General features: G+C 38.3%; 48 protein-coding genes, 1 tRNA gene and 2 pseudogenes. 20 read left to right on the top strand and 31 right to left on the bottom strand.

Features of this window, described 5'->3' with window-relative positions; genetic code table 11:
* Positions 1-232 (top strand): annotated as a pseudogene (locus FJR38_RS27850) (hypothetical protein); the annotation flags it as partial.
* On the opposite strand, the gene lanM reads toward FJR38_RS27850, so the two are convergent.
* Complete coding sequence (lanM, locus tag FJR38_RS21100; RefSeq protein ID WP_168539201.1) at positions 209-2,131, bottom strand: type 2 lanthipeptide synthetase LanM; 1,923 nt, start codon at positions 2,129-2,131, stop codon at positions 209-211. The pseudogene FJR38_RS27850 and the gene lanM overlap by 24 nt on opposite strands.
* A 113-nt stretch (positions 2,132-2,244) precedes the next feature.
* Between lanM and FJR38_RS21095 the strand changes: the two genes are divergently transcribed.
* From FJR38_RS21095 to FJR38_RS21080, 4 genes are all read left to right on the top strand, one after another.
* Positions 2,245-3,942, top strand: a complete 1,698-nt coding sequence (locus FJR38_RS21095; RefSeq protein WP_168491797.1) for an iron uptake porin — start codon at positions 2,245-2,247, stop codon at positions 3,940-3,942.
* 274 nt (positions 3,943-4,216) lie between these two features.
* Positions 4,217-4,912, top strand: coding sequence for a DUF4476 domain-containing protein (locus FJR38_RS21090; protein ID WP_168539199.1), 696 nt, complete (start codon positions 4,217-4,219; stop codon positions 4,910-4,912).
* 140 nt (positions 4,913-5,052) lie between these two features.
* Positions 5,053-5,508, top strand: coding sequence for a J domain-containing protein (locus tag FJR38_RS21085; RefSeq protein ID WP_168491800.1), 456 nt, complete (start codon positions 5,053-5,055; stop codon positions 5,506-5,508).
* A 54-nt stretch (positions 5,509-5,562) separates the two neighbouring features.
* Positions 5,563-5,829, top strand: coding sequence for a DUF3143 domain-containing protein (locus FJR38_RS21080; protein ID WP_168491802.1), 267 nt, complete (start codon positions 5,563-5,565; stop codon positions 5,827-5,829).
* A 58-nt stretch (positions 5,830-5,887) separates the two neighbouring features.
* On the opposite strand, the gene FJR38_RS21075 is transcribed toward FJR38_RS21080, so the two are convergent.
* The 3 genes from FJR38_RS21075 to lysA all read right to left on the bottom strand — a co-directional run bounded on the left by FJR38_RS21075 (position 5,888) and on the right by lysA (position 9,108).
* Positions 5,888-6,637 carry an isoprenyl transferase gene (locus FJR38_RS21075; protein ID WP_168491804.1) on the bottom strand — a complete coding sequence of 250 codons (750 nt, stop codon included), beginning with the start codon at positions 6,635-6,637 and terminating at the stop codon, positions 5,888-5,890.
* On the bottom strand, positions 6,634-7,602 hold the full coding sequence (gene cdaA, locus FJR38_RS21070) for a diadenylate cyclase CdaA (RefSeq protein WP_168491806.1): 969 nt from the start codon (positions 7,600-7,602) through the stop codon (positions 6,634-6,636). The genes FJR38_RS21075 and cdaA overlap by 4 nt, the downstream gene beginning before the upstream one ends.
* Before the next feature lie 93 nt (positions 7,603-7,695).
* The gene (gene lysA, locus FJR38_RS21065; protein WP_168491807.1) at positions 7,696-9,108 is read right to left on the bottom strand and encodes a diaminopimelate decarboxylase; all 1,413 of its coding nucleotides are present in this window, start codon (positions 9,106-9,108) and stop codon (positions 7,696-7,698) included.
* A 111-nt stretch (positions 9,109-9,219) separates the two neighbouring features.
* Between lysA and rimI the strand changes: the two genes are divergently transcribed.
* On the top strand, positions 9,220-9,717 hold the full coding sequence (gene rimI, locus FJR38_RS21060) for a ribosomal protein S18-alanine N-acetyltransferase (RefSeq protein WP_168491808.1): 498 nt from the start codon (positions 9,220-9,222) through the stop codon (positions 9,715-9,717).
* Between the two features lie 45 nt (positions 9,718-9,762).
* Here the strand turns inward: rimI and FJR38_RS21055 are convergent, their stop codons facing one another.
* The 5 genes from FJR38_RS21055 to petB all read right to left on the bottom strand — a co-directional run bounded on the left by FJR38_RS21055 (position 9,763) and on the right by petB (position 13,743).
* Entirely contained in the window at positions 9,763-10,134 is a 372-nt protein-coding gene (locus FJR38_RS21055) for a hypothetical protein (protein WP_168491809.1), read from the bottom strand.
* A gap of 37 nt (positions 10,135-10,171) precedes the next feature.
* On the bottom strand, positions 10,172-11,317 hold the full coding sequence (locus FJR38_RS21050; RefSeq protein WP_168539197.1) for a glycosyltransferase family 4 protein: 1,146 nt from the start codon (positions 11,315-11,317) through the stop codon (positions 10,172-10,174).
* A gap of 194 nt (positions 11,318-11,511) precedes the next feature.
* Positions 11,512-11,955 (bottom strand): anti-sigma regulatory factor, encoded by a 444-nt coding sequence (locus FJR38_RS21045; protein ID WP_168491812.1) that lies wholly within the window; start codon positions 11,953-11,955, stop codon positions 11,512-11,514.
* A 457-nt stretch (positions 11,956-12,412) separates the two neighbouring features.
* Positions 12,413-12,895, bottom strand: coding sequence for a cytochrome b6-f complex subunit IV (gene petD, locus FJR38_RS21040; RefSeq protein WP_168491814.1), 483 nt, complete (start codon positions 12,893-12,895; stop codon positions 12,413-12,415).
* A gap of 200 nt (positions 12,896-13,095) precedes the next feature.
* The gene (petB, locus tag FJR38_RS21035; RefSeq protein WP_168491816.1) at positions 13,096-13,743 is read right to left on the bottom strand and encodes a cytochrome b6; all 648 of its coding nucleotides are present in this window, start codon (positions 13,741-13,743) and stop codon (positions 13,096-13,098) included.
* Positions 13,744-14,122: 379 nt separating this feature from the next.
* On the opposite strand from petB, the gene ctpA reads away from it, so the two are divergent.
* On the top strand, positions 14,123-15,355 hold the full coding sequence (ctpA, locus tag FJR38_RS21030; RefSeq protein WP_174764077.1) for a carboxyl-terminal processing protease CtpA: 1,233 nt from the start codon (positions 14,123-14,125) through the stop codon (positions 15,353-15,355).
* 31 nt (positions 15,356-15,386) lie between these two features.
* Here the strand turns inward: ctpA and FJR38_RS21025 are convergent, their stop codons facing one another.
* Positions 15,387-16,109, bottom strand: coding sequence for an MBL fold metallo-hydrolase (locus FJR38_RS21025; RefSeq protein WP_168539195.1), 723 nt, complete (start codon positions 16,107-16,109; stop codon positions 15,387-15,389).
* 104 nt (positions 16,110-16,213) lie between these two features.
* On the opposite strand from FJR38_RS21025, the gene FJR38_RS21020 reads away from it, so the two are divergent.
* Positions 16,214-17,692, top strand: a complete 1,479-nt coding sequence (locus FJR38_RS21020) for a site-2 protease family protein (protein WP_168539193.1) — start codon at positions 16,214-16,216, stop codon at positions 17,690-17,692.
* A gap of 16 nt (positions 17,693-17,708) precedes the next feature.
* On the opposite strand, the gene FJR38_RS21015 is transcribed toward FJR38_RS21020, so the two are convergent.
* From FJR38_RS21015 to groES, 9 genes are all read right to left on the bottom strand, one after another.
* Entirely contained in the window at positions 17,709-18,023 is a 315-nt protein-coding gene (locus tag FJR38_RS21015; RefSeq protein ID WP_168491826.1) for an urease subunit beta, read from the bottom strand.
* A gap of 25 nt (positions 18,024-18,048) precedes the next feature.
* A complete protein-coding gene (ureA, locus tag FJR38_RS21010) occupies positions 18,049-18,351 on the bottom strand; it encodes an urease subunit gamma (RefSeq protein WP_168491828.1) in 303 nt (100 codons plus the stop codon).
* An 11-nt stretch (positions 18,352-18,362) separates the two neighbouring features.
* Complete coding sequence (locus tag FJR38_RS21005; protein ID WP_168491830.1) at positions 18,363-19,205, bottom strand: urease accessory protein UreD; 843 nt, start codon at positions 19,203-19,205, stop codon at positions 18,363-18,365.
* A gap of 190 nt (positions 19,206-19,395) precedes the next feature.
* Positions 19,396-20,082, bottom strand: a complete 687-nt coding sequence (locus tag FJR38_RS21000) for a hypothetical protein (RefSeq protein ID WP_168539191.1) — start codon at positions 20,080-20,082, stop codon at positions 19,396-19,398.
* Positions 20,083-20,096: 14 nt separating this feature from the next.
* Complete coding sequence (locus FJR38_RS20995; RefSeq protein ID WP_168539189.1) at positions 20,097-20,573, bottom strand: hypothetical protein; 477 nt, start codon at positions 20,571-20,573, stop codon at positions 20,097-20,099.
* A 72-nt stretch (positions 20,574-20,645) separates the two neighbouring features.
* Positions 20,646-21,050, bottom strand: a complete 405-nt coding sequence (locus FJR38_RS20990; RefSeq protein ID WP_168491832.1) for a type II toxin-antitoxin system VapC family toxin — start codon at positions 21,048-21,050, stop codon at positions 20,646-20,648.
* Entirely contained in the window at positions 21,051-21,344 is a 294-nt protein-coding gene (locus tag FJR38_RS20985; protein ID WP_168491834.1) for a hypothetical protein, read from the bottom strand. It lies immediately after the preceding gene.
* A gap of 148 nt (positions 21,345-21,492) precedes the next feature.
* A complete protein-coding gene (gene groL / locus FJR38_RS20980) occupies positions 21,493-23,130 on the bottom strand; it encodes a chaperonin GroEL (protein WP_168491836.1) in 1,638 nt (545 codons plus the stop codon).
* Between the two features lie 98 nt (positions 23,131-23,228).
* The gene (groES, locus tag FJR38_RS20975) at positions 23,229-23,540 is read right to left on the bottom strand and encodes a co-chaperone GroES (protein WP_168491838.1); all 312 of its coding nucleotides are present in this window, start codon (positions 23,538-23,540) and stop codon (positions 23,229-23,231) included.
* A 988-nt stretch (positions 23,541-24,528) separates the two neighbouring features.
* Here groES and FJR38_RS20970 point away from each other — a divergent pair.
* Positions 24,529-25,206 (top strand): response regulator transcription factor, encoded by a 678-nt coding sequence (locus tag FJR38_RS20970; RefSeq protein WP_168491840.1) that lies wholly within the window; start codon positions 24,529-24,531, stop codon positions 25,204-25,206.
* Positions 25,207-25,305: 99 nt separating this feature from the next.
* On the opposite strand, the gene FJR38_RS20965 is transcribed toward FJR38_RS20970, so the two are convergent.
* Complete coding sequence (locus tag FJR38_RS20965; RefSeq protein WP_168539187.1) at positions 25,306-26,664, bottom strand: ATP-binding protein; 1,359 nt, start codon at positions 26,662-26,664, stop codon at positions 25,306-25,308.
* 473 nt (positions 26,665-27,137) lie between these two features.
* Between FJR38_RS20965 and FJR38_RS20960 the strand changes: the two genes are divergently transcribed.
* From FJR38_RS20960 to FJR38_RS20950, 3 genes and pseudogenes are all read left to right on the top strand, one after another.
* Positions 27,138-28,070: a hypothetical protein gene (locus FJR38_RS20960; RefSeq protein ID WP_168539185.1), complete on the top strand. Its 933-nt coding sequence runs from the start codon at positions 27,138-27,140 to the stop codon at positions 28,068-28,070.
* Positions 28,064-29,605: an Eco57I restriction-modification methylase domain-containing protein gene (locus tag FJR38_RS20955; RefSeq protein ID WP_168539183.1), complete on the top strand. Its 1,542-nt coding sequence runs from the start codon at positions 28,064-28,066 to the stop codon at positions 29,603-29,605. Before FJR38_RS20960 ends, FJR38_RS20955 begins: the two co-directional genes overlap by 7 nt.
* Before the next feature lie 244 nt (positions 29,606-29,849).
* Positions 29,850-30,074, top strand: a pseudogene (locus tag FJR38_RS20950) (SPFH domain-containing protein); the annotation flags it as partial.
* Between the two features lie 244 nt (positions 30,075-30,318).
* On the opposite strand, the gene FJR38_RS20945 reads toward FJR38_RS20950, so the two are convergent.
* The gene (locus FJR38_RS20945; RefSeq protein WP_168539181.1) at positions 30,319-30,510 is read right to left on the bottom strand and encodes a hypothetical protein; all 192 of its coding nucleotides are present in this window, start codon (positions 30,508-30,510) and stop codon (positions 30,319-30,321) included.
* Between the two features lie 305 nt (positions 30,511-30,815).
* Between FJR38_RS20945 and FJR38_RS20940 the strand changes: the two genes are divergently transcribed.
* Positions 30,816-31,079 (top strand): DUF3146 family protein, encoded by a 264-nt coding sequence (locus FJR38_RS20940; RefSeq protein WP_168491847.1) that lies wholly within the window; start codon positions 30,816-30,818, stop codon positions 31,077-31,079.
* 62 nt (positions 31,080-31,141) lie between these two features.
* On the opposite strand, the gene FJR38_RS20935 is transcribed toward FJR38_RS20940, so the two are convergent.
* The 3 genes from FJR38_RS20935 to ntcA form a co-directional block, all read right to left on the bottom strand.
* Entirely contained in the window at positions 31,142-31,570 is a 429-nt protein-coding gene (locus tag FJR38_RS20935; RefSeq protein ID WP_168539179.1) for a pre-16S rRNA-processing nuclease YqgF, read from the bottom strand.
* Positions 31,571-31,609: 39 nt separating this feature from the next.
* Positions 31,610-33,058, bottom strand: a complete 1,449-nt coding sequence (locus FJR38_RS20930) for a DUF3084 domain-containing protein (RefSeq protein ID WP_168491850.1) — start codon at positions 33,056-33,058, stop codon at positions 31,610-31,612.
* A 213-nt stretch (positions 33,059-33,271) separates the two neighbouring features.
* Complete coding sequence (ntcA, locus tag FJR38_RS20925; RefSeq protein WP_027401174.1) at positions 33,272-33,943, bottom strand: global nitrogen regulator NtcA; 672 nt, start codon at positions 33,941-33,943, stop codon at positions 33,272-33,274.
* Between the two features lie 374 nt (positions 33,944-34,317).
* On the opposite strand from ntcA, the gene fabI reads away from it, so the two are divergent.
* The 4 genes from fabI (at position 34,318) to FJR38_RS20905 (ending at position 38,815) form a co-directional block, all read left to right on the top strand.
* A complete protein-coding gene (gene fabI / locus FJR38_RS20920) occupies positions 34,318-35,094 on the top strand; it encodes an enoyl-ACP reductase FabI (protein ID WP_168491851.1) in 777 nt (258 codons plus the stop codon).
* Between the two features lie 81 nt (positions 35,095-35,175).
* Entirely contained in the window at positions 35,176-35,781 is a 606-nt protein-coding gene (hisB, locus tag FJR38_RS20915; protein WP_168539177.1) for an imidazoleglycerol-phosphate dehydratase HisB, read from the top strand.
* Positions 35,782-35,846: 65 nt separating this feature from the next.
* Complete coding sequence (locus FJR38_RS20910; RefSeq protein ID WP_168539175.1) at positions 35,847-36,830, top strand: ABC transporter ATP-binding protein; 984 nt, start codon at positions 35,847-35,849, stop codon at positions 36,828-36,830.
* Between the two features lie 551 nt (positions 36,831-37,381).
* Positions 37,382-38,815: a polysaccharide biosynthesis/export family protein gene (locus FJR38_RS20905; RefSeq protein ID WP_168491857.1), complete on the top strand. Its 1,434-nt coding sequence runs from the start codon at positions 37,382-37,384 to the stop codon at positions 38,813-38,815.
* Between the two features lie 303 nt (positions 38,816-39,118).
* On the opposite strand, the gene FJR38_RS20900 is transcribed toward FJR38_RS20905, so the two are convergent.
* The 4 genes from FJR38_RS20900 to FJR38_RS20885 form a co-directional block, all read right to left on the bottom strand.
* Positions 39,119-39,646, bottom strand: a complete 528-nt coding sequence (locus FJR38_RS20900) for a hypothetical protein (RefSeq protein ID WP_168491859.1) — start codon at positions 39,644-39,646, stop codon at positions 39,119-39,121.
* A gap of 37 nt (positions 39,647-39,683) precedes the next feature.
* Positions 39,684-41,090 (bottom strand): ATP-binding protein, encoded by a 1,407-nt coding sequence (locus FJR38_RS20895; RefSeq protein WP_168491861.1) that lies wholly within the window; start codon positions 41,088-41,090, stop codon positions 39,684-39,686.
* Between the two features lie 228 nt (positions 41,091-41,318).
* Positions 41,319-41,403, bottom strand: a tRNA-Ser gene (locus tag FJR38_RS20890).
* Between the two features lie 58 nt (positions 41,404-41,461).
* Positions 41,462-42,391, bottom strand: a complete 930-nt coding sequence (locus tag FJR38_RS20885; protein ID WP_168539173.1) for a TIGR04168 family protein — start codon at positions 42,389-42,391, stop codon at positions 41,462-41,464.
* 151 nt (positions 42,392-42,542) lie between these two features.
* On the opposite strand from FJR38_RS20885, the gene nadA reads away from it, so the two are divergent.
* Positions 42,543-43,508 carry a quinolinate synthase NadA gene (gene nadA / locus FJR38_RS20880; protein WP_168539171.1) on the top strand — a complete coding sequence of 322 codons (966 nt, stop codon included), beginning with the start codon at positions 42,543-42,545 and terminating at the stop codon, positions 43,506-43,508.
* A gap of 69 nt (positions 43,509-43,577) precedes the next feature.
* On the opposite strand, the gene FJR38_RS20875 is transcribed toward nadA, so the two are convergent.
* Both FJR38_RS20875 and dnaK read right to left on the bottom strand, forming a co-directional pair.
* On the bottom strand, positions 43,578-44,570 hold the full coding sequence (locus tag FJR38_RS20875; protein ID WP_168491867.1) for a DnaJ C-terminal domain-containing protein: 993 nt from the start codon (positions 44,568-44,570) through the stop codon (positions 43,578-43,580).
* Positions 44,571-44,711: 141 nt separating this feature from the next.
* Positions 44,712-46,769, bottom strand: coding sequence for a molecular chaperone DnaK (gene dnaK / locus FJR38_RS20870; protein WP_168539169.1), 2,058 nt, complete (start codon positions 46,767-46,769; stop codon positions 44,712-44,714).
* 269 nt (positions 46,770-47,038) lie between these two features.
* On the opposite strand from dnaK, the gene FJR38_RS20865 reads away from it, so the two are divergent.
* Together FJR38_RS20865 and FJR38_RS20860 are read left to right on the top strand one after the other, a co-directional pair.
* The gene (locus FJR38_RS20865) at positions 47,039-47,887 is read left to right on the top strand and encodes a M28 family peptidase (RefSeq protein WP_168539167.1); all 849 of its coding nucleotides are present in this window, start codon (positions 47,039-47,041) and stop codon (positions 47,885-47,887) included.
* A gap of 29 nt (positions 47,888-47,916) precedes the next feature.
* A complete protein-coding gene (locus tag FJR38_RS20860; protein ID WP_168491879.1) occupies positions 47,917-48,207 on the top strand; it encodes a hypothetical protein in 291 nt (96 codons plus the stop codon).
* A 196-nt stretch (positions 48,208-48,403) separates the two neighbouring features.
* Here FJR38_RS20860 and FJR38_RS20855 read toward each other — a convergent pair.
* Positions 48,404-49,159: Clp protease N-terminal domain-containing protein (locus FJR38_RS20855; RefSeq protein ID WP_305765072.1), on the bottom strand; the 756-nt coding region annotated here is incomplete at its 5' end.

Here is a 49,159-nt window from a genome sequence, read left to right as displayed (position 1 = left end):
TAAGATAGCTATAGAAATTTCGTCCATACTCCTGCTTACTCACCAGACTTTTAATCTAGCAGAATATGAAATTCATCTTCTGAGATTACAGACCTTGCATCATTTACCTTCAAATATAACCATTGCTGAAATCGAGAAAATCTTAGAAAATGTCAAAATTTTGATGACTTCAGAGCAAATATTAAAAACTTTAAATCATATTTTTGCTTTAGTCCCCGTGTCTATTTCTTGAGTGGGAAGGGAGTAAATCTTTTTCGCTGAGTTTATTTAAGCGATGATTTACTAATTCAATTCCTGATTCGTTGAAAAAGTTAGTGATGTGTAAATCTGTGTCTCGATGATATAAATCGCGGGAATGGGGATATGTTGTAAATAGGGGAATATCGTTTTTCCACAGTGCGTCTTGTTCTGCGGAAATGATTTGACTCAGTTGCGGACGGTTTTTGACATCTATCCAAAGTTTATCAAATAAGCGATACCTTCGGTAAGCTTCGCTAACGCTCTCTAAGCCATCTCGTAAAAAATCAGGATGATAACTTTCTCGCAGTAACAAAGCATAGATTCTACTCGCACGCATCACCACCCGCACTTCATCTTCTGCAAACTGCGTTAAAATCTCCGTTAATTCTTGCCGATATTTTAATAAAATCTCATAAACTGTTTTAAATCCATTGATTATATCTTCTGTATATTCCCAAACATTCACTTCCTGCTGATTTAATTGGGGACGGTTTTGGCTACCTGGAATAACGGCCTGTTGACGTTCAACTCGCATCATATCTGTCCCTACCTGCACCAGTTTCGGGACTTTTTCCGGTGTCAACTGTCCTCCAGCACCCCCTAAACCACTCATATCAATTCCCGCAGTTTCCGTATTTCCCCAGGCTATCTGCGGTAACAAACCAACACGCAATACAGAATCTGCAACCATCTCTCTATCCAAAGTATCTGCTGCTGTGGTTGTTATCTCATGACGAGGATGAAATAAAGATTCTAAATCAATTAAAATGGGAGATTCTCCCGCTGCAATTAAGTTTTCAAAGTGAAAGTCTGTAGCTTCTAAGCTATACAACAATCCTAAATATCCACCTTGACGCTGATAAAATCTCTTTAATTCATCTGCTGAATGACATTCTTTAAAGTTAACAAATTCTACCCAACCGTAATTATCCCGATTTAAAATCTTTAAAGTTGGAAAATTTGGTTTAAAGCCTTTTGCATTTAACCACAACAGCAGTTCTTGAAAATGCACATCTACTGCTAATGATCTCGGCTTATAAACTAACTGCCAACCGCTGGCAAATTCTAGTATAATAACTGACTTACCATTATTATGGCTGTCACCCGCTCCCCGTTTAACTTTAACTAATTTTTCAGGGTTTGCTGGTGGTTGAAATTGGTAACAAATATCTACCCAATCATGGCAAAAATGCTGAATAAATTCTAAGCTATTTTCTACCCAGCGATTAATTGTTTCTAAAACTTGTCTAGCTAAAACCGGGTATTCTTCCCACAATGCTAGTTGCACTTCGGGATTTTTCAAACGTTGTATAAAGCTGGAAAATCTTGATTGAGCATTATCACCCGTTAACAAACCTTGTAATCTGGCTACATTCAGTTCTAATACTAAGGTTGCATTTACCATTAATAGCAGTTGTTCTGGTAATCCCTCTAATAAAACATCATGAATATCACTTAAATTTTCAGGAAGATTTTGTATATTATTTAATCCAGTTTCTAATTTAATCATACCTTGAGCAAGCAAAGGAGCGATCGCATTCAAAAACCCAAAATTAGGATGTGTAGATAAACTAGAACTCGATAATAGCGTTCTAATATCTTTATCGCCTAAATGTTTATAACTTTGCTGAATCTCTTTTACCCATTGCAAAGGTATAGAATCTACCGTTTGTCCCAAAATACGACAAAGTTGCGCTTCGTTAATTCCTTCTAGTGCTAGTTTTTTGGCAAATAAATCCGTGTCTGCAAAGCTTGATTCCGATTTCCAAAATTTAATTCTTTTTAATCCCAACTCAACATCATACACCAACTCATCGGAACTAACTGCAATTCGTTCCTTTAATGACATAGCACGAAACCAAGCGGAATCTTGACAGTTGACTTTTTTCATCTTCTCAGAAACTTACTCAGTGTTTACACGATCGCTTAACTATGATAATAATTATCATTATCTGGCTATCTGTGTAAAGCAGATTCAGATGAGGGTGTATCAGTGAGGATGTGATGTTAAAAGTTTTCTTAGGTTTAGTCTTAGCAACCCCAGTAGTTTTGATTTCTTCAGTAGCATGGGGTAGTGAAATAGCAGAAAATGATGATTTAGCACAAGTAACTTCTGTATCTCAGTTGTCTGACGTACAACCGACAGATTGGGCTTTTAGTGCTTTACAATCTTTAGTAGAACGGTATGGTTGTGTAGCAGGGTATCCCAACGGGACATTCCGGGGAAACCGCGCTATGACTCGTTATGAATTTGCTGCTGGTTTAAATGCTTGTTTAGACAGAATTAATGAGCTAATAGCCACATCAACTGCTGATTTAGTTCAAAAAGAAGATTTACTTCCTATCCAACGCCTAAAAGAGGAATTTACCCCAGAATTAGCCACTTTACGCGGGCGGGTGGATGCTGTAGAAAACCGCGCCGAAATTTTAGAAAGTCAGCAATTTTCCACAACTACCAAACTTTCCGGTGAAGCGATTTTTGCCATTACTGATGTTTTAAGTGGAGATAGTGATCCTTTTGGCGTGGGTGTACCTCGCAACAGCACTATTTTCGCTAACAGAGTCCGTCTTAACTTAGTCAGTAGTTTTACAGGTCAAGACGAGCTAAAAATTAGACTCCAAGCAGGTAGCACTCCACACCCCCAAAGGGCGGGAGGTTTTCGCTATGGTGCAGATCCTGTATTAGCGCAGTTAAGAAGCAGACAAACGACACCAGAAGGTGGACAAACCTTTAATCAAGAGTTTCCTGATCAAGCTGGTAGTGTAGAATTAGGGACGGTTAGTTATAAGTTTCCAGTAAGTAACAAATTACGAGCGGCTGTATTTGCAAATCGGGGTGAACACGTAGACTATTTACCGAATATCTTTAGTACAATTGGTGATGAAGATGGGGGTTCTGGTTCGCTTTCTACCTTTGCTCAATATAGCCCCATTTACCGTATTGGTTCACAAGGTGCGGGTTTGGGCTTGAATTATGAATTGAATCCGGGTATTAACTTGAGTTTAGGCTATTTAGCCGCAAATGCTAATAGTCCAGAAGATTTAACTCCTAATAGCAGTAATGGGACAACGGCCGGAGGTTTGTTTAATGGTCGTTATTCAGCTTTGACGCAATTAAGTATCCAACCAAGCAGAAATTTAGCTTTTGGCTTAACTTACGTTAATAACTATACTGCGGGAGCGCCGATTTTTCTCAATGATGTGGGGACAATTTCGGCAAACTCTCCGAATTTAACAGCGGATAATAGCCGAATTGGGACAAATTCCTATGGGGTAGCGGGTTTATGGAGAGTTTCGCCCAAATTTGCGGTGAATAGTTGGTTTATGTATACTAATGTACAAGGGAAATCAGCAGGTTCAGATAGTGAGAGTGCAGATATTTACAGTTATGCGATCGCTCTAGCCTTTCCTGATTTGGGTAAAGAAGGTAATCTGGGAGGTATTGTCGTCGGTGTTCCTCCCCATGCGACTCGTTCCGGTATCGCTAGACCTGCTTTTCGACCCTTCTTCGGTGGTGCAACTGACGTAATTAGCACTATCCCCAATCGTACCACACCGTTGCATTTGGAAGCTTTTTATAAGTATAAATTGAATAATAATATTTCCATTACACCTGGTGTAATTTGGTTAGTAGCTCCCAACCAAACCAGTAATAATCCTGATGTCGTCATTGGTACGGTGAGGACAACATTCACGTTTTAATTCAGCTTTTGGTTAACATGGCTGAGAAAAAAGGCGAGCATTTTGACACGGATGTTGTCATTTAAGAAATTGGGGTAATATAAGTTACTATGACCGGGAATTTTAGATTTTAGATTTTAGATTTTAGATGAGAAAATTTGGTATAGATTCCCCATCCTCTACTGACGGAAAAATACTCGCTGCGCTGCGTACGCTTCGCTAACGTCAATCCAAAATCCAAAATCCAAAATTGTAAATCCAAAATCGAGTGACTTACCCTCTGTACAAAATTCACATGATACCAATTTCCACCAACGCTTATCTGAATAAGTATCTGGGTACTCTGCTCCTCAGTTTAGGAATAGCAGGATGGAGTCTACCCGCTCAAGCATCGCCGCAACTCCTCTATGAGTTTTTAGAAGTAAATGGCAATTTATCTACTTGTCTCAACCAGGCCGAAACTGCCATTAAGCGATCTGGTTTGGTGCGTCAAAATACCAGACAAAACTCGATTAATGCTCAAGGAAGAGATATAACTGCTACCGTTTACTGTCGCCGGATTAATCCTCAGTTATCGGAAGCGGTATTAATGGTTGCTGGGACAAATGGTGTGTCTACGGCTAACTTTAATTCTGTATTCAATTCTATTGTCAAAGACATAGATGAGTCTCGTACAACTACAGTGTCTCAATCTACCTCAACCCCTATCAGTGATGCTGCTTTTGGGCAACTAATAGATGCTCTGGAGCGTAATTGGGCTAATCCACTGGAATTCCTAGCTCAGGCAGTTCCCCAAAACTACTTTACAGCAGCCCAAGCAACTCAAATTGTCAAAAAGATCAATTTTGAGAGTCGTAAGATATCGGCAGCAGTGTTACTATATCCCCAAGTTGTAGATCGTGGTAACTGGTTTGTAGTTGAGCAGACTTTTACTTTTGAGAGCCAGCGCCGGGAATTACGCCGTCAGATTGCTAATTTATCAAATAAATAATTGGCGATAATGGCAGAAAATAAACTATATTCAACTCCCCATCTGAAGATGGGGGTTGAAAGTATGAAGATTTGCGGCGCGGAAATTCATAAAAGATTTAAAATATAAAAAACTGAATTTGAGTAAAGTGAATCAAAGCCGTGACTCCAAACGGGACAAAGCTACCAGGTGGCAACACTACATATTATTCCCTGCTAGGATTGCATCCTTCCGCGTCGGTGATTGATATTCGTCGCGTTTACAGAGAACTTAGTAAACAGTATCATCCAGATACAACGGAATTACCTGCTAGTATTGCTACTGAAAAATTTCAGAAAATTAACGAAGCTTACGCCACCCTCAGTCATCCAGAAAGGCGTTTAAGTTATGATGTGAAAATTGGCTATTCTCGCTTTGGGGTAATTCAAACACCAACAGATTTAAACCAGTCTGTACATAAACCTTATGATTACTCAAAATCAATGTATCTGGATGCAAGCGATCGCCCCCTGTCATCAGGAGAAATATTTGTATTATTTGTGTTAAGTTTAACCATTGTGGGTTGTTTACTACTAGCGATCGCCATAGCCTTCCTAAGAGGAAAAGCAATTGTCTAAATCCAACTTCTCATTACCTTGAATAACTAATAATTTAGAAATTTTTAATTGCTTATGCTTCCTGCCGATACACCCCTATATAGTCATCCTCTACCACAAATTGAACAATGGCTAAAAAACCAAGGCTGTCAACAAGACGAAAACCAGCTACATTGTTGGCGGATTCAAAAATCAAGTTGGGAAGCAGAACTTTGGTTAGATACTGAACAAATCACAGTTCGATATTTCCAAGTAGGAGTAAAAACTCAAGATATTCAACGTTCTTTTAAATATTCCCTCAGTCGGGAAGATATCCAAGAAGCAGTTTTTGCCGGACCATAAATGGGGTAATTTTTAAATTAGCCTTACCTTGTCTTCCTCTGCTTTGTGCTACCTGTTTCTAAATTTTCCCAAACCGTCGTTCCCGTTGCTGATAAGCACATAAAGCCCGGTGAAATTCACCACGGTCAAAATCTGGCCAAAGAGTATCAGTAATATAAATTTCTCCATAGGCCATTTGCCAAAGTAAGAAATTCGATAACCGCATTTCTCCACTGGTACGAATTAGTAAATCGGGATCTGCTATTCCTGCTGTGTAGAGATGAGCTTCAAATACTTGTTCAGAAATTTCATCAGGCTGTAAAAAACCTTCTTTGACCTTTTGAGCGATCGCTCGACAAGCTTGTAAAATCTCCTGTCTACCCCCATAATTAGTCGCTATTGTAAAGCGGATACTGGAATTATCCTTAGTTTGAGCCATGGAACGGGAAATTTCCGTCTGGAGTGCCTGTGGCAAAGCTGACAAATTACCCACAAACTGAATTTGCACATTTTCCTCTACCATTTCCCGCAGTTCTTGTCGCAAAACTCGCTGGAATAGAGTCATTAAAAACTCCACTTCTTCCTGTGGTCTCTTCCAGTTCTCAGTTGAAAAAGCATAAGCCGTTAGTGCCTTAATCCCCCAGTCCTTGCAACAGTGCAGTAAATCCTTGAGAGCATTTACACCAGCCTTATGACCCATAATCCGCGGTAAACCTTGACGTTTTGCCCAGCGACCATTACCGTCCATAATTACTGCGACGTGCTGGGGTAGTAATTCTCGTTTTAAGTCAAGAGGTAAATATTGCAATTCAGTTTGTTGTGTTGTCATTTTTTATCTTGAGAAGCGGTCGTATCCCGAGGGGGAAGCAAGCTACGTGTAGCTTGTCTTAGACAAGGTAATCTAAGTAAACGAGAAATTAATTTTAGTGACTGACCACCAAGCTGACGAACTAAACTTAAAATACCAGGAGCTACAGCTTCCCGATCTACAGTTGGAGAAAATCGAGCTTCTAAGGACTCTTTAAGCTTTTTAATAGTTAGTGGTCTATATAGAGTTCCTTGTTCCGCTAAGGAAATAGAACCCGTTTCTTCTGATACAACGACACAAATACAATTTTCGACCCTTTCCGTAATTCCCATTGCTGCCCGATGGCGTGTTCCCAACTGACGCGAGGCTGTACGTCCTGAAAGTGGTAAAATTATACCTGATGATACAATCCGTGAACCACGAATTAACGTTGCTCCATCATGTAACAAAGTTTTCGGTTGAAAAATAGTTTGTATCAGTTCTTTAGAAACTTCGGCATTTAGCTTTACTCCTGGAACTGAGAAATCTTGTTCATCAATTGGCCCAGTAGTTTCTAATATTAGTAAAGCACCAATTCGGTTTTTCGATAATTCTTTAACTGCTTCCACAATTTCATCAATCACACTATCGGACTTAGGAATCGCCAAGCGATTATTGTGAAACAACTGCCAAAATTCACCACGTCCCAATTGTTCCAAAAAGCGGCGGAATTCTGATTGGAGTGCCACCGCCATAGCCACAGCACAGCCAATCACCAATTTTTCCAGGACAAAATTTAGCAGCGGTAATCCTAACCTGCCGCTGAGTGCCGAACAGAGCATGAGAACTATAAACCCTCGCACCATCCATAACGTGCGCCGTTCACTAATAATCACTAGGATCATGTATGTCAGTGCCAGGACTAACATCATATCCAGAGTCCCAAGGAGCAAGGACTGTGACCAATCTCCCAGGTTTATCAGCCATTGCTTCCACCAATCTCTCATGACATCTGGATTCTTATAGTCATTTGTCAGTTGTCAGTTGTCAGTTGTCAGTTGTGATTTTTTAACCACTGATCACTGACCACTGACTACGAACTATTTAAGTCTTTCCGGTAGGCAATCTTGTCGAATCAAGTCTTGATAAGTTTCGCGCTGCAAAATTAAATTTGCCTCGCCATTTGCCACTACAACAGCCGCCGGTCGGGGGAGGCGATTATAGTTAGATGCCATACTGTAATTGTATGCACCAGTTCCCATAACGACGAGAATATCATTTGCTTCAGTTTTTGGCAGTTGGGCATTTTTAATCAGAATATCTCCTGATTCACAATGTTTACCAGCCAATGTGACTGTTTCAGTGCAGGGAGCGGATATTTTATTAGCAACTACCGCCCGATAAACCGATTGGTAGGTGATAGGACGGGGATTATCTGACATTCCGCCATCAATAGCTACGTAGGTGCGAATTTCGGGAATGACTTTGGTCGCACCAATGGTGTAAGCTGTAACGCAAGCTGTGGCAACGAGCGATCGCCCTGGCTCACAGAGTAACTTTGGTAAAGGCAGATTTTCCGATATACAAGCTGCTTGCACTACTTCACAAATCGCCTTTGACCATTCAGCAATGCTAGGGGGATCATCAGATTCTATATATTTAATCCCTAAACCACCACCCACATTTAATTCGGTCACTGTCAAACCATGTTTAGCCGCATCCCTTAACCATTGCACCATCACAGCCGCTAAATCTCTATGTGGTTGGCGTTCAAAAATTTGTGAACCAATATGAGCGTGTAACCCCACACAGTTTAAACTAGCTTGTTGACTGACAAAAGCAAAAACTTCTTGTAAATCATTGGGGTCAAAACCAAATTTACTATCTAAATGTCCAGTGCGAATATATTCGTGAGTGTGACATTCTATTCCCGGAGTTAAGCGTAGCATGACCCGAATAGGCGAAGAAGCAGAATTTTCTGTTTGCTCCCCGGCTATTTTTACCAAAGTATGTAATTCGTGCCAGTTATCCGCAACAATAGTACAACCAGATTCAATTGCTAAAATCAACTCATCATGAGATTTGTTATTTCCATGTAAATAAATTTTGCTGGGACTCATACCCGCATTCAGCGCAGTATAAAGTTCACCACCAGATACTACATCAATTCCTAATCCTTCTGAGGCAACAATGGCACAAACTGCTAGACAATTCCAGGCTTTAGAAGCATAAAGTACCTGAGATTCCCCTTTGTAGTATTCCTTAAAGGTGTCTCGATATTGCCTACAAGCTGTCCGCAGGGTTTCTTCATCTAAAATATATAAAGGTGAACCAAACTGTTCGACTAGAGTTGTTACATCACACCCACCGATTTCTAGGTTGTCATGATGATTAACTCTAGCTGTCAAGGGTAAGAGTTGTTGGTTGGGTGAAACATCAGCACTGTTACTATGCTGTTTCTGTAAATATTGACGGCCAGAAAGTTGAACTTCGACGGGGTGAGTCGATACCATAATTAATAAGAGTTGTCTTTGTGAAAATTCAGGGCATGAGTATATGTCCCCATTCCCAGTTTACCCTCTCATTGGTAATGGATAATTAACCTTCCTCAATCCTCAAAAATAGTGATTTCATCAGACTTAAAAATTCAATCTTTAACTACAGACAATTTAACTGAATTGTTAGAACTGGATAAAGCCTGTTTTAATGGTTTGTGGACTATGGAAGGCTACCTCCGGGAGTTAGAAAGTCCTAATAGTCATTTTTTGGGTTTATTTTCACCTTTTAATGACTCTGAACTATTGGGAATGGGTTGCTTTTGGTCAATTTTAGAGGAAGCACACATTACAATTTTGGCTGTTCATCCCCTCTATCATGGACAAGGGTTAGGCAAGGCTATATTGTATTCTCTACTGCGGACGGCTGCCGATATCGGTTTGGAACGAGCTACTCTCGAAGTCCGCGATTCTAACTACATTGCTATTTCCTTATACCAAAAGTTTGGGTTCAAAACTGCGGGAAAACGACGGGGTTATTACAAAGATAACAATGAGGATGCGTTGATTCTTTGGCTTTCTGAACTACAGCAGCCACATTTTCTCCAAAATTTGGATCAATCATAGCAATACCTTATTCGGAAATTCCTAATTTAACAACTGCCTAAATGATTAATCTTCCAATGATTGGGCTTGAACTTCAACCGCTGTCACATCAATTGTTCCTTCTGGTGTAAAACGTTGAAATTGACTATTTTTAACTAATAGCCGCTCACCACAGTTGGTACACTGTACCTGACTGTTATTTACACCTGTTACTTCATATCCACAGACAGGACACTTGTCAGTGACTAGATTCTTTTCTAACCACCAGCGAAATCCAAAGAATGCTACCACAGGTAAAAATAACAATAACCCAAAAATAATTACTAAAGAATTAACTAACCAGCCCAAGCCTAATGATGCTAATAACCAGGCAATTGCTAACAGGGTCAGCCAAGGGCGGATTTTTTCAAAATTGAATTGCAAGTTTTTCAAGCTCATATCTCAAATTTTTGCTTCTAACTCTAGGATAGCGAGTTTAGCTCTTGGTTATGGAAGATGAGCAAAGCAGGATTTCTTGTAACCGCAGTGGGAAAGTCTCTATCCCAAATGCAGCGATCGCCTGTTCTCGTAGCCATGTTCCATGACAACGTTGATCATCACCTTGAAGTATTTCTATACAAGCTGCTGCTACTGCATCAGCATCACGGTGTGGAACTCTCCAACCCAGTTTACCATCCTGTAAGGGATCAGCAGAGCCATCATTATCTCCTGATAATACGGGTATTCCACAAGCCATAGCTTCTAAATAGACAATACCAAAGCCTTCTTGTGAAGGCATAATATAGGCATCAGCGAGACGATAGTGAAATATTAATTCTTCTGTAGGTACAAATCCAGCAAAGATCACGCGATCGCTCACACCTAAATCTTGTGCTAATTTTGCTAATCTAGGTTGATCATCACCACGACCAATCACCAAATATTTAACATCGGCAAATACCTTTAATATCTGTGGTAACGCTCTAATTGTTATATCTACGCCTTTATAAATATCCCCAGACCACAACCGCGTCACTGTCACTAATACTTTGGCATTATTTAAGCCATACTTTGTCATTAATTCTAATGACTTAAGACCGGGAGTAAATTTATTTCCATCAATAGCACAAGGTAACATCTTCACTTTATTAGGGTCTATACCATTAGCAGCACAAGCACAGTCTCGACTATAACGGCTAATTGTCCAAATGCTAGAGGATGAAGCCAAAGCTTGTCTTTCTTGACTTTTCAGAACTTCCCAGACTTCTTTTCCATAAGTTAAAACAGTATAGGGAATTCCTAATAACTCACATAAAGTTTTTGTCAAAACGGCTAGTTTAATATGTCCACAAAAAACGTGTTCAGGTCTTTTTTTCCACAAAAACCATAATAGAGATAATGCTAATTTGACTCTTCCTGTAGTAGGAGAATTACTTTGGAAATAGTGGAATTTTAACCGTTCTGATGCAAAAGGGTTGTCACAATTGGGACTATCTCGCAACAGAAATACATCTGCTTGATAAATATCCTCTAATTGCAAATATGCTCCTAAAATATCCTTAACATAAGATTGCACTCCACCTTCCTGGCGGAAAATCTCTAAAAACAGGAATACATGATTAGTTTTATTTTTAACTAGCATTTTAAATATTAATTAATTTTGGTGCGGAAAAAGATTCTGAATTAATTGAGCCAAATGTATCAAATAATTGAATATATTCCGCTTTGCCATATCATAATTACACAATGGTGTCAATCAAGCAACCCTCAAAAATTCCTAAAAAGCTGACGTAATCTCCTTTTTTAATTTTTAATTTTTAATTCCGCCAAGCTGTACTAGTGTTGTTGTTCCAGACAATATTTAACAATTAATAAACAGTTTCTATTATTAGAATCACGTTCATAAACAACTCTATCTGCCAAGCGTCGGAGTAAAAACCATCCATACCCACCTACTTGTAGAGTCCCCGGTTCTGGTTCAGTGATAACATCAGGATTAAATGGATTTCCATAATCCCAAATTCTCATTTCCAGTCTATCAGTCCATAGACTGACTTGAATTTCTATAGTTGTTTCCGGTGGTAAAGAATGATGAGCATGACGAACGGCGTTGGTAAAGCCTTCTGCTAAGGCTAGATTGAGACGATAAAGTTGGCTGTCTGACCAGCCATATTTAGGTAAATATTGCTGACAAAATTCTTCAAACCATTGTTGCACTTGGTTCAAGAGCTTCAGATCGCTCTTGACCGTTCGATGGTCTTGCTGCACTATGCTAAGCATTGACCGTAACTTGAATAGAAAGTAAGTGAAAAGTATTTGTGTTTCTTGGTAATTTGATGATTTTACATTTTTGAATAGTGATTATAGCAGGTGACAAGATTAAAAATTTTTGGGGATATTTTTTTTGCTCAAGACTGATAGTGCGCTGACAAAAACAGTTCAAGTCTTAATCTCCCTGATAATTGCTACATATCCAAAAATTAAAATTTTTACATCTTAGATTTGGGAAAGTTGGGTGGTGATTTGAGATTGGGGATATTTCCACTAATCTCAAAATTTTCCCTCCACAATCCCAGATTAGTTAACGCCTGTTGATTTTCAAAAGCATATCTCTTTTGAAATATCAGTAACAAGTAGACCATAAAAGACTTGCGGCTATTTGTTTGTCAGATATTATCCCGTATACGCTCTTGAAAATCACAGACGTTACCAGGTTTAGTTTTGACTGAAACTTACCTTAGAACAATCCTAAAGTTAAGGATTTATCTAATGGAAGTGCAGCACCCACACCTAGCCACAGGGTAACAAGAGTACCAAAAAGAAATACTGTTGTTGCGACAGGACGACGGAAGGGGTTTTGGAACTTATTGACGTTTTCCAAGAAGGGAACAAGAATTAGTCCCAAGGGTACAGAAGCCATTGCTAACACACCTAATAGTTTACTAGGTAGTGAGCGCAGAATTTGGAACACAGGGTATAAATACCACTCTGGTAAAATTTCTAAGGGAGTAGCAAAAGGATTAGCTGGTTCACCTATCATAGCGGGATCTAGAGTTGCTAGAGCCACAATACAGGCAAAAGAACCCATGATTACCACAGGAAATATATACAGCAAATCGTTAGGCCAAGCTGGTTCACCATAGTAGTTGTGACCCATGCCTTGGGCAAGTTTAGCTCTTAATTGAGGATCGCTCAGATCCGGCTTTTTTTGTGTTGACATTTGGGAATGCGCTCTCCAGCTTGAAGTTAAGTTAAAGCATTGGTGAAAGCTATCAGCTATACAGGCACTTTGCAGCTTTCAACTAGCTCAATTTTCAGATAGTAGTGGTTGTCTACAACTTACAAGTTATTTTTTCTCAGTTTAAAACAAACTACGATGATCTGGAAACACAAGTTATGCCTGTTTGCTAATAACTTTGATTACAAAGGTCCAGAAATACCTTGTTTGCGAATCATCAAGAAGTGGAACAACATGAAGACGGCAATTAACCAAGGGAGAACGAATGTGTGGGCGCTATAGTAGCGAGTGAGTGTAGCTTGACCAACACTAGAACCACCACGTAATAAATCGGAGATGAGAACGCCGACTACGGGAATTGCTTCTGGTACACCACTAACAATTTTTACAGCCCAATAACCAACTTGATCCCAAGGTAGAGAGTAGCCGGTTACACCGAAGGAAACTGTGATTACTGCGAGGATGACACCACTTACCCAAGTCAACTCGCGAGGCTTTTTGAAACCACCTGTTAGGTAAACGCGGAAGGTGTGCAGAATCATCATCAATACCATCATGCTGGCAGACCAGCGGTGAATGGAGCGAATTAGCCAACCAAAGTTGACTTCATTCATGATGTACTCTACGGAGGAGAAAGCTTCGGCGACTGTAGGCTTGTAGTAGAATGTCATCGCAAATCCAGTTGCGAACTGGATCAGGAAGCAAACTAGGGTAATTCCACCCAAGCAGTAGAAGATGTTAACGTGGGGAGGAACGTATTTGGTGGTGATATCATCAGCAATCTCTTGGAGATCCAAGCGTTCCTCAAACCAGTCATAAACGTTGGCCATACAATCCTAAGTTCCTAAAAATAGATTGCGGTTGATAAGTTTTGTTATGCGAAGCTTAGTCATGACCGACTATTCAACTAACCTCAGTTAGAGGGTTCGCTTCTCGCTTCATCCAAAAGCACTATGCTTTTACTTGTCCACGAGCGTAGATTTGGGTGTAACTCACCCTATTTTCGAGAAATCTTCCTGTCTCTAGTCTTTGCCAGTCAACTTTAACAATGTTGACTCCAAAGAAGATTTTATCGTTGATCAGGAAAAAGTTGGATTAACAACTTTATGAGAAGAATGCACTTCTTCTATAAAAAAAGTAACATAGTCGAGAGATAGATTTCATTAACAACTGAGCATCATAGAAAGTTTTAGGGAATTTGAGTCTGAGATGGAACTGAAAATAGGGTTGATTAACAAGCGGGTTAGGCGGCTAGGATGTTCACTACTATTGCTTTTGTGCTTGGTGTTTGGAGCATATATTTCTCCCGCTTCAGCTTTGACACAAGAACAGAAGCTGGTTTATGAAGTGTGGCGAATTGTTAATCGCTCTTATCTAGATGGTACTTTTAACCATCAAAGCTGGATTGATGTACGACAAAAGGCGCTAAAAAATCATTTCGCTAACCAGGAAGCTGCTTATGCAACTATTCAGGAGATGCTTAAAAGTCTGGATGATCCTTTTACTCGTTTTCTTGAACCTGAAAAATATCGCAGTTTGCAAGTTAGCACTTCTGGAGAACTGACAGGTGTGGGTTTACAAATTGCTCTCAATCCCCAAACTGGTGGTTTGGAAGTAATTACGCCTATTGAGGATTCTCCTGCTCAAAAAGCCGGTTTAAAGCCACGCGATCGCATTTTGCAAATTGAGGGTTTATCTACAGAGAATCTGACTCTTGATGAGGCTGCGGCGCGAATGCGTGGACCGATTGGCAGCGTTGTCACTCTCTTAATTGGCCGGGAAGGTGAACAAGATCAAGAAGTGATCTTGGTGCGCGATCGCATTGCTCTTAATCCTGTTATATCTGATTTGCGATTATCCCCTCAAGGTAACAAGATTGGTTATCTCGCCTTGAGTCAATTTAATGCTAATGCTGTGACGGAGTTGGCACACGCTATTTCTATTTTAGAAAAAAATGGCGCTTCTGCCTATATTCTTGATTTAAGAAATAATCCCGGTGGACTCTTACAAGCCGGAATTGAAGTGGCTCGTCTTTGGTTAGATTCTGGCACAATTGTTTATACTGTCAATCGTCAAGGCATTCAAGGGACTTATGAAGCCTTTGGACCAGCCCTCACAAAAGATCCTTTGGTGATTCTAGTCAATCAAGGAACTGCCAGTTCTAGTGAAATTCTAGCCGGTGCATTACAAGATAATCATCGCGCCCAGTTAGTAGGCGAAACTACTTATGGTAAGGGTTTAATTCAATCTTTGTTTGAATTATCCGATGGTTCTGGTTTGGCAGTCACAATTGCTAAATATGAAACTCCCAACCATCGAGATATTAATAAATTGGGAATCAAGCCAGATCAAATAATTCCCCAACAATCCATCAAGCGTGAGCAAATCGGCACAGAAGCAGATGCTCAATATCAAGCAGCTATGGAACTGTTAAATAATTGACAATTGATAATTGACAATTGACAATTGACAATTACAAGATTGGTTGCATTTCTCGCAAAGTTGCTAAATTCAAATTTGTGATTTTTTGGTAAGCTTGATCTATACAGGGTTTACCTCTGAGGTAGCCTGTATTAGCTCCTGGACAAATGTAATATAGAGTTTCTGGTGTCAAGCGATCGCACACCAATTGAATGCTTTTAAGTTGCCTTGGCCAATGAAAAGTTTTAGAAGTGCGTAGTGGCACAGGTTCACCAGACTGGTTAGGAAGTAAATGCCGCCCAGAAAATAATACGCCGTCAAATTCACGATAGTATAAACAAGAAGAGCCTGGAGAATGGCCTGGTGTCCAAATTATTTGTGTTGTGGCATTGAGAGTGAACTCATCTGTAAAAGTGGTGACAGTTAAACCAGGCAATAAATAAGCTTCTTGTTCTTGAATCAGAATTTCGCAATTTAAGATTTGCTGATATTCTGCGGCTTTGCCAATAGCACCACGATGGCTGAGAAAAAACCACCTGACTCCCCCATGTAAAGACAAAAAATCCTGGTTTATCTGTTCTAAAGCTGGGCAATCTATGAGAATATTCCCTTCATTTGTGACAATGAAGTAAGAAGTCCCTCCTAAAGTGTCCCGATTAGGTGGAAAAGCAAAAATACTGTGGGGTGTCAAATTTAGAGGGTTTTCCTCTGTAGATGTACTTTTTGAAAATATCAAACGTGGTGCTTTAGTCTTATGACTAGACTGTTGAGACATAAATGAAAAAGGAGTCAGAATACAGCATACAAAATTCAGAATACTCTACCCAGCAAGGGATCGAGTTTTAGCAAGGAAGAATCTTTGAAAGATAGTGAAATAACATGGCATTTTGGTTTCTCCTCGTCTTGGGGTTATTGACTTATTTGATGATGCAGCACAGTGTTGCTCGGTCTACGAGAACCCCTGTATGGTTATTGTGGCTGGTTCTCATGACACCAGCATTTATATTGACTGGTTGGACGCTTGTATATGGCATCAAACAAGCTCCCCCTTCAATATTAATTCTCTGGGTATCAGTGGTTTGTTTATTGTTATATTGGCTATTGTTTTATTGGGGGCGGCAATTACCTGTAGATCCACAAAACCAATCTGAAGCAAATCAATCACAATCAAATGTTAGTTCTACAGCAGAACCAGTAGCAGTCCGTCCGATTCAGTTAGCAGAAGAAACTCAACTACGAAATTGTTTTCCCTGGTCTATATATTTTATTCAAAATATCGAGTATCGCCCCCAAGCAGTAATTTGTCGGGGACAGTTGCGAACTATGGCTAGTGCTGCTTACCAGCAGATTAAAGATAATATTGAAAGAGAATTTGGCGATCGCTTTTTAGTCATATTTCAAGAAGGAACAAATGGTAAACCTTTCTTTGTCTTAGTCCCCAATCCTCAAGCGGTTAAACAAAATAACCAACGCGATTCTGAAAAGATTACTCAGCCAGGATTAGCATTGCTATTGTTAGTAGCGACTGTGTTCAGCACTACTTTTGTGGGATTGAGAATTGCAGGTTTTCAAGTCACACAACTAGAAGCTGATTTCACGTTATTTTTTCAGGGTTTACCATACTCTTTAGGATTAATTACTATTTTAGGAACTCATGAATTAGGTCATTATTTAACAGCAAAATTCTATAAAATTCGCGCCACATTGCCTTATTTTATTCCTGTACCTTTTTTCTTAGGAACATTTGGTGCTTTCATTAAAATGCGTAGTCCCATACCTCATCGCAAAGCTTTATTTGATGTGAGTATTGCTGGACCACTGGCGGGATTTATTGTGACTATACCTTTATTACTATGGGGTTTAGCTCATTCGGAAATAGTAGCTTTACCGGAAAAAATCGGAATGTTAAACCCCAATGCACTTAATCCCAAATATTCAATTTTATTAGCTATACTCTCAAAGTTAGCTTTGGGAAGTGAATTAACAGTAAAATCTGCTATTGATTTACATCCAGTTGCAGTTGCAGGTTTCTTAGGATTAATTGTTACAGCCTTGAATTTGATGCCTGTAGGACAATTAGATGGGGGTCACATTGTTCATGCTATGTTTGGACAACGTACCGCTGTTGTTATTGGTCAAATTTCCAGATTGTTATTACTAATGCTTTCGTTTATCAGAGAGGAATTTTTATTGTGGGCAATTATCTTATTATTCGTTCCCCTCATTGATGAACCTGCTTTAAACGATGTCACAGAATTAGATAATAAACGGGATTTACTGGGATTAATGTCAATGGTTTTGTTGTTATTAATTATATTGCCATTACCCCAAGCTTTAGCTCGTTTTTTGCATATTTAATAAGTTTTAACTGACTTTATATTAATGGCAATTTCCCACTAATTTTATTATTAAAGCCGTAGATTTGCCGACTACCGACTAGGGGAATTAGTGCAACTTCTTTTTCATCTCCTGGTTCAAATCTCACTGCTGTACCCGCAGGTATATCCAGACGCATTCCCCTGGCTTGTTCCCGATCAAAAATTAAAGCAGTGTTAACTTCAAAGAAGTGGAAATGTGAACCAATCTGAATTGGTCTATCGCCTGTATTTGCCACAATTAATTTAGTAATTGGACGACCGGCATTTAATTCGATTTCACCAACTGGGGTGATTATTTCTCCAGGAATCATAACTTTTATCCTTTTCACATGAAAATTAACGAATTGGATTATGCACAGTTACTAACTTTGTTCCATCAGGAAAAGTTGCTTCTACCTGGACATCATGAATCATTTCGGGAATACCTTCCATCACATCATCACGAGTTAACAATGTTGTTCCATAACTCATCAAATCTGCTACAGTTTGTCCATCTCTTGCGCCTTCTAAAATAGCAGCAGAAATAAAAGCAATTGCTTCAGGATAATTCAATTTTAACCCTCTATTCTTCCGTCTTTCTGCAACTAAAGCAGCGGTAAAAATTAATAATTTGTCTTTTTCTTGGGGTGTAAGCTGCACGTTTATCTCCTTTAAATTTGCCATACCCTGGGAATACAATTACCACGATTTAGTAAAGATATTCGTAAAATTTGCCAAATATTTGTAAACCAATTTCTGACTTCTGATGTAGAATTACCACGATATCGGCACAAAAATCCAGATTCTAACCGAGTTACCCCAGCGTCAGAGTTTTGAATAATTAAAGAACGGACTTGATCAATGATTTCTTTAGAAACGGGACTTCCTACCCAAACCAAACTACCTAAAACGGGTTTTCCTGCTAATCCGTGAGGACTATGAAATACTGCTTCGCTACCGGAGATAATTTGTCTATCAATCCATAATGGCATCCCATTTTGCCAGATTTCGGTGTGCGATCGCATTTCTCCTTCTAAAAATTTCTCTCCCCTCGCACTGCGTCCAAACCGCATAATCTCCCAGCCTAAATAATTAGCATCTGTCGCTAATTCTACTCGCAAATCTTGACGATAAATTGCCCCATTAAATAAAATCGTTTCTTGGGGTAAATATTCTAAACAAGCATTAGCATCAACTTGAATATTTACAGTTTGTCTAGCTGCTAAACCGTTACTACGATATATTTTCCCAGCAGCAGCCGTAGTAATTACAGCTTGAGTATAGGGTTGGAGGTGAATATCAGAGGATAGGCGATCGCCCCCCACAACACCGCCAGCCGTGTGTAAAATCACGCTATGGCAAACTCCTTGTCCTTCTGGGTAAAAGGGGCGTTGTACCTTAAATGGTGCTTGATTATGGTTATAAATTAACTGGGTAGCATCGTGGCGTTTAGCATAGACTAAGTTAAGTTTTCCATGCCAATTTTGACTGGACTTTGGACTATTAACAATCATTGATAAATGGATAAAGTTTGTCTATCTTCGAGCCAAAATTACGTAATCATCTAAAGCATAGTTCAACTCATGATTAACGATCTGGTATTTTTTTGCAAGTAAACATACAATAGAGGGCGCAGACCCTGCGTCCCTACAGACTTTACGATTTGCTGACTGTATCTTACAAAGAGTACATATCGCTATAGTATTACCAATAATTAATTCCTTCAATTTCGTATTTACTAACGTCTTCAATATCATTACGATATAACTCAAAAGAGCAACACTCACACTTTACTTCAACAGGATAGGAATATTCAATATCAACAGGATACATTCCATTTTCATCATATTCATATTTAAATTCTACCTCTTCATAAATTATCAAAGATTTGATATTGCAAACTGGACAATTAAGAACTTTTAACTCACCATTACTATTAGGAAAGTAATTACCTTTAGCGGCAATTGACGCTTGCTCTTCAACTAATTTAGCGTAATTTTGTGCGTAATTAATTTCCCAAAACATTTTATTATTCCAATAAGGAATATTATAAGTTGCTCTACATAATTCTTTTAATAAAGCAACTTTTTTCCTATCATAATCTTCGTCTTTAAAATGCTTAAGAATTAAAATTAATGGGTCTTTGTCGTAAGGCGTATCTTTATATTTCCATAAATGTAATGATGTTTTGTATTTAGGATGTTTTAAAACATTATTCACAAAAGGTAAAATATATTTTCCAACAAATATATCTAAAGTATCATAATTATAAATTTCCAGTCCTCTATGCCATACACTATTTCTTAAATATACTAATTTCTTAAGTAAAGATTCATAATTTTTTATAAACTTTACTTGATCATGATTTTTTAATTTATTTTTATTAATCAATTTTACTAATCTTTTTATAGCCAATTCAAATCTAACGGTTCTATTAACTTTTTTTGATCGTATTCTACATAATTTTTTATATCATCTTCATTCCCATCAATATATTTTTTCAACAAACAACTTTCACTTATACTATTCTCCTCTGATTTGTTAATACATGGATATATTAAATATTTGCTTTCATCATATAAAAAACCTTTACATACCAATTCCGCAAAATGCTGAAAATGCAGTATACATTCAATGTATTGCTTATGATATTCTCTATGCTCTAGTTCTACTAAAAAATATTCTTTTGGTATATCTTTAAAAATATCGTTTTCAAGACTATCATTATAATAACAGACATTATCAAATAAACCTTTAAAACAATAATAAGTAGAAAAATAAGCTTTTAAAGCTATGTGTAGCGAAGTTATAGATAATTGAATATCATCTTCACTAAATAAAATATTTTTGTCGTTAAACAAGTTATCAATTTCATTCTTCATTTTTATATTTCCGTTTATTCTGCATATAAATTATCATAGTCTTTGATTTTCTATTCTAAATGCGAAAATTAACTAAGAAATTAACCAATTTTCCAACTGTAAATCTTTAACCCTCGTTAAATCAGAATCGTGAGAAACTAAAATTAAATTATGAATTATCGCAGTAGCAGCTATCAAAATATCTGCATCCTGAATAATTTTACCTCTGTTTGTTAAATCAGCATGAATTTCGGATGCTTTTTCAAAAATTCTCAGATCATCTAAAAACAAAATAGGATAATCTTGACAAAATTGTTGAAACCAAGCCAACTTCTTAGTCGCATTACTTCTTAAAAGTCCTCTTTGAACTTCATAGTAAGTTATGCCACTAATACCGATAAATTCACCTTGACGACGTATTTCTGTAATTTTCAATGCTACTTCAATATTCTGTTTTAGTGATGCTGAAACAATATTCGTATCTAATAAATAACCCATTTAACCACCACGTTTTACAGATTCATCAAAAATTTGCATTTGCTCTGGAGTAAAATCATTTAGCATTCCTGAAACTAAATGTAAAGACAAAATACTTTTAATCCGTTTCGTTAATTCTTCCTGAGAGATACTATTAACATCAGGAACGGCCACAGGATCAAAAGTACGATTAATTACTTCAAGCATTTCCTGTCTATCTAAGTTTTCTTGGTAAAGAGGATTATTGTCAATTAAGGTTTTGACAATTTCGGTTAATTTTTGATAATTAGATTGATGATTAATAATTTGAGTCATAGTTAAACCTCTTCAAAATAATATCTTTGTTAGACAAGCTGAACCCTATTATAACAGCTACAATATCCCTGAAAAAGTAGGAATCAACAAAAAAACAGCCGCCCCCTTGCGGAAGCGGCCATTATTCAAACTAGGAAAAGATTAGATTTTAGTAATCGAAATCTCCGCCACCCATACCAGCACCAGCAGCAGGAGCGCCATCTTTAGGTTCTGGCTTGTCAACAATGATACATTCGGTTGTCAACACCATACCAGCAATAGAAGCAGCGTTTTGCAAAGCAGAACGAGTTACCTTAGCGGGGTCAACAATACCAGCTTCCAACATATCAACGAATTCGTTGGTAGAAGCATTGAAACCAATGTTGAAATCCTTCTCTTTCACTCTTTCAGCAATTACAGCGCCGTTTTGACCAGCGTTTTCGGCAATTCTCTTCAGAGGAGCAGGTAAAGCCCGAACGACGATTAAAGCACCAGTCAACTCTTCATCTTTGAGGTTGCTTTGCGCCCAAACTTCCAATTGAGGAGCGAGGTGAGCCAAGGTTGTACCACCACCGGGAACAATACCTTCTTCAACAGCAGCCTTGGTAGCGTTGATAGCATCTTCCAAACGCAGCTTCTTGTCCTTCATTTCGGTTTCGGTAGCTGCACCAACTTTAACGACAGCTACACCACCGGACAATTTAGCCAAACGCTCTTGGAGCTTTTCTTTGTCGTAGGAAGATTCGGTTTCTTCCATTTGACGACGGATTTGTTCGCAACGAGCTTTCACACCAGCTTCATTACCTTCAGCCACAATGGTGGTGCTGTCTTTGGTGATGGTGATGCGACGAGCTTTACCAAGACTTTCTAGCTTGGTGGTATCTAGTTTCAAACCAGCATCTTCGGTGATCATTTGACCACCGGTGAGAACTGCGATATCTTCTAGCATGGATTTACGGCGATCGCCAAAACCAGGAGCTTTCACAGCAGCCACGTTGAGGACACCGCGTAAACGGTTAACTACCAAAGTAGCCAAAGCTTCTTTTTCGATGTCTTCAGCAATGATTACCAAAGGACGACCGGAACGAGCTACTTGCTCAAGTACAGGAACTAAATCTTGGACTAAAGCAATTTTCTTGTCGGTTAACAAGATGTAAGGCTCATCAAAAACTGTTTCCATCCGCTCTGCATCAGTAGCAAAGTAAGGAGAGATATAGCCTTTATCAAAGCGCATCCCTTCGGTGATTTCCAATTCGGTGGTCATAGACTTCCCTTCTTCTAGGGAAATTACGCCTTCTTTGCCCACCTTGTCCATAGCTTGAGCAATCATGCTACCGACTTCTTCATCGTTACCAGCAGAAATTGCTGCAACTTGAGCGATCGCCTTAGAATCTTCTACAGGACGAGCGTGTTCAGCAATTTTTTCTACTAAAAACGCAGCAGCTTTATCAATACCACGCTTCAATAAAATTGCATTTGCGCCAGCAGCAACGTTCCGCAAGCCTTCTTTAACAATGGCGTGAGCCAAAACAGTAGCTGTGGTTGTACCATCACCCGCAGCGTCATTAGTTTTAGAAGCAGCTTGACGAATTAGAGCTACACCTGTATTTTCGATGTGGTCTTCTAATTCAATTTCTTTAGCGATGGTGACACCATCATTAACAATTTGTGGTGCGCCGAATTTCTTCTCTAGAACTACGTTACGACCTTTAGGACCAAGGGTAACAGCTACAGCTTCAGCCAGAATATCAATACCACGCTCTAGAGCGCGACGGGCGTTTTCGTTGTAAATAATGCGCTTTGCCATATTAAGTCTAAATCCCGGTAATAAATTAAATTTCTCTGAAAATTGGTTAGTGGTGAAGAGGTAATTCGGAAAACTCTTTACCTATCACCCTTCCCCAATTAGCTGACGATCGCTAAAATGTCTTTTTCAGAAAGTAGTACATATTCTTCTGTACCCAATTTGATATCAGTGCCAGCGTACTTGGAGTACAGCACCTTATCGCCAATGTTAATGTCCATGGTTTGACGAGTACCGTCATCATTCCGCTTGCCAGGTCCAACAGCAGCGATTTCGCCAACTTGGGGTTTTTCCTGAGCATTATCGGGCAAATACAAACCGCCGGCGGTCTTTTCTTGGGGGGCGCTTACTTTTATGAAAACGCGATCGCCCAAAGGTTTAACTGTGGAAACGCTTAGAGATACAGCTGCCATACAAAATTTCTTGCTTTCTTAGCACTCTCGACTCATGAGTGCTAATTTAGCTTCATATCGAACCTAATAGCAATCATGGCTTGTGTACGGGTTTCCGAACTTAGGTCAGGGTGGCGATACTTAAGTGCAAATATCCAATTATTTTAGTTGTCAGGGTCTGTTGCGTAAGTAATGAATATTTTGATATGGACAACTTTATTTGCAAAGTTGGGAAATTGTTATAGAACTGTAATCAGGGATCTACTCAATGAGTAACAGCACAGTGATCCACAAACAGTCGTCTTATCCCTAAAACTACTACAGGGAAAAGGGAACAGGACGTAATTAACAATTACCAATCTGTTGCAAATTAGCTAGTCTAGAACTTAGGAATGCTGTAAACAAAGGCGGGAGCGCGCGATCAACCCATCAGTTACCATACAGTCATTCCCTTAGCATCTTCACAAACCCAGCCAAAAACTTGCGTGTTTGTTGTTCTAGAACGATAATGGTAGTTTACCTAGATGGGGTCTGGTATCGCCAAAAACCCAGAAGTCATTAGAGTAGGTCATCCAAGACCAGTAACCTGGCAATTAGTATGGTGAAAAAATCTGCATTTTTAACCCATTACTAAGCCAAAAACTTCCCCGGTTGATTTTGAACCTCTGATAGAGGCCTCACATCCGAAGGATAAGTAAAGCAGAAGTAAGCCAATGAAAGCGCGGGTGAGTTTTGAGCTAGGGTCATCTTGAGAAAATACCGACTTGTAAATCACAAGAATGATAATTTAATCAGGGTTTTTTAGCCTGCACCTTTCAAAGGGATATATAATAGCGCATTATAAAGACTACTGCTATACGTATCCTTACTAGACTTTTTCCATCCACTCATGAATCTGTTGAAAGTGACTAGCACTTTTAATACTTCGGGGCGGTAAAAGTAAGTTAAGTGGGAAAAAAGACAACATCTCCAGTCATCCACCATACAGGATAACTATATCAATACCTTAATGGATCGAAGCGCGACAAGTGCCACTGTTATGAAAGAACCCAGCATGAAAGACCACAAACGACTTCTACTTATTGATGATGACCCTAACCTCATCTTGCTGGTGAAGGATTACTTAGAGTTCCGCGGCTACGAAGTCATCACGGCTGAAAATGGAAGAGAAGCTCTGGATATTTTAGAACATGAAGTTCCAGACATGATCATCTGTGACGTGATGATGCCGGAAATGGACGGATACACTTTTGTGGAACAAGTGCGACAAAATGAACGCACTAGTTGGATTCCAGTCCTCTTCCTGTCAGCTAAGGGTCAGAGTGCCGACCGCGTTAAGGGTCTAAATAAAGGTGCTGACGTATACATGGTCAAGCCCTTTGAACCTGAAGAACTCGTAGCACAAGTAGAATCTTCACTGAAGCAAACTGTTCGTTGGAAAGAACACCAAACTAAAGGCGGCGATAACGGTTCTCGCATCCAAGTTCCTTTCGATGTCCAGTTAACCCCAACCGAACTGAAAGTAGTACAGTTTGTAGCCAGGGGTTTAGCGAACCGAGAAATCGCTGAAGAATTAAATGTTAGTCAGCGTACCGTTGAAAGCCATGTGTCCAATATGTTGGGCAAAACCAATCTCCACAACCGGACTGAATTAGCACGGTGGGCGATTGAAAATCAAATGGCCTAGATAGGTGATAGGTGACAGGTGACAGGTGACAGGTGACAGTGAAGATCAAGATTGATATTCTTTTTCTCCTACTCCCTGCCCCCTGCTCCCTGCTCCTATTCAATTCACCTGTTTTGTAGGAATTTCCACAATAAATTCTGTTCCTGCTTCAGGATGAGATAAAACTTTGATATCACCATGATGCCTTTCAATAATTTGATAGCTAATTGCTAAACCTAATCCCGTTCCCTTATTTACTGGTTTAGTGGTGAAAAAAGGATCAAATATTTTACTTTGTATTTCTGGACTGATGCCGGGTCCATTATCTTTGATTGTAATTCTTACTTGCTGAGAATCAGTTATTTCTGTTTTAATCAGAATTTGTTTATGGGTTTGTTGATTTTGCTCTAACAATGCGTCTATAGCATTGCTAATAATATTCATAAATACCTGGTTTAATTGGGCAGGGTAACATTCAACTAAAGGTAAATCACAAAAATCTTTAACCACCTCAATTCCTAGCTTGAGACGATTATTTAAAATCACTAATGTACTATCAATACCTTCATGAAGATTAACGGCTTTTTTATCAGCTTGATCAAGTCTAGAAAAGTTTCGTAAAGATAGAATAATTTCCCGGATACGTTCAGTCCCGATTCTCATTGAAGAGAGAATTTTTGGTAAATCTTGACTAATAAAATCTAGATTAATTTCTGATATATATTCTTTAATAGCTGAAGTCTCTGATGGATATTCTTTTTGATAAAGTTGCACCAAATTTAATAGAGATTCATTATAATTATCTAAATGAACAAAATTGCCATAAATAAAATTAATAGGGTTATTAATTTCGTGGGCTAAACCAGCTACCATTCTCCCCAAGCTAGACATTTTTTCAGTTTGGATCAACTGAACTTGTGTATTTTGGAGTTCGCGCACAGTCTGCTCTAATTTTTTTGATTGTAATTGAGAAGTAGCATTAGCGGCTGATAAAGCTTTTATATTATTATAAGCTTTAGAGTGGTAACGAATACGGGCAATTAATTCTACTACATTTGGCAATTTAATTAGATAATCATTTGCTCCTGCTGTAAAAGCATCTGCTTTCAACTGTGGCTCTTCCTTGCTGGAGAGCATGACAATGGGAATATTACGAGTGGCTGGATGACAACGAAACCAACGTAATAACATCAACCCATCAATATCTGGCATAATCATATCTAGAAGGATGACAGTAGGCGCAATAGATATGGCTTTTTGGATAGCTTGAGCAGGATCATTTACATAGTGGAAGGCAATATCTGATTCCTGAGAGAGTAACCTGCAAACAGCTTCACCAATAATTAACTGATCATCAACTAATAAAACTGTGACTATATCTGTATTTATATGTACTGTAGATGGGGTTTGATCATCTGGGGTTAATAATGAACTTAGTGGCAATGGAGCTTTTGATATGGCCGTATGTGTTGATATCATTTGGCCTCTCCTTATAATAGTTATAGTTTTGAGGATATCAAAGTAAGGGATTATTTTTACTTTGTCTACAATGAGAATAACATTATGTAATCAGGAAAACATATTTAGTTCGTAATTCGTAAACAAAAGAAACCGGCTTACTTTCCATAGATACCAAGGTTTAGGGGGGGTTAAGCAATATCAGTAATTACGAGTAGTTCATGATGAACAAAATATATTTTTCAGTAAATTTACTAAATTGGTAATTAGGAAAACTTTCGCTTCAACTTTGGAATTAGCAGTTTATATGAGTATAGGCTGCATTTTTTAGCGTAGAGATTTAATTAATAAGACATGAGCCATAGCGAATATGATATTTTTAGAATAATACTCAATATGAGCGTATGAGTACCAGACAAGTTTTGATTGCGACCTAGAAAATTACTACTACGCTGTATAATAAAAAACTAAACCTAAAAGTCGCAACGCTAATTATGACATTTCAAATAACTCCACAAAATACCCAAAATAAATCAGATTTGTTAGAATATTTTAGAGAATTAGGACATGAAAAACTGTCTTATCTTAGAACAGAAATTGGTAATATAAATTATAAAAAGATAGCCCAAAAGATAAATGAGGCAGTAAATAAAAGTAAACAAGATTTTTTAGAGACAATTATTGCAACTGCCAATAGAAATGATTGGAATGATAAAGATAAGGTTTCTTCCCTTCTTTTAAGCATATATTGCGCTCAAGTGGTAATGCTTGATTTACGTCATGAAGTGTGGCCTTATGAATATATGGCATTTTCTCGACGAATTGGTGAGCTTTGGGAAGATTTTGTTAGGTTACCATTTTTGCACCCAATAGCAGAAGCAGAATTAATTCGCTTTGTACCACCACTTTTTTCTGAAGTTAGAAAAAACTTAAAAAGAGATATTGAAAAATATATTCACAATTTACCAATTTCTCAAGAACAAAAAAACGAACTTATCACTTATTATGAAAAAGCATGGTTGTTGGTTGACTCTGGTGAAATCAGTCTTCAATTAGATTTTCATGCTATTATTAGCGGTAAACGATTCAATATAGACTTTAAAAGTGGCTTTGGCTCAAATGAGAAAGGAAATACAAATCGACTGCTTATGGTAGCAACTATTTATTGTAATTTAGAGGATGAATATAAAAATGTTTTACTTGTTCGTGCTAAAGAAGATTTAAATAACAATTACTTTAGAATTTTAAAAAATTCTCATGTCTGGGATGCTTACTGTGGTGATGAAGCTTATCAAAAAATTAGTGATTTTACAGGCTTTAATATCCAACATTGGATAAGTTCAAATATTGACTGGCAAAATGACTTATTAAATTCAACAGTAAGCGATTTTCATAAATCTAACTTAATGGGATATTTACAATGGTAGTAGACACAAAAGATAGAGATAAATATCAAACATATTTTACATCAGATCAAGCTTTATCTTCATATATGGCTTCACTATTAAAATTGGAAATAAATGATAGATTACTTGAACCCTGTGCAGGAGAAGGACATCTTTTAGACGCAGCATTGAATATCAATAAAAATATCTCATCTCTTGCTTATGAACTACATCCTGAACACGCAAAATATCTCAAATTAAAGTTTAGTTCATCTCAGAATGTAGAAATACGAGAACGTGATACAATTTTTTGTTCAGATTTAGACCTTTGCGAATCTTTCGGACAGAAATTTACAAAGATTTTGGGAAATCCTCCCTATGGAGGTTGGCAAGAATACGAGCGTCGTACTGATTTAAAAAGAAAATATCCCGGCTTTTATATTCGAGAGACATATACTGTTTTTCTGCTTCGTTGTCTTAAATTACTTGCTCAAAAAGGACGATTAGTATTTATTATTCCTGACACTTTTTTATATCTTCATAGTCATACTCCTCTCAGACGTTATATTCTAGAAGAGTTTACAATTGAAAGTATAGATGTATTTCGTTCATCTCTCTTTCCAGGAATTTCATTCGGTTATGCAGGTCTTTGTATTATTTGTATAAGTTCTGAGAAGCCACTATCTAGTCATTCTTTCTTTGTAAGACTTGTGGATTCCCTTGGGGATTTAAAAGTATTGACAAACACCCCAGCTAACTGCAAATTAATCATTCAACGAAATATTCTTCAGAGTCATTCCCTTGCTATTCCTATCTCTCGGAATGAATCAACTTTTAATGAACTATCAGATAGCAAGACTATCATCGCTGATATTGCTGACTGTGTTACTGGTTTCTACTCAGGAAATGACAAACGCTTCCTTTATAGAAGCTCAACTTTGATAAAGCGTTCTGCTGATTATTTAGTTGTTAATCCTGATGATATTGAACCTACACCTTCTACATTAAAAAATCCGTTAGATGGAATAAATGATGCAAAACACTTTATTCCTATTCTTAAAGGTGGTGGTTATAATTTTGTGAAACCAACTCAATGGTATATAGATTGGAGCAAGGATGCAGTAGAACATTATAAAATAGACAAAAAAGCAAGATTTCAGAATTCATCCTATTATTTTAAACGCGGAATTGGCTTTCCTATGGTAACATCCAAACTTCCTACAGCCGCATTAATTGAGGAAAGTCTTTTTGATCAATCTATCGTAGGAATTTTTCCAAAATCTTCAGTTGATTTATTTTTTCTCTTAGCTTATTGCAACTCACCAGTATTTTGGAGTTGCTTAAAAGCCATTAATCCATCTGCAAATAATTCTGCTAAATATATTTTGAAGACACCTATAATTTTACCAGATGAAGATACTCTCAAGCATATTTCTCTGAGAACTCAAGAATTAGTAGTAGAACTTATGCAAGGTAGTAAACAACCATTATGTGAAATTCTCAAACAAGAAATTATTGATTCTATTACACAATACGTTCATAAAAAGACATCTCATCACTTCATAGATCCAATGTGACTTTGTTGAGAAAATGTTAAACTCAAGATGATACGGTTCTTCTGTTTTTTTATGAAAAACTTGGTTCAAAATCATTGAAAGCTTTACTGTATGGGCATTTTATTGATATAGCGGTTATCGGTCGGATGAAATACAATCGAGGGCGGGGAAACCCCACCCCTACAGGTTTTGCGATTTAATGACTGTATCTCACTCAAGTGCATACCGCTATAATATGGGGATAATTGTTGATAACCCTTGTCCTTATTCCACAAAACGTCAGGAAATAGTTGAGAAAATTGATTAACAACTCACCCAGGAAATCCCAAAGTTAGGTTTTATTGTTGACCAAGCACTTTTGAGAAATGTAAAAATGCCGGATACGCTACAAATAGCTATTCAGCAAAAACTCAAAGCTGAACAAGAAAATGAGCAAATGAAATTTGTATTAGAAAAAGAGCGTCAAAAAGTTGAAAGAAAGAAAATTGAAAATTGGGCGTTGCTGAATCAGAGTATGAAATTTAAAAATTAGATTTTTTTAACTCTTAATTCTTTGCGCCTTTGCGCCTTTGCGTGAGGCTAATTCATACATTCAATCAGCAACGCCAAATTAGAATTTTATATACAGAGGTAACAAGAGGGGCTAAGAGGGGCTAAGAGGGCGCAGACCCTGCGCCCCTACAGGATTTGCAATTAAAAGTTGTATTTCACTGATTCTGAAAAATGCTATAAGATTAATTGTCATTACTAAATGATACACAAGGACTGTCAATTTCTACTGCTGGAGTGAATGAATTACAGAAAGTGACAGTAGCACAATTAACACTCAATTCATCGGGGTGAGTGCATTCTAATTTGATATAAAAGGCACATTCTTCACAGATAGTTCTATGTAATAATGGTTGTAAGTCAATGGAGGTTGACATAGTTCACAATTAAAGAAGTTAAGATAAAACCCACTACTTTGTATATTCTGTAGTGGGCGATAGCAGTAATCAACAATGTCAATTTTATTATCTGTTATTTTTGTAACAAATTTAATTACTGAATGTAATAATTGCATTATTATATTGCATTTATAGTAATTTAACCACAAATGAGTAGTCAAAAAATCAGACTTAACTAACTTAGATTGTTTTTATTAGTTTGTCGGTTTAAGCTATTTTTGGTACATAGAATAAATAGCCTATATAAATAATTGGCTTTTATCCCATATTTGACATTAAGCCTAGTGAGTGCTAAACGCCTGCCAGAAACTACTGCTCATGTGAGAGTTACCGGCCAATCTTGGCAACAAGGCTTTCTTGAAGGTGAAGTTAGCGCCGGTAATTTTCAGTGGCATTTCCAGTGGCATTTCCGCAAGGGAGAACTTTCTGTAAAGCCTTCCCAAGGTCGTGCTTTAATCAAAGAACCTCTAGGTCGCTTTTTAGAACAACAAGATTATCAATTAGAACCTGGGGGAGATTATGCTTTTACGATTCGGGCTGAACTTTAAATTAGAGCAGAATTCAGGATTAAAGACTTTGTACCTCCTGCAACCTGCTATGTGCTGTATTTTTAGCTGTTATTGGCAGTAAGTCGGTTGAGATAGCGTTCTATGAGGAGAATGGCAACAATGTCATCTATAGCTCGTGGAGGTTGACGCATACCCTTGGGTAATAGTTTGGTGATGCCTTGGGGTGGGTACATTTGCCAATAGCGATCGCGTGCTTCTAAAGTTGTATAACGTTCATCAACTAAAATGATATTGATGGCTTGGCTTAATTCTTGATTAAGTTGCTGTTTCCACTGTTTAGCCGTTGTTTGATCTCCCATCACTATTAAGGATACGGGGAATCTTTGCAGTTGTGTTTCAATATTAGCGATCGCCTCACCTGCTAATACTACTTGATGATAGTACAGTTGCCGATCTAATCCCACCACCGCGATTCCACATTTATCACGACCAGGATCAAATCCTAAAATTACAGGTTGTGTATTAGTCATTTGTTCGTTATCAATTGTCAATTGTCAATTGTCAATTACTCAGGTACTAAACAGGATTTGTCCATTCAGAAGGGCTACTAATCTAACTCTCAGAGGACCGACAGTATAAGTATCTTCCGCCGCTATAGCTTTAATTTCTACTTCTTGCGGTGTCTGCTGTAATTGGGTAACAAAGCGTAAAAAAGTTCCTTCTATTTGTACACTTTCGACAATTCCCGCATTTCGGGCGCGAAATTGAGAAGCGGAAATTAGTAAATCTAGGCGTTGACGCAATTGGTTCGATGTCATATTTTTTAAATCGGCTGTAGTAGTAGCCAGAATTTCCCCTGATGAAAATACTCGTTGATTTCTGGCCGCATCTGCAAAAAATTCTATTTGCTTTTCTCCTCTGACATAATTACCTGCTGAGAAAATTCGCACTACATATTCTCGACCATCTTGAATTTGTCTGATTAGTGCTTCAATTTGAGCTTTGGTAACACGAAGTATTTCTTTATTTGCCGGCGTTGCACCAGGTTCAGTTAATTGAATATTGGAATTGCGGTTAGCTTCTTGGAGAATTTGGATAATAGCTTGACGTGCAGCATTAGGTTTGTCAACAGTAATTAAACCTGCGGCTATCACTTGACCTCGAACTAAAGCTAGTTTACCTAAACGGAGGTCACGATAGGACTGATAATATTTTTCTAGTCTGGCTACTTCCTGTTCTAAAAATTCTTGTTGTTTCTCTAATTCTTTCAAGCGAGATTCTCTAGTAATAATAACTTCCTCTCGCTGTTTAATTTCTAGATTACGATTTTGAATAAGTTGATCTAATCTGGCAATTTTGCGATCGCGGTTTTCAATAGCTTTTTTCGCCTCATCAATGGCCTGTTTAGCTTCCGCATACAATCTCTGCCGTTCTGCCTTTAACTCTTCCACTGCTGTTTGCAATGTCTGTCGCTGATTGTAAAGAGTTTCTAATTCACTTCTAGCTTGTTGATACTGAATCACAATTTCACCCAGCCGACTTTGAGTTTGGTTAAGTCTTGCTTGGGTTTGGGCTTGTTGATTGAGGGTGCGATTTAGTTGAGCCTGTGTTGCTTTTTGTCTAGTATTTGCTGCCTGTAATGATTTATTAATTGCCTGTAGTTCTTTTTGTGCTTGATTTTGTGCTTGTCTAGCTTGATTTAACTCGCGCTCTGCTTGGGTTTTTTGAGCTTCTGCGGTTTTTAATTGTTCTCGCTTGTTGCCCAAATCTCTTTGAATATCTTCTAATTCAAATACACCCTGCCGCAATCCCTTATCAGCAGCAAAGAGAATTGCTAAAGTGGATGCGGAAATCAAAGCACCTGTAAAAATAGTGACAATTACAGCGGTTTTTTTCGGGCGTAAGTTGAAAAGTGAGAGGCGTGCTTTACCAACCCGTGTGCCAATGCGATCGCCCACGGTGGCAATTACGCCTCCCAAAATTAAAATTGCTGCAATGAGGATGTACCCGGTGGTCATTTTTAGCTACCGCAATGCTTCCAGATACAGCCTACTACGTTAAACCATTGTCTGTGGGTAAATGGAGTTAGCCAAAAGTAGAAATTATGCAATTTTTAGATTTTCCTCCAAATTATCGGTTCACTCTTGACGGTATTTACTCTACTTGGGAAGATCCCAAAACTGCACTACCTCGAAAATAGAACCTGTACTAACTCCATTTCCCCATCACCTTTAGGTAAATTGCTTACTTAAAGCAACAGGTTTATGCACAGTAATCTTCTTTTTATGAATTGAAATCATTTTTTTCTCGCGTAAATCGCCTAGTAATCTAGTGACAGTCACGCGAGTAGAGCCAATTGCTTCCGCGATCGCCTGATGGGATAACTTCAGATCAATGGTAATGCCATCAGCGCAAGGAACGCCAAAATCTCGACAGAGAATTAACAGAAAACTAATTAACCGTGAACCCATGTCTCGGTGAGCCAGAGTTTCGATCATCATCTCTGTTTGCAGAATCCGCGAAGATAGCCCTCGCAGCATTAACATTGATAATTCTGGATTTTCCTTCAGTGCCTGCTCAACTTGTTCAATTGGCGCTGAAAGCAATTCTACAGTAGTAAATGCCACTGCATGATAGAATCGATCAGACTTATTGCCTGTCAGCAGCGACAGCACACCAAAAACGCTATTTTCCCGGAGCAGAGCTACCGTTATTTCTTCTCCTGCCTCATACACCCTCGACAGTTTCACCGCACCCTTAAGAAGAAAATAAACTCGTTCGGCAGGATCTCCCGGAAAAAAGATCGTCTTATTGCGTTCAAACGTTTCCACAACCGGAGGAAATGCCCCGGTTGCCATCTGACGAAAAACATTTGCTAGGGCTTTGTCTTGTGTCACGATCATCTCCCTTCCCCTACCCAATGCCAGAAAAACAAAAACTGATTACCTAAGAATACACCTGAAAAATCAATAAAGCACCGTTAACCTTTCTGTTTTTTCCTATACTCAAATCCATAATTCTTAGTCATTCGTTTATTATGATACATAATTATTGTTCCGTTTAGCTAGTAATTATTGATAAGTAGTTTCCCCAATTCTAGTGAAAAGGTGAACCTAAGAAGCTTGGCGATTTCTTGAGAATATTTGCAAACATGGTCATAATTTCCGGGGTCTTACTGCCCAAACTTGCAGCATTTTCAAAAATCCCTAGCCTAACAAAGTCAAACTAGGCTCACATTCTAGTATGCTCCTAATGATGAATTACATTAGCAACTTCTATGCTGAATCTGTCTGGAAAAAATGCCCTGGTTACAGGTATTGCCAATAACCGATCAATTGCTTGGGGAATAGCTCAACAACTGCACAAAGCAGGGGCTAATTTGGGCATTACCTACTTGCCAGATGACAAGGGTAAAATGGAAAAAAAAGTTTCTGAATTGGTAGAACCTCTTGCTCCTAGTCTATTTTTGCCCTGCAATGTCGAAAATGACGAGCAAATTCAATCTACTTTTGAAACCATCCGGCAAGAATGGGGGAAAATAGATATTTTAGTTCATTGTTTGGCCTTTGCTAACAGAGACGATTTGACTGGTGGTTTTAGTCAAACTTCCCGTTCTGGTTTCAAAACAGCTTTAGAAATTAGCACTTATTCACTTGTTCAGTTAAGCGGTGCAGCTAAACCTTTAATGACTGAAGGTGGAAGTATTATTACTCTTACATATTTGGGGGCAGTTCGCGCCATTCCTAACTATAATGTTATGGGTGTGGCTAAAGCTGGCTTAGAAGCCAGTGTTCGTTACTTGGCCGCAGAACTTGGACCTGATAATATTCGCGTCAATGGCATTTCAGCAGGACCCATCCGCACCTTAGCATCTTCTGCTGTAGGCGGAATTTTGGATATGATTCATCATGTTGAACAAGTAGCTCCCCTCCGTCGCACCGTTACTCAACTAGAAGTAGGTAATACTGCGGCTTTTTTATGTAGCGATTTAGCAAGCGGTATTACTGGACAAATCCTGTATGTAGATGCAGGATATGAAATCATGGGGATGTAATAAGATTTAATAATTGATAATTGACAATTGACAATTGACAATTATCAATTGCTTGCTAGTCCCTTTTCCCTCTTATGACAAATGACTAATCACCAAACTCCTCGAATAGCTTCAGTTCACCGTACTACTGGTGAAACAGATGTTCATGTCACCATTAATTTAGATGGTACAGGGATATGCAAAGTCTCGACAGGCATTCCCTTTTTAGATCATATGCTCCATCAAATCGCCTCTCATGGGTTATTTGACTTGGATATTCAAGCTAAAGGTGATTGGGAAATTGATGATCACCACACTAACGAAGATGTGGGGATTACCTTGGGACAAGCTTTATTTCAAGCTTTGGGTAATAAAAAAGGCATTGTCCGCTTTGGGAATTTTCTTGCTCCCTTAGATGAAGCTTTAGTTCAGGTGGCCTTAGACTTCTCTGGTAGACCTCATTTGAGTTATGGTTTAGAAATTCCTACTCAACGGGTGGGAACTTATGATACACAATTAGTACGAGAGTTTTTTGTAGCATTGGTAAATCACAGCCAAATGACCTTACATATTCGCCAATTGGATGGAATTAATTCCCATCATATTATTGAAGCCACATTTAAAGCCTTTGCTAGAGCCATGCGAATAGCTTTGGAAATTGATCCCCGTCGTGGTTCAACAATTCCTAGTTCTAAAGGTATGTTATAAAAATCATCTGTATCGGTTAATCTGTATTTAGTTCTCAATAGTCAGTAGTTGCTAGTTTCACAACCATGAATTCTGTTGTAGACAACCCCGATTCTCAACAAAATCCCATAGATAAACAACCAGTAGTCCTGACTTCTGAATTGCGAAAAGTCTATCGCACGGGATTTTGGCTCAATCAAAAAGTTGTATCTCTCAAAAACTGTTCTTTACAAGTATACCCAGGAGAAACCTTTGGCTTGTTGGGTCCTAATGGTGCGGGTAAAACCACGCTATTAAAATTGTTGTTGGGAATTATCCGCCCTACATCTGGTCGAGGATTATTATTAGGTAAACCGATAGGCAACGCTAAAGTCAAGCAACATATTGGCTACCTTCCAGAAAATCCCTATTTATACGACTATCTCAGTGGTTGGGAATTTTTGCAGTTAACAGCAGGTTTATTTCAAATTCCTCAAAAGTTACAACGTCAACGCATTCCCCAATTATTGGAATTAGTCGGTTTATCCCAAGCTGATGCTCGCAAAAAGCAAATGCGGCGTTATTCTAAAGGAATGCTTCAGCGTGTGGGCATGGCTCAAGCACTAATTAATGATCCAGACTTAGTTTTTTTAGATGAACCCATGTCTGGACTTGATCCCCTGGGACGTTACCAAATGCGAGAAATTATTCTTTCTCTGAAAGCATCTGGTAAAACCATATTTTTTAATAGTCATGTGTTGAGTGAAGTTGAACAAATATGCGATCGCGTTGCTATCCTTGCTCAAGGAGAATTAATCTGCTCTGGTTCTTTAAATGAACTTTTAGGAAACCAAAACACATACCATGTCAAAGGTAAAGGAGGAGACGGGGAAATCTTGAAAAAATGGATAGCTAGTTTAGAATTTGGGGCTGATGGATCTTGGCAAGGTATACTCCAAGAAGATTACTATGATTTTCTGGCCAGTCTCCGATTAATGGGAGGGAAAATTATCACCATGAATCTATCACGTCAATCTCTAGAAGAGTTTTTTATCCACCAAATTCAAACCCGAAATCATCCCCTCAATTAATTTGATTTCCTAGTAAATAGGCGCAACAACCACAAACTTTTATGGCTTTTACTTTATCTTGATTTGATATTCCTACTAAGTTTGTAATTTAAACAGCATCCTCAATGGAATCTTCATAGATAAATCAGCCATAAGTAGTAATATTATTCCTAACAGTACTGCTATATTTACAAATTAATCTATAATTTGTAACGGTTTCTATTTAGGTAAAAGTAAAAAAACAAAAAACAGAGTTGGAGGTGTAAATATTGAGCAAAAAATCAAATTCTAAATCTCATATTTTAGTGAAAATCTTTTAAACTAAACTGGAAAAATATAACTTCAACTAGTTCTAAAAATTGAAAAGTAAATTGTATCAATCAATAAAAAAATGAATTAACTTCATTGAAAATCCAAAATCAATATTCCCAATCAATAAATCATTTATGTCCGGAAAACTAAAGATTTATTAGAAAATAAAATTGTTGAGCCACTGCGATATTTAAGTATACTCAACATTAAACTGTTTCAACATAACTCTAAATATCATCATCTCCCCATCTCAGGTAAATATGCTTAATAAAGATTTGTGTAAATTTCTCACCCATTCAACTATGGGTTTAGCATTGTTAACAACTGTCAATATTGCTTTACCATCTGCGAGTTTAGCTCAGAAACAACCAGAAAAACTTGCTTCCAGCATGGTTACAGATTACTTATTAGGAGGTGGCGATCTCATTCGTGTCAATGTATTTGAAGTCCCAGAATACACAGGTGAATATCAAATTCCCCCCGGTGGTTCAATTAACCTACCTTTAATTGGTAGTGTACCTGTGCTGGGATTAACCACTGAACAGGCCGCTGATACAATTGCTAAAAGATATGCTCGTTTTCTCAAACGTCCCCTCATTTCCGTCAACTTATTATCACCCCGTCCTATTAATGTATTTGTAGCTGGAGAAGTAACAAGGCCAGGAGCTTACACCCTTAGTCTACAAGGAGGAGCAGGAAACAACCCCGGTGTACAATATCCAACCGTATTAGCAGCACTTACAGTATCCCAAGGGGTAACATTAGCAGCAGATGTAACTCAAGTTCAATTACGCCGCAAAACAGGACGTACTGGAGAGCAAGTAGTCTCTCTTAACTTAAAGGAACTCACCCAAACCGGGAGAATATCTGAGGATATTACCTTACGAGATGGAGACACCATATTTGTCCCTACTGCTGCTAGTTTAAATGTTGCTGAAGCCCGGAATTTATTTGCAGCTAACTTTGCAGCGAGTCAAACTTCACCCCGCACAGTAGTTGTAATTGGTCAAGTTTACCGTCCTGGTTCTTATCTTGTCACCCCTGGGAATGGAGGTGGTGCAGAGGGTGATAGTGCTGGTGGTGGTTTACCAACTGTAATGCGGAGTTTGCAACTAGCTGGGGGAATTACATCACAAGCTGATGTTCGCAAGATCAAATTACGCCGTCCTACCCGCACTGGTACAGAACAAACTATAGATATCAACCTATGGGAATTGCTACAAAGTGGTGATCTCAATCAAGACATCGTAGTCCAAGATGGAGATACGATTATCATCCCTACAGCTACAGAAATTAGTGTTGCTGAAGCCACTCAATTAGCTACCACAACCTTATCACCAACAACGATTGAAGTAGGTGTAGTAGGTGAAGTCAAAAATCCTGGTGCAGTCAAACTACAACCCAATAGCTCTTTAAATCAGGCATTATTAGCAGCAGGTGGTTTCAATGATGGTAGAGCTAGTAGAGGAACTGTAGATTTAATTCGTCTCAACCCCAATGGTACTGTTACCAAACGTCCAGTTCAAGTGGATTTGGCTAAAGGAATTAATGAGGAAACTAATCCTATTCTTCGTAATAATGATGTCGTGGTAGTTGATCGCAACAGTTTAACTAAAACAGGTGATAGAGTTAATACTGTAGCTGGTCCTCTAGGTACTATTTTGGGAATTGTTAGATTATTCTTTGGATTTTAATTTAGTTAAGTCCAAAATTTGGTTTTCTAGGTTTCCAAGCAAAAAATCTAGTAGTCTGTCAAATACATTTTGACGAATAAAGAAGAAACGAACCACGAAGAACGCAAAGAGCGCGAAGGAAGAAGAAAGAAGGAAGATTATTTACCCGTCAATTAATTACTTCTTGACAGACTATTAGTACCCCAGGGTGTAAGTCAATTAACTTTAAGATTATTCATGGGTGCAACTCCCAAGGGGATTTATTAGTAATTGTAACATGATGTAATAAGGGGTGAGGGAAAAGGAAAAATACTTTAGAGTAAATCATCTACCCTTCTTTCCTTTTCCTGGTGGTTGAGGCTTGATATTTCGCAAAAAAGCACCTAAATCTGAATTTTTGCTAATGCGACAGTTACCTTCACCAAACTCAGCCTTTAATTCTTCTTGATACTTTCCCGTTTCTTGAGGTCCAGAAACGTTCGATTTAATATAAGTTTTCGGTGTAAAATTTAATGATGGGTCAACTTTTTTTATAACCTTTCTAAAGTATGTATATGTATTTATAACCTGCTCTTTTGCTGTTTTGATATCACCTCCCTTCAATTCTACAAAACAGATGATCTTTTCATTGTCTTTTGCATAAAATACAATAAGATCACAAATTTTCATACCTTCTCTATCTAATCCTAATAATTTACGAAACTGACAATTAGGATTTGATTTCTCATCTATATGAAAAAATAAAACAGTTTCACCACTTGCTGGTTGTAAACTTACCTCTACTCCATTTTCTTTAAGGCTTGTCTTTCCTGGTAGTAAACAACATGATAACAATAAGGTATTGAAAGGCATTTTAAAATCACTCCTGAATTTAAGATTATAAGAGTGATTATAAAAAAACATGAGCAATGTATTCTGACACTTCCCCAAATGTTCCCCAATCTATCCTACCATCTTCATGTAAAATATTTTTAGCTGTACCATCTTCAAATAAATATACAGAAACTTTTTCTTGAGGAATAAAAGCATCTGTCCTATCTAAACAAAATTTTTCTTTTATACTTTCTTTATTTTCATATTTAGAGGCTTTAATCAAATTAGCTAAATGATCAACAATATAAGAGCTATGGGTTGTAATTAGAACTTTCAAACCTGCTTGAACTAACATTGCTAAAAATTCAATAATTTGTACTTGCGCTGCTGGGTGTAAATTCACTTCTGGTTCATCAATAATTAGTAATTCATTTGGTAAAGCAAAATAACGCAAGCACAAAACTAACGGAGCTAATTCTTTTACCATTGAAGAAGAAACCGCTATTTCTAATTTAATATTTTCTGATGGTTGATAAATAATTTCTTGATCAAAGCTAGAATTTTCAACATTGACTTTTCCTCCCAAAATATCATTTTCTAAAATTTCTGCTAATTTAAGATATTCCAAAACTTCTGGGTAAAGTTGTATTTCTTTTTCTCTTTCTGATGATGTTTTTATATATATACTTTCTAGTGTCAATTTTAAATCTTGTACTGGTATGCTTAATTTTATAGATGAAAGATTTTTTACATTTTCATCAATATCGTCAAAATTTTCAATATCTAAGTAATTTTCAATTTTTGTAGCTGAAGAAAAAAATGGTAAAATCCCTGTTCTTTCTGTAGGAAATATATAAGTTTCTAAATGCAAAAACCTGTGAATTGTTCTAAAAATTAATTTAAGCAAAATCTGCTCAAATGCTCTTCTAGGTAATTTTTTCAAAATATTTTCTTCGGAAACTGAAAGTATATATAAATAAATCTTACTGTCACCTAATTCCTTGAGAATATGTAAAGTATCTTTACTTTGAGTACCAAAAGATAACTGTTGATCTATAAAATCTTTTTTAAGATTATCCAATATTTCTGGTTTAGCTTCTGCTAAATCAAAACTCACTTTCATTTTTTCAAAATCAACACGCTCTGTAGCTAGAAATTTATTCATCCAGCTATGTGCTAAAGAAGAAACATCATTAATGTATGTTTCAATAAACTCTTCAGCAAACTCAATTAAATTAATCCGAACTGTTCCTTCTTGTAAAAATTCCTCAATTGCATTATCTATAATTGGATATCTATACTGAGTTTTTTTATCAAGATAAGCTTGCCAATATCTCTCACATCCATATTCACCTAAAATAGATGCTAAAGTATAAGCTGTCCAAGTTTTCCCAGTTCCATTACCACCAATAAACACAGTCAACGGCTTTAAATCAATTTCTGCTTTTTGAATAACACCTAAGTTAGCAATTTCTATTTTCATGGCAAATTTAATATTAATTAGGGTTAAGAATATACAATTGACTATACCCTGACATTATTTGTAAATTCAGCAAATCATACCTATTACTGAATTACATATCTGAAAGGTTATATCTGGAATCAGAGCAAAGCTGACACTTACCTTACAGTAGATTTAATATTTCCAAACCAAACTCTTAAGCTCTTCTTTGCGACTCTGCGCCTCTGCGTGAGATAAAAACTAAAAAAACGGAGAGGGGGAGATTCGAACTCCCGGAAGCTTTCACCTCACCTGATTTCAAGTCAGGCGCATTCGACCACTCTGCCACCTCTCCAGATTATTTGCCAGAATTGTGAAATACAAAAACTGACAAATAATATCATAACATATAATTACAGAATTGGCACTACTGAAAGAGAAGAATTATAAAAAACTTCCTCAGTAGCGACCTGGAAATCTTTACCTAGCCAAACTAGAGAAGCTTTTGTAACGACACCGCCTTCCAAAGAAACCAGAGAAAAATTCCGTAACTTAATCCCGTCTTCCTGTACAATTCGGGGGACAGTAGCGGCATTTAAGTAAATAGTTCCTTCTGGACTTCTAAATACAGCCTTCCTTTGCACCTTTTTAGTATGGCGAAGTGCGCGGTGCATATGACCAAAAGCGACTAGGGAAACGGTTTTCTTCATGTTGAGACTTTGAGAAATCGCTTCCGCTAAATCAGGATCACCAAAATCACCACCGAGAGGATGCCAATCTTTACCACAGGGGTCTTCAGGGCGATCGCCTAAACCACTTGGTCCATTGTGTCCTAGAAAAATAATATTCTCACAAGTAACACTTTTTACCACTTTGACGATTTTATCTGCGGACTCTTCCATGCTAGAAACACCATAGCGTTCTTGACAGATTTCCGCAAATCGCCATTCCGGTCCACCCCAGGTAAAAGGACGACCACCCACCACAGTTAAATTCCACTGGGGGAAATCCAACTTACCATAACCGACTTGGGTAGATCCTAATAAATCTAACTGTTCCTGTACCCAGTCTTCCTTGGTGCGGTCATAAGGGCATTTTTTGCGTCCCCATTCAGTCGCTGAATACCATGCGTCGTGGTTGCCCATTACCACTGCTTTGGGAATATCCAGGGAAGCGATCGCTTTTACCACTTCCACTGACTCATTCCCGAAATCGCCGACAAATAACACTAAGTCAACACCGAGATGCTGGAGTGCTATGCCGTCTTCTTCTTCCCATTGGTCGTGAACATCGCCAATTACAGCAATTTTGACAGGTTTAGATTGAGTTTTCTGACTGGTCATGCCACTTTAAAAAGCCGTATATCTCCAGGATATGAAACTCCACCGGATTTGGGCATAAATTGCTAAGATCAATCACCAACTATTTTTGGTAAAAACTACTATAATTAAATTAACAAGGTAATCTTATTGTACAATAAAGCAGTTTTTAATTGTGTTTACAACTACACTTACTCAACCAAAATCAGGCATTCTCCCATTAGATTTATTTGCTGCTATTGAGGATCTGAAAACAGAACTGAATGCAGTGATATTAGCCCACTATTATCAAGATCCTGATATTCAAGATATTGCCGACTTTATTGGCGATTCCTTACAATTAGCCAGAGCCGCAGCCAATACCAAAGCAGATGTAATTGTGTTTGCAGGTGTTCACTTTATGGCGGAAACAGCGAAAATCCTCAACCCTGATAAATTGGTCTTGTTACCAGATATTAATGCAGGTTGTTCTTTAGCAGATAGTTGTCCTCCCAAAGAGTTTGCTGCTTTCAAAGCCGCACACCCAGACCATTTAGTAATTTCCTATATTAACTGCTCCGCCGAAATTAAGGCTATGAGCGATATCATCTGTACCAGTTCCAATGCTGTGAAAATTGTTCAGCAAATACCCCCAGAACAGCCGATTATTTTCGCCCCTGATCGCAACTTGGGAAGGTATGTAATCGAACAAACAGGACGGGAAATGCTGTTATGGCAAGGTAGCTGTATTGTCCATGAGACTTTTTCCGAAAAGAAAATAGTGCAGTTAAAAATTACACATCCTCATGCAGAAGCGATCGCTCACCCCGAATGTGAAACCAGTGTCTTACGTCACGCCAGCTATATTGGCTCTACAGCCGCCTTACTCAATTATTGTCAAACCAGCCCTAGCCAAGAATTCATCGTGGCTACAGAGCCGGGAATCATTCACCAGATGCAAAAACTAGCACCTAACAAACACTTTATTCCCGCACCCCCGCAAAGTGATTGTAACTGTAACGAATGTCCATTTATGCGGTTAAATACCTTAGAAAAGCTGTATTTAGCCATGAAAAACCGCACCCCAGAAATTACGTTACCAGAAGAAATCCGCATAGCGGCACTGCGACCAATGCAAAGGATGTTAGAAATGAGTGTGTAGTTAGGTGACAGGTGACAGGTGACAGGTGACAGAAGAAGAATTAGAAGGAGATCAGAATATTCATAAAAACTAAATTAAATCAGCACGAGGTTTAAAAGTTTCTATTTCCCGCAATTTTTCATAAAGTTGTCTTTCTTCATCTGTAAGAGTTTTCGGAGTTACTATCTGAACTTCCACTAATTGATCACCCCGTTGACCATTATCGCCAGGGTAGCCTTTATTACCGAGACGGAATCTTTGTCCAGACCTCACACCAGAGGGAATGGTCATTTTTACTGGACCATCAAGAGTAGGTGCTTCGACTTGTCCACCTAAAACGGCTTCACTAGGAGTCACAGGAACTTGACAGAAGATATTAAAACCTTCCAGCTTAAACAAAGGATGAGGATCAACGGTAATTTTTAAGTATAAATCGCCGCCACTAATGCCTTGATTGCGGAGGCGGATGGTTTGCCCTGTCACCATAGCTGGGGGCATAGTCACTTCGAGCGATCGCCCATCTTCTAAACGTATCCTTTCATTACCACCTTGATAAGCTTTTTCCAAAGGTAGGGTTAGCCTAGCTTCGATATCCCTACGGGTGGTACGAGGTGGAGTATTAACTGTATATGCAACTTTGGTTCTAGGAGTGCGGAAGGGGTCGCTTGTAGTGGTGTTTCCGGTGCTATTTTTCGGTTCTTTGCGGTTGCTGACACCAATTACTTGATTGACAAAACTTTCAAAATCGTTAAATTGGCTGGGGTCTACCTCTTGACTAGAACGACCGTTAGCGCGGCTTTCCCAGCCTTTAGCCTTGGGAGTTTGTTTATTGCCGGCAAAGCCATTTTGTTGCCAATAGCGGCTAAATTGGTCATATTGCGATCGCCTGCTAGGATCGGAAAGAATTTCATAAGCCTCACCGATGGTTTTAAATTTTTCCTCAGCTTCCTTATTTCCTGGATTCAAATCAGGGTGATATTGTCTAGCTAAACGCCGATAAACCTTTTTAATTTCTTCGCTTGTGGCATCTTTAGAAACTCCTAAAATCTCGTAATAATCACGAAAATTCTGCAAATTTTGCATAATCTGTTATTTAAATGTTTGTTGTCAGTTGTCAGTTGTCAGTTGTCAGTTGTGCTTCTACTTATCACTGACACTGCAAATATTGAAAATTAGATTTTAGACCGAAGACAGTGAATCTAAAATCCAAAATCCCAAATCGAATTACAGCCAATCATCGTCATCATCCCAATTATCCTGGTAGCTGGGGCGTTTGCTGCGGGTAGGACGACTTTCATAATTGGGAGAACGACTTTCTCGATTTTCCCTGCCATAATCTCTGCTAGAACCTCGGTTAGATGAGTCTCGTTGCCGATAATTATCTCGATAAACATCCCGTTCTGGTTCTTTTTCTCCCACAAAGATGTCACGGATAGCACCAAATAAATCCTCATCTTCATCCTCAGCATAATACTGACGGACTTCTCGATTCAGTTCATACAGAGCATCTTGTAAATCAGCGTAAGCCTGATCAATTCCCCGATCTTCATCAGCTTGTAAACTTTCCCGTAAATTTCGGCAAATATTATCAATCCGTTGACGACGGTTACGGGCAAATTGCATCCCCATTTCTAAAGCCACTTCTCGTAATTGTCGTTCGGCTTGTAACATTAATGCTTCAGCACGAGTCCGCTTTTCAACTCGTTCTTTCCGTTCTCGATCAACATCAGCATACTTTTGGGCATCCTGAATCATGCGGTTAACTTCCGACTCACTTAAAGTAGAAGCGCCTTGAATGGTAATACTTTGTTCTCTGCCGGTGGTACGATCTAGGGCTGTTACCTGTAAAATCCCATTAGCATCAATATCAAAAGATACTTGAACTTGAGGAATACCCCTTGGTGCGGGAGGAATGCCATACAGTTTAAACCGTCCCAAAGATTTGTTATCTGTGGCCATGTCCCTTTCACCCTGAACCACATTGATTTCTACACTGTTTTGGTTATTTTCAGAAGTTGAAAAGATGTCAGAACGACGCACGGGGATAGTGGTATTCCGCGGGATGAGCTTTTTCATCACACCACCGATGGTTTCTAAGCCCATAGATAGGGGTGTGACATCTAACAGTAGTAGATCCTTGAATTCACCAGCGAGAATACTGCCCTGAATAGCTGCACCGACAGCTACAACTTCATCGGGATTGACGTTTTCACTAGGTTCAATGCCAATTAAGTCTTGAACTAGCTGTTTCACCATGGGCATTCTCGTAGAACCACCAACTAGGACAACTTCTTCAATATCTACAGGAGAAAGTCCGGCATCTTTTAACGCCCGTTTGACTGGTGTTCTTAATCTACTCAGCAAGTCTACACATAAACCTTCAAATTGCGATCGCGTCAACCGAGTTTCTAGGTGTTTTGGTCCGTCCTCTGTGGCAGTGATGAAGGGTAAATTAATATCAGTGATGCTAACGGCAGAAAGCTCAATTTTGGCCTTTTCTGCGGCTTCCATTAACCTTTGCAAAGCTTGGCGATCGCGTCTTAAGTCTACACCTTCTACTTCTAAAAATTGTTCTGCTAACCAATCAACTATCTTTCTGTCAAAATCATTACCACCAAGTTGGGTATCTCCACTTGTAGATTTAACCTCAAATACGCCGTCCCCTACTTCCAAAATAGACACATCAAAAGTTCCACCGCCCAAGTCAAAGACAAGGATAGTTTCCATATCACCCCGATCTAATCCGTAAGCCAAAGATGCCGCTGTCGGTTCATTCAGAATCCGTAATACCTCTAAACCCGCAATCCTACCCGCATCACGAGTAGCTTGACGTTGGGAATCATTAAAATAAGCGGGAACAGTAATTACAGCCCCAGTCACAGGTTCACCCAAATAACGACTAGCATCATCAGCTAGTTTTTTCAGCACCATAGCTGAAATTTCTTCTGGAGAAAATTCCTTATTTAGCCGGGGGCAAGCAACCTTAATATTGCCAATTTCATCTTTACGGATAGTGTAAGGTACACGCTTAGAATCCGGGTTTAATTCGCCATACTTGCGCCCAATAAAGCGTTTCACCGCAAAAAAGGTATTTTGGGGATTTAGAACGGTTTGCCGTCTGGCCATTTGCCCAACCACCCTTTCACCTTCTTTACTAAAACCAACCACGGAGGGGGTTGTTCGCATTCCTTCTGCATTGGCAATCACCACCGGCTTGCCACCCTCCATTACGGCGACTACTGAGTTGGTTGTCCCCAAGTCGATGCCAACTACCTTGCCCATGCGTTACTCGTCTCCTGTTGTGTGTCTTATTAATTTAATATGATAGGCTGGGATTGCCTTCAGCTTGGTGCTAAATCAGGTCAACCGTCCAGTCCAATAGTATAATAGTCATCATTAAATCAAGAATTAGAGGCATTTTAGCTTAACGTGCTACTTGCTAAACTAGGATAGCATTTTAAGTCATTGGTCAGTTGTCATTGGTCATTGGCCAGTTGGAAAGATGAATATTGATCTTTACTCTTATCCATTACACATTATTTTTATCCACTTTGAATTTAAAACAGCGATTACAGAATCACTTGTATGAGATAGCCAGAGAGCGTGATCCCTATATGGCGACTGTAGGGCATTTCTTTGTTCAAGAATACATTCGCCAGCAATTGTCACAATGGGGAAGTGTGGAAACCCACACCTTTCAAGTAGGTGGTAAAAACTGTAAAAACTTGATTTTAAATTTACCTGCCACAACAGCAACCCAAACAGCAGATTTACCACCTATTTTAATTGGCGCTCACTATGATGGTGTTCCTGGTACAGTAGCAGCAGATGATAATGCTACAGGTGTGGCAGTTTTATTAGAATTTGCTCGCAGTTTTACAGAAACCCCCGCTAGATATCCTTTGCGGTTGGTAGCTTTTGATATGGAAGAATATGGGTTACTGGGTAGTGCTGATTATGCAGCCTACTTACGCCAACAAAATCAACCTCTCCGCCTCATGATATCTTTGGAAATGTTGGGATATCGGGATTCTACTCCTGGTTCTCAAAAATACCCATTTCCCCTAGAATTATTTTATCCAAATCGTGGTGATTTTATTGCTCTAATTGGCAATTGGCGAACTTGGGGTGATTTAATTAGTCTGAGCCGCAGTATTGATAAAGCTGGTGTACCTAGTCAATGGCTACCAGCACCAAATCGGGGTTTATTAGTTCCCCAAACTCGTCTAAGTGATCATGCACCTTTTTGGGATCAAGGTTATCCCGCAATGATGATTACAGATACAGCATTTATGCGGAATCCACATTATCATCAGCCAAGTGACACTATTGCCACCTTGGATTTAGATTTTTTAACGGGTATTTGTGAGGGTTTGGAAATGGGAATTAGGGGATTTTAAATGTTAGTAATTTATTGGAGGTAAATTTGATGTTACAAATACAAATTAAATCTGACTCTCCCGACATTGAAAGTGAAAAAAACCTAGTTCAATCAGCTATTGAATCGGAAATTAAAAGCTTACAGCGTTCACTAGCAAAAACTAATAAGTTGTTAAATGAATTTGAAACAAAATATCACGTCTCATCTGAGCATTTTTTCACTGATTGGACAGCAGAAGACCTAGAAGGAGGAGACGAAGAATATGTAAGTTGGGCTGGGGAGATTAAAATAAAGAATAAATTAACTAATTATTTGCAAAAATTAGAAGCAATAGCATAAGTTACTCAACAATTACCAAGCTAATATTCTTGTCTGAATCAGGATGTCCAGGATTTAAGGATTAACAGGATTAAAACTTCTTTCGTTCGGCAATTCAGACGTTTCTGCCGTAAATAAGCGATTCCTACAGAGTGCTTCGCGATCGCCTAAACAATCATTTCCTCAATTTTGTAAGAGGCGATCGCACTGATTCCCCTTAAAATCCTAAGATTGCTTTCACGGAGTCAATTAATGGTTTTGCTGAACCAAAGAGACTTGAAACTTTCCCAATAATCGCAGATAAGGCATCTAAGGCAGTATCGGCATTTTCGCGCAATGTCAAATCGTTTTGCTTGCTTCCCAGCTTTCCGATGGCATCAATATATTTCAGTGCCTTGGCTTTGTCTTTGTCATCCAATCCATTGTCTTCAGAATTAATAGAAAACTGTAGTTGCTTCAGCAAATCGGCTAATTCTGAGGTGTTTGCTTCTTTTGACTCTTGTAATTGATTGATGGTGTTAGAGACGTTACCCGAAATTTCTCCGAGGTTGATAACAGAACCGCTAATGTCCCTACCTGCTTGAATATTTATTGATTTTTCAGACACAATTTCTCCTCCATTATTAACAAGGTTTTCGATATATACGTTCGAGTTTTTGGATGTGTATAATCCTCCAGCAAGGAGATTGTCAAGCCTTTTACGAAGTGACAATGCGTGTGTTCCTAGTTCTTCTAAAAAATCTACAAATTCCAAACCTCCAGTCTCAAGTAATCCTAACAAAATGTGTTCAGGATTAACATGATTATGATTAAGTCTTTGAGATTCCTCCACTGCTACCCTTAACGCATCAAGTGATTCATCAGAAAAGTTAATGTCAGATACATTTCTGACAAATATATGCTCAAAGATTTCCCAAGTTTCAGAGGCTATTCGACTTTTCAGTAAGCTAATTTGGGTGCTAATTTGGTTTTT

The organism is Anabaena sp. UHCC 0253, assembly GCF_009712085.1.
Classification (GTDB): domain Bacteria; phylum Cyanobacteriota; class Cyanobacteriia; order Cyanobacteriales; family Nostocaceae; genus Dolichospermum.
The sequence above is the reverse complement of the archived record's forward strand: the minus strand, read 5'-3'. Positions and strand labels throughout refer to the sequence as shown.

Excerpts from the sequence above, each read along its gene's own strand:
- FJR38_RS20945 (WP_168539181.1), bottom strand. The coding sequence starts at position 30,510 with ATGTCAACCTCCATTGACTTACAACCATTATTACATAGAACTATCTGT.
- FJR38_RS21055 (WP_168491809.1), bottom strand. The coding sequence starts at position 10,134 with ATGAGCTTGAAAAACTTGCAATTCAATTTTGAAAAAATCCGCCCTTGG.
- fabI (WP_168491851.1), top strand. The coding sequence starts at position 34,318 with ATGCTGAATCTGTCTGGAAAAAATGCCCTGGTTACAGGTATTGCCAAT.
- ntcA (WP_027401174.1), bottom strand. The coding sequence starts at position 33,943 with ATGATCGTGACACAAGACAAAGCCCTAGCAAATGTTTTTCGTCAGATG.
- FJR38_RS20960 (WP_168539185.1), top strand. The coding sequence starts at position 27,138 with ATGACATTTCAAATAACTCCACAAAATACCCAAAATAAATCAGATTTG.
- FJR38_RS20970 (WP_168491840.1), top strand. The coding sequence starts at position 24,529 with ATGGATCGAAGCGCGACAAGTGCCACTGTTATGAAAGAACCCAGCATG.
- FJR38_RS21005 (WP_168491830.1), bottom strand. The coding sequence starts at position 19,205 with ATGATTGTTAATAGTCCAAAGTCCAGTCAAAATTGGCATGGAAAACTT.
- FJR38_RS20995 (WP_168539189.1), bottom strand. The coding sequence starts at position 20,573 with ATGAAGAATGAAATTGATAACTTGTTTAACGACAAAAATATTTTATTT.
- FJR38_RS20900 (WP_168491859.1), bottom strand. The coding sequence starts at position 39,646 with ATGCCTTTCAATACCTTATTGTTATCATGTTGTTTACTACCAGGAAAG.
- cdaA (WP_168491806.1), bottom strand. The coding sequence starts at position 7,602 with ATGAGAGATTGGTGGAAGCAATGGCTGATAAACCTGGGAGATTGGTCA.
- FJR38_RS21080 (WP_168491802.1), top strand. The coding sequence starts at position 5,563 with ATGCTTCCTGCCGATACACCCCTATATAGTCATCCTCTACCACAAATT.
- FJR38_RS20985 (WP_168491834.1), bottom strand. The coding sequence starts at position 21,344 with ATGACTCAAATTATTAATCATCAATCTAATTATCAAAAATTAACCGAA.
- FJR38_RS21045 (WP_168491812.1), bottom strand. The coding sequence starts at position 11,955 with ATGCTTAGCATAGTGCAGCAAGACCATCGAACGGTCAAGAGCGATCTG.
- FJR38_RS20965 (WP_168539187.1), bottom strand. The coding sequence starts at position 26,664 with ATGATATCAACACATACGGCCATATCAAAAGCTCCATTGCCACTAAGT.
- ctpA (WP_174764077.1), top strand. The coding sequence starts at position 14,123 with ATGGAACTGAAAATAGGGTTGATTAACAAGCGGGTTAGGCGGCTAGGA.
- hisB (WP_168539177.1), top strand. The coding sequence starts at position 35,176 with ATGACTAATCACCAAACTCCTCGAATAGCTTCAGTTCACCGTACTACT.
- FJR38_RS20910 (WP_168539175.1), top strand. The coding sequence starts at position 35,847 with ATGAATTCTGTTGTAGACAACCCCGATTCTCAACAAAATCCCATAGAT.
- FJR38_RS20860 (WP_168491879.1), top strand. The coding sequence starts at position 47,917 with ATGTTACAAATACAAATTAAATCTGACTCTCCCGACATTGAAAGTGAA.
- FJR38_RS20885 (WP_168539173.1), bottom strand. The coding sequence starts at position 42,391 with ATGACCAGTCAGAAAACTCAATCTAAACCTGTCAAAATTGCTGTAATT.
- dnaK (WP_168539169.1), bottom strand. The coding sequence starts at position 46,769 with ATGGGCAAGGTAGTTGGCATCGACTTGGGGACAACCAACTCAGTAGTC.
- FJR38_RS20935 (WP_168539179.1), bottom strand. The coding sequence starts at position 31,570 with ATGACTAATACACAACCTGTAATTTTAGGATTTGATCCTGGTCGTGAT.
- FJR38_RS20990 (WP_168491832.1), bottom strand. The coding sequence starts at position 21,050 with ATGGGTTATTTATTAGATACGAATATTGTTTCAGCATCACTAAAACAG.
- FJR38_RS20895 (WP_168491861.1), bottom strand. The coding sequence starts at position 41,090 with ATGAAAATAGAAATTGCTAACTTAGGTGTTATTCAAAAAGCAGAAATT.
- lysA (WP_168491807.1), bottom strand. The coding sequence starts at position 9,108 with ATGGTATCGACTCACCCCGTCGAAGTTCAACTTTCTGGCCGTCAATAT.
- FJR38_RS21015 (WP_168491826.1), bottom strand. The coding sequence starts at position 18,023 with ATGATTCCTGGAGAAATAATCACCCCAGTTGGTGAAATCGAATTAAAT.
- FJR38_RS21050 (WP_168539197.1), bottom strand. The coding sequence starts at position 11,317 with ATGCTAGTTAAAAATAAAACTAATCATGTATTCCTGTTTTTAGAGATT.
- FJR38_RS21095 (WP_168491797.1), top strand. The coding sequence starts at position 2,245 with ATGTTAAAAGTTTTCTTAGGTTTAGTCTTAGCAACCCCAGTAGTTTTG.
- lanM (WP_168539201.1), bottom strand. The coding sequence starts at position 2,131 with ATGAAAAAAGTCAACTGTCAAGATTCCGCTTGGTTTCGTGCTATGTCA.
- FJR38_RS20930 (WP_168491850.1), bottom strand. The coding sequence starts at position 33,058 with ATGACCACCGGGTACATCCTCATTGCAGCAATTTTAATTTTGGGAGGC.
- FJR38_RS20875 (WP_168491867.1), bottom strand. The coding sequence starts at position 44,570 with ATGCAAAATTTGCAGAATTTTCGTGATTATTACGAGATTTTAGGAGTT.
- FJR38_RS21025 (WP_168539195.1), bottom strand. The coding sequence starts at position 16,109 with ATGTCTCAACAGTCTAGTCATAAGACTAAAGCACCACGTTTGATATTT.
- FJR38_RS21075 (WP_168491804.1), bottom strand. The coding sequence starts at position 6,637 with ATGACAACACAACAAACTGAATTGCAATATTTACCTCTTGACTTAAAA.
- petB (WP_168491816.1), bottom strand. The coding sequence starts at position 13,743 with ATGGCCAACGTTTATGACTGGTTTGAGGAACGCTTGGATCTCCAAGAG.
- FJR38_RS20905 (WP_168491857.1), top strand. The coding sequence starts at position 37,382 with ATGCTTAATAAAGATTTGTGTAAATTTCTCACCCATTCAACTATGGGT.
- FJR38_RS21020 (WP_168539193.1), top strand. The coding sequence starts at position 16,214 with ATGGCATTTTGGTTTCTCCTCGTCTTGGGGTTATTGACTTATTTGATG.
- groL (WP_168491836.1), bottom strand. The coding sequence starts at position 23,130 with ATGGCAAAGCGCATTATTTACAACGAAAACGCCCGTCGCGCTCTAGAG.
- petD (WP_168491814.1), bottom strand. The coding sequence starts at position 12,895 with ATGTCAACACAAAAAAAGCCGGATCTGAGCGATCCTCAATTAAGAGCT.
- groES (WP_168491838.1), bottom strand. The coding sequence starts at position 23,540 with ATGGCAGCTGTATCTCTAAGCGTTTCCACAGTTAAACCTTTGGGCGAT.
- FJR38_RS21090 (WP_168539199.1), top strand. The coding sequence starts at position 4,217 with ATGATACCAATTTCCACCAACGCTTATCTGAATAAGTATCTGGGTACT.
- FJR38_RS20955 (WP_168539183.1), top strand. The coding sequence starts at position 28,064 with ATGGTAGTAGACACAAAAGATAGAGATAAATATCAAACATATTTTACA.